The sequence below is a fragment of the Halomonas icarae genome, from assembly GCF_009901955.1.
GTDB classification, from domain to species: Bacteria; Pseudomonadota; Gammaproteobacteria; order Pseudomonadales; family Halomonadaceae; genus Halomonas; species Halomonas icarae.
Map to the genome: position 1 here is coordinate 2,121,419 of NZ_WUTS01000001.1, position 57,671 is coordinate 2,179,089.

The 57,671-nt window shown below is 63.3% G+C and carries 45 protein-coding genes, 1 tRNA gene and 2 pseudogenes (1 of these 48 cut by a window edge); 8 read left to right on the forward strand and 40 right to left on the reverse strand.

All coding sequences use genetic code 11. The features are described 5' to 3' along the window. The 23 genes and pseudogenes from GRB80_RS09735 to ilvC all read right to left on the reverse strand — a co-directional run. On the reverse strand, positions 1–540 hold a 540-nt coding region (locus GRB80_RS09735; protein ID WP_337194368.1), incomplete at its 3' end, for an aldehyde dehydrogenase family protein. Continuing rightward, a pseudogene (locus tag GRB80_RS09740) lies at positions 515–1,432 on the reverse strand (aldehyde dehydrogenase family protein); the annotation flags it as partial. The pseudogene GRB80_RS09740 and the gene GRB80_RS09735, both read right to left, overlap by 26 nt. Positions 1,433–1,552: 120 nt before the next feature. Next, a complete protein-coding gene (phnX, locus tag GRB80_RS09745) occupies positions 1,553–2,380 on the reverse strand; it encodes a phosphonoacetaldehyde hydrolase (RefSeq protein WP_161423444.1) in 828 nt (275 codons plus the stop codon). A gap of 44 nt (positions 2,381–2,424) precedes the next feature. Continuing rightward, entirely contained in the window at positions 2,425–3,762 is a 1,338-nt protein-coding gene (locus GRB80_RS09750; RefSeq protein WP_161423445.1) for an MFS transporter, read from the reverse strand. 61 nt (positions 3,763–3,823) lie between these two features. Beyond that, positions 3,824–4,990 carry a 2-aminoethylphosphonate--pyruvate transaminase gene (locus GRB80_RS09755; RefSeq protein ID WP_309663571.1) on the reverse strand — a complete coding sequence of 389 codons (1,167 nt, stop codon included), beginning with the start codon at positions 4,988–4,990 and terminating at the stop codon, positions 3,824–3,826. A gap of 221 nt (positions 4,991–5,211) precedes the next feature. After that, entirely contained in the window at positions 5,212–5,352 is a 141-nt protein-coding gene (locus GRB80_RS16255; RefSeq protein ID WP_202597372.1) for a hypothetical protein, read from the reverse strand. Positions 5,353–5,489: 137 nt separating this feature from the next. After that, positions 5,490–7,664: an ATP-binding protein gene (locus GRB80_RS09760; RefSeq protein ID WP_161423446.1), complete on the reverse strand. Its 2,175-nt coding sequence runs from the start codon at positions 7,662–7,664 to the stop codon at positions 5,490–5,492. A 42-nt stretch (positions 7,665–7,706) separates the two neighbouring features. After that, complete coding sequence (locus tag GRB80_RS09765) at positions 7,707–8,213, reverse strand: putative pterin-binding protein (RefSeq protein WP_161423447.1); 507 nt, start codon at positions 8,211–8,213, stop codon at positions 7,707–7,709. 127 nt (positions 8,214–8,340) lie between these two features. Beyond that, the gene (locus GRB80_RS09770; RefSeq protein ID WP_161423448.1) at positions 8,341–9,168 is read right to left on the reverse strand and encodes a DUF2189 domain-containing protein; all 828 of its coding nucleotides are present in this window, start codon (positions 9,166–9,168) and stop codon (positions 8,341–8,343) included. Between the two features lie 258 nt (positions 9,169–9,426). After that, on the reverse strand, positions 9,427–9,855 hold the full coding sequence (locus GRB80_RS09775) for a universal stress protein (protein WP_161423449.1): 429 nt from the start codon (positions 9,853–9,855) through the stop codon (positions 9,427–9,429). Between the two features lie 11 nt (positions 9,856–9,866). Next, positions 9,867–12,461: a TRAP transporter permease gene (locus GRB80_RS09780; protein ID WP_161423450.1), complete on the reverse strand. Its 2,595-nt coding sequence runs from the start codon at positions 12,459–12,461 to the stop codon at positions 9,867–9,869. A gap of 133 nt (positions 12,462–12,594) precedes the next feature. Next, positions 12,595–13,575, reverse strand: coding sequence for a TAXI family TRAP transporter solute-binding subunit (locus GRB80_RS09785; protein ID WP_161423451.1), 981 nt, complete (start codon positions 13,573–13,575; stop codon positions 12,595–12,597). Between the two features lie 289 nt (positions 13,576–13,864). Beyond that, complete coding sequence (locus GRB80_RS09790) at positions 13,865–15,202, reverse strand: TRAP transporter large permease (protein WP_161423452.1); 1,338 nt, start codon at positions 15,200–15,202, stop codon at positions 13,865–13,867. Next, entirely contained in the window at positions 15,192–15,671 is a 480-nt protein-coding gene (locus tag GRB80_RS09795) for a TRAP transporter small permease (RefSeq protein WP_161423453.1), read from the reverse strand. Before GRB80_RS09795 ends, GRB80_RS09790 begins: the two co-directional genes overlap by 11 nt. Before the next feature lie 66 nt (positions 15,672–15,737). Continuing rightward, positions 15,738–16,748: a DctP family TRAP transporter solute-binding subunit gene (locus tag GRB80_RS09800; RefSeq protein WP_161423454.1), complete on the reverse strand. Its 1,011-nt coding sequence runs from the start codon at positions 16,746–16,748 to the stop codon at positions 15,738–15,740. 151 nt (positions 16,749–16,899) lie between these two features. Beyond that, positions 16,900–17,394 carry a DUF192 domain-containing protein gene (locus GRB80_RS09805; protein ID WP_161423455.1) on the reverse strand — a complete coding sequence of 165 codons (495 nt, stop codon included), beginning with the start codon at positions 17,392–17,394 and terminating at the stop codon, positions 16,900–16,902. Continuing rightward, complete coding sequence (locus GRB80_RS09810; RefSeq protein WP_309663529.1) at positions 17,391–18,536, reverse strand: ABC transporter ATP-binding protein; 1,146 nt, start codon at positions 18,534–18,536, stop codon at positions 17,391–17,393. The genes GRB80_RS09805 and GRB80_RS09810 overlap by 4 nt, the downstream gene beginning before the upstream one ends. Then, the gene (gene modB, locus GRB80_RS09815; RefSeq protein ID WP_161423457.1) at positions 18,529–19,197 is read right to left on the reverse strand and encodes a molybdate ABC transporter permease subunit; all 669 of its coding nucleotides are present in this window, start codon (positions 19,195–19,197) and stop codon (positions 18,529–18,531) included. Before modB ends, GRB80_RS09810 begins: the two co-directional genes overlap by 8 nt. Next, positions 19,197–20,072: a molybdate ABC transporter substrate-binding protein gene (gene modA / locus GRB80_RS09820; RefSeq protein ID WP_161423458.1), complete on the reverse strand. Its 876-nt coding sequence runs from the start codon at positions 20,070–20,072 to the stop codon at positions 19,197–19,199. The genes modB and modA overlap by 1 nt, the downstream gene beginning before the upstream one ends. An 83-nt stretch (positions 20,073–20,155) precedes the next feature. Further along, positions 20,156–20,887 carry a GntR family transcriptional regulator gene (locus GRB80_RS09825; RefSeq protein WP_161423459.1) on the reverse strand — a complete coding sequence of 244 codons (732 nt, stop codon included), beginning with the start codon at positions 20,885–20,887 and terminating at the stop codon, positions 20,156–20,158. A gap of 121 nt (positions 20,888–21,008) precedes the next feature. Beyond that, positions 21,009–21,547 (reverse strand): annotated as a pseudogene (locus GRB80_RS09830) (pyruvate kinase); the annotation flags it as partial. Between the two features lie 263 nt (positions 21,548–21,810). Beyond that, complete coding sequence (gene pssA / locus GRB80_RS09835) at positions 21,811–22,680, reverse strand: CDP-diacylglycerol--serine O-phosphatidyltransferase (protein ID WP_132045236.1); 870 nt, start codon at positions 22,678–22,680, stop codon at positions 21,811–21,813. Between the two features lie 161 nt (positions 22,681–22,841). Continuing rightward, entirely contained in the window at positions 22,842–23,858 is a 1,017-nt protein-coding gene (gene ilvC / locus GRB80_RS09840) for a ketol-acid reductoisomerase (RefSeq protein WP_132045234.1), read from the reverse strand. 189 nt (positions 23,859–24,047) lie between these two features. Here ilvC and ilvY point away from each other — a divergent pair, with 189 nt between their 5' ends. Next, a complete protein-coding gene (gene ilvY, locus GRB80_RS09845) occupies positions 24,048–24,935 on the forward strand; it encodes an HTH-type transcriptional activator IlvY (RefSeq protein ID WP_132045232.1) in 888 nt (295 codons plus the stop codon). A 151-nt stretch (positions 24,936–25,086) separates the two neighbouring features. On the opposite strand, the gene ilvN is transcribed toward ilvY, so the two are convergent. The 5 genes from ilvN to rluD form a co-directional block, all read right to left on the reverse strand. Continuing rightward, a complete protein-coding gene (gene ilvN, locus GRB80_RS09850) occupies positions 25,087–25,578 on the reverse strand; it encodes an acetolactate synthase small subunit (RefSeq protein ID WP_132045230.1) in 492 nt (163 codons plus the stop codon). Beyond that, positions 25,578–27,302 (reverse strand): acetolactate synthase 3 large subunit, encoded by a 1,725-nt coding sequence (locus GRB80_RS09855; RefSeq protein WP_161423460.1) that lies wholly within the window; start codon positions 27,300–27,302, stop codon positions 25,578–25,580. Before GRB80_RS09855 ends, ilvN begins: the two co-directional genes overlap by 1 nt. A 495-nt stretch (positions 27,303–27,797) precedes the next feature. Then, complete coding sequence (gene clpB / locus GRB80_RS09860; protein WP_132045226.1) at positions 27,798–30,434, reverse strand: ATP-dependent chaperone ClpB; 2,637 nt, start codon at positions 30,432–30,434, stop codon at positions 27,798–27,800. Between the two features lie 331 nt (positions 30,435–30,765). Next, on the reverse strand, positions 30,766–31,521 hold the full coding sequence (gene pgeF, locus GRB80_RS09865) for a peptidoglycan editing factor PgeF (RefSeq protein ID WP_161423461.1): 756 nt from the start codon (positions 31,519–31,521) through the stop codon (positions 30,766–30,768). Positions 31,522–31,547: 26 nt separating this feature from the next. After that, the gene (rluD, locus tag GRB80_RS09870; RefSeq protein WP_132045222.1) at positions 31,548–32,507 is read right to left on the reverse strand and encodes a 23S rRNA pseudouridine(1911/1915/1917) synthase RluD; all 960 of its coding nucleotides are present in this window, start codon (positions 32,505–32,507) and stop codon (positions 31,548–31,550) included. A 135-nt stretch (positions 32,508–32,642) separates the two neighbouring features. Here rluD and GRB80_RS09875 point away from each other — a divergent pair, with 135 nt between their 5' ends. Beyond that, entirely contained in the window at positions 32,643–33,527 is an 885-nt protein-coding gene (locus tag GRB80_RS09875; protein ID WP_132045220.1) for an outer membrane protein assembly factor BamD, read from the forward strand. Between the two features lie 137 nt (positions 33,528–33,664). On the opposite strand, the gene GRB80_RS09880 is transcribed toward GRB80_RS09875, so the two are convergent. Then, positions 33,665–35,296, reverse strand: coding sequence for an NAD+ synthase (locus GRB80_RS09880; protein WP_132045218.1), 1,632 nt, complete (start codon positions 35,294–35,296; stop codon positions 33,665–33,667). 96 nt (positions 35,297–35,392) lie between these two features. Between GRB80_RS09880 and GRB80_RS09885 the strand changes: the two genes are divergently transcribed. Further along, entirely contained in the window at positions 35,393–35,689 is a 297-nt protein-coding gene (locus GRB80_RS09885; RefSeq protein ID WP_161423462.1) for a PP0621 family protein, read from the forward strand. A gap of 52 nt (positions 35,690–35,741) precedes the next feature. Here GRB80_RS09885 and radD read toward each other — a convergent pair whose 3' ends face one another. The 8 genes from radD to GRB80_RS09925 form a co-directional block, all read right to left on the reverse strand. Continuing rightward, complete coding sequence (gene radD / locus GRB80_RS09890; protein ID WP_161423463.1) at positions 35,742–37,568, reverse strand: DNA repair helicase RadD; 1,827 nt, start codon at positions 37,566–37,568, stop codon at positions 35,742–35,744. 144 nt (positions 37,569–37,712) lie between these two features. Further along, the gene (locus GRB80_RS09895; RefSeq protein ID WP_161423464.1) at positions 37,713–38,303 is read right to left on the reverse strand and encodes a HupE/UreJ family protein; all 591 of its coding nucleotides are present in this window, start codon (positions 38,301–38,303) and stop codon (positions 37,713–37,715) included. A gap of 92 nt (positions 38,304–38,395) precedes the next feature. After that, the gene (gene ureG / locus GRB80_RS09900; protein ID WP_161423465.1) at positions 38,396–39,148 is read right to left on the reverse strand and encodes an urease accessory protein UreG; all 753 of its coding nucleotides are present in this window, start codon (positions 39,146–39,148) and stop codon (positions 38,396–38,398) included. 22 nt (positions 39,149–39,170) lie between these two features. After that, positions 39,171–40,028, reverse strand: a complete 858-nt coding sequence (locus GRB80_RS09905) for an urease accessory protein UreD (protein WP_161423466.1) — start codon at positions 40,026–40,028, stop codon at positions 39,171–39,173. Between the two features lie 85 nt (positions 40,029–40,113). Further along, on the reverse strand, positions 40,114–40,788 hold the full coding sequence (locus GRB80_RS09910; RefSeq protein WP_161423467.1) for an urease accessory protein UreF: 675 nt from the start codon (positions 40,786–40,788) through the stop codon (positions 40,114–40,116). 12 nt (positions 40,789–40,800) lie between these two features. Further along, positions 40,801–42,510: an urease subunit alpha gene (locus GRB80_RS09915; RefSeq protein WP_161423468.1), complete on the reverse strand. Its 1,710-nt coding sequence runs from the start codon at positions 42,508–42,510 to the stop codon at positions 40,801–40,803. Next, positions 42,503–42,988, reverse strand: a complete 486-nt coding sequence (locus GRB80_RS16530; RefSeq protein WP_306766920.1) for an urease subunit beta — start codon at positions 42,986–42,988, stop codon at positions 42,503–42,505. Before GRB80_RS16530 ends, GRB80_RS09915 begins: the two co-directional genes overlap by 8 nt. Positions 42,989–43,026: 38 nt before the next feature. Continuing rightward, on the reverse strand, positions 43,027–43,329 hold the full coding sequence (locus GRB80_RS09925) for an urease subunit gamma (protein ID WP_132045202.1): 303 nt from the start codon (positions 43,327–43,329) through the stop codon (positions 43,027–43,029). A gap of 283 nt (positions 43,330–43,612) precedes the next feature. Here GRB80_RS09925 and GRB80_RS09930 point away from each other — a divergent pair, with 283 nt between their 5' ends. Further along, complete coding sequence (locus GRB80_RS09930; protein ID WP_161423469.1) at positions 43,613–44,761, forward strand: PQQ-dependent sugar dehydrogenase; 1,149 nt, start codon at positions 43,613–43,615, stop codon at positions 44,759–44,761. A gap of 190 nt (positions 44,762–44,951) precedes the next feature. Here the strand turns inward: GRB80_RS09930 and purL are convergent, their stop codons facing one another. Further along, positions 44,952–48,914: a phosphoribosylformylglycinamidine synthase gene (purL, locus tag GRB80_RS09935; protein WP_161423470.1), complete on the reverse strand. Its 3,963-nt coding sequence runs from the start codon at positions 48,912–48,914 to the stop codon at positions 44,952–44,954. A 176-nt stretch (positions 48,915–49,090) separates the two neighbouring features. Between purL and mltF the strand changes: the two genes are divergently transcribed. Beyond that, positions 49,091–50,521, forward strand: coding sequence for a membrane-bound lytic murein transglycosylase MltF (gene mltF / locus GRB80_RS09940; protein ID WP_161424303.1), 1,431 nt, complete (start codon positions 49,091–49,093; stop codon positions 50,519–50,521). 3 nt (positions 50,522–50,524) lie between these two features. Here mltF and tadA read toward each other — a convergent pair whose 3' ends face one another. Continuing rightward, the gene (tadA, locus tag GRB80_RS09945) at positions 50,525–50,983 is read right to left on the reverse strand and encodes a tRNA adenosine(34) deaminase TadA (protein ID WP_161423471.1); all 459 of its coding nucleotides are present in this window, start codon (positions 50,981–50,983) and stop codon (positions 50,525–50,527) included. Between the two features lie 87 nt (positions 50,984–51,070). On the opposite strand from tadA, the gene GRB80_RS09950 reads away from it, so the two are divergent. After that, positions 51,071–51,898, forward strand: coding sequence for an acyl-CoA thioesterase (locus GRB80_RS09950; RefSeq protein ID WP_161423472.1), 828 nt, complete (start codon positions 51,071–51,073; stop codon positions 51,896–51,898). Between the two features lie 35 nt (positions 51,899–51,933). Continuing rightward, a tRNA-Thr gene (locus GRB80_RS09955) sits at positions 51,934–52,009 on the forward strand. Positions 52,010–52,313: 304 nt separating this feature from the next. Here the strand turns inward: GRB80_RS09955 and GRB80_RS16535 are convergent. Continuing rightward, on the reverse strand, positions 52,314–56,303 hold the full coding sequence (locus GRB80_RS16535) for an EAL domain-containing protein (protein WP_161423473.1): 3,990 nt from the start codon (positions 56,301–56,303) through the stop codon (positions 52,314–52,316). A 462-nt stretch (positions 56,304–56,765) separates the two neighbouring features. On the opposite strand from GRB80_RS16535, the gene GRB80_RS09965 reads away from it, so the two are divergent. Next, a protein-coding gene (locus GRB80_RS09965) for an EAL domain-containing protein (protein ID WP_161423474.1) crosses the window boundary here: on the forward strand, positions 56,766–57,671 show its start. It continues 2,691 nt past the right edge of the window; only the first 906 of its 3,597 coding nucleotides appear in the window; its start codon is at positions 56,766–56,768; its stop codon lies off the right edge, out of view.

The window sequence follows — 57,671 nt, forward strand, 5'->3', positions numbered from 1 at the left end:
GGCCGGCGCCAGCTTCCAGACGGCCATCAGCAGCGGGAAGTTCCAGGGGATGATCTGCCCCACCACGCCCAGCGGCTCGTGGAAGTGATAGGCCACGGTATTGGCATCGATATCGGCGGCGGTCCCCTCCTGGGCACGAATGCAGCCGGCGAAGTAGCGGAAGTGATCGACGGCCAGCGGCAGGTCGGCGTTCAGCGTCTCGCGCACCGCCTTGCCGTTGTCCCAGGTCTCGGCGACCGCCAGCATCTCGATATTCTGCTCGATGCGGTCGGCGATCCTGAGCAGTATGTTGGAGCGCTCCGCGGCGGAGGTCTTGCCCCAGGCCGGTGCCGCGGCATGCGCTGCATCCAGCGCCTTGTCGATATCCTCGGCGCCGGAGCGAGGAATCTCGCAGAACACCTCGCCGTTGACCGGGCTGACGTTGTCGAAGTACTGCCCCTTGACCGGCGGAACGAACTCGCCACCGATATAGTTGCCGTAGCGCGACTCGAAGGCGACGACCGCACCGGACTGGCCGGGAGGGGCAGGTGCACACCTCACCCTGGTTGAAGAAGGCCAGCACCAGCCCCTCGGCGGCCTTGTCGATGAACGCCGGTTCGGCATTCATGATGTCGGCGAAATAGATGTTCGGCGACTTGCCACCCAGCTCCACGGTGGAGGGAATGATGTTCTCGGCGGCACACTTGAGGATATGCGCGCCTACCGGGGTCGAGCCGGTGAAGGCGATCTTGGCGATGCGCTTGCTGGTGGCAAGCGCCTGGCCCGCCTCGGCACCATAGCCATTGACGATATTGACCACGCCCGGGGGCAGCAGGTCACCGATCACCTCCATCAGCTTGAGAATCGAGGCGGGCGTCTGCTCGGCGGGCTTGAGCACCACGCAGTTGCCCGCGGCAAGGGCCGGCGCCAGCTTCCAGACGGCCATCAGCAGCGGGAAGTTCCAGGGAATGATCTGTCCCACCACGCCCAGCGGCTCATGGAAGTGATAGGCCACGGTATTGGCGTCGATATCGGCGGCAGTGCCCTCCTGAGCACGAATGCAGCCGGCGAAGTAACGGAAGTGATCGATGGCCAGCGGCAGGTCGGCGTTGAGGGTCTCGCGGACCGCCTTGCCATTGTCCCAGGTCTCGGCGACCGCCAGCATCTCGATATTCTGCTCGATGCGATCGGCGATCTTGAGCAGTATGTTGGAGCGCTCCGCGGCGGCGGTCTTGCCCCAGGCCGGTGCCGCGGCATGCGCTGCATCCAGCGCCTTGTCGATATCCTCCGCGTCGGAGCGGGGAATCTCGCAGAACACCTCGCCGTTGACCGGGCTGACGTTGTCGAAGTACTGCCCCTTGACCGGCGGAACGAACTCACCACCGATATAGTTGCCGTAGCGTGACTCGAAGGATACTGGGGAATCAGTACTGCCGGGATTGGAATAGATCATAGTAGTTTCTCTTATTTTCGTTTATTCACAATAATTATTTATATTTTCAGCAATGCCAGAGTCTTTAAAACCACTACCACTGATAAATGCGCGAGAACAATTTCCTCGCGCATTCATAGATCAGAAAGACTGTGGCATTTCTCCCTTTTCAAGCCTGGAGTTTATGTCAGCAATCACAGCGGGTAACTCATTAATAGTTTCAATCATATAGTGTGGCCGAGAATTTTTAAAAAGCTCTTCAACCCGTCTTTTCTCTTTCGCGAGCAAATCTTTAGGCATGCTGACATACTCATCATAAGTTACACCAAGCGCATTTCCTGAGCAGGTAAGAGCCACTGTCCACATCCCAGCGCTCCTGCCCTCTAAAATACCGGGGGTTGTGTCATCGACTTTAACACACGCCGCCACATCACTCACACCCAACTGCATGACGTTAGACAGCGACTGTGCTGGATAAGGCCTGCCATTAGGAACCTCATCAGTGGCGACAACACAGTCTGCTACATAGTTGTTCTCCTTAGCCATCTCAACCACTTTTTCCATCACAACAGCAGGGTATCCGGAACAGGAACCAATTTTAACTCCGCATTTCCTAAGATCATTAATAACGTCTAGTGCACCAGGGATAATTTCAGAATGCTCCCCGATCTTACTAATCTGAAGAGGCATGAAGCGATTATAAATCGTAGTCACATCTTCATCAGTAGGAAACCTTCCAAACTCTTTTTTGAAACTATTAGCAATAGAATCCTCATTGCACAGAGTGCGAATATGATCCCACTTCCCCATTCCCATAGGGCCACGTGCCTCTTCCAAAGTCACCTCGACATTAAACTCTGAGAAAGCCTCCACAAAAATCTGAGTAGGTGCGAATGATCCAAAATCAACAACAGTTCCCGCCCAATCTAGGACTACGGCCTGAACTGACTTAGGGTTTTGATATTTCATTTCACTGCCTCCTAGGAGTTTTATTAACTATTAATAATCTAAAGCTATGCAACAGCTTGTGATTTATCTAGGTCACTTAACCTTTTTTTCTCGACACTCTCAGGCGTAACATTCCAGTTCATTGACAAAATGATAGTTGCAACAATTGCAGTCCCTGTAAACACCATGAAAACAGTTTCTGTATCGAAGAAGCCAGGCAACAATCCTCCCATTACTGCTCCTACAGAACCGCAGCCGTTTACAAACCCTGAAGCTGTGGCAGCTGATCCCTTTCCAAAGTCTATCGCAGCTGACCCACAGATCATCGAGTCAGGCCCATATAACGTCAGGCCAACCATAAATAGTAAAGCGACAACAACAGCAACACTTCCAGTCTGCATGGCTGGGACAAATAGTATCAGAAGCCCTGATAGAACTATTAGGCTGACAGTACATGCAGGAAACCGACGGGCATTAAACAATTTATCAGAAATAAAGCCTACAACGATTGGCCCAAAAAGTCCTGCCACTTCAAATGCGGTTGGAACAATAGCTGCTGCAACCTTTCCAATTTCCGGCATTTTCTCATAGACCATGACAGGCCCCCAAAACAGGATCGCATAGCGTGCCGGTTTTAGTAGAAAATAAGCTAAACCCAAAGTAACAACCGTTCTATTTCTCAGGGTTTTAGAGAGGCTTTGTAAAAAGCTCGCACCTTCCTCTTGAAGCAGCTCCTGCTCTTTTTCGGCCTCCGGATCGACCGGAGGTAAGCCAACGTCTTTTGGTTTATTCCTCTGAAAGATAAAGAAAAGCAGTGCAATTACCGCAACAAAAATAGAGCTGGAAATAAACGCTGCTTTCCATGAGTCGAAAACAGTATATGCCCAGTAGCCTGCAAAAGGAGAAGCTACCAATCCTCCAAAAGCATAGCAGGAGCTCCATAATCCAAGGATTCGTCCACGCTCTTTTACGGCAAAAAAACTACCCACATTCTTGCAAAGACCCGACCATCCAGTTGACTGAGCAAGCCCTTGAACAACCATGCAAGCAGCAAAGATTGGTACCGTTGCAAACGTTCCCATTATAAATGCTGCAGCAGCAGATATAATCAGCCCCCCCAACACAACCACACGTGGGCCAAATCGATCGGACAGAATACCCCAGGCAAACTGTCCTACTGCATAAGCAGCTAGATACGTAGCATCCAGCTGCGCCATAACCGATTTTTCTAACTCAAAGGTGGGATCATCCGCTATACCAAGCTTTGCTATTGAAAAAGCTTTTCTTGTAAAGTAGAAGGCAGCATAAGCAATCCAGGTGATTGCAAAAATCTGCCACCTCCATCTTCCAATAGAGCTAACTGCCTCTTCTAGAAGAGTTTTTCTATATTGGTATTTGTTCATTGTTATATACCACTCTCTTTTTCAATATTGCAAGAACACTATTGTCTATTCAATATAACACCTATACTCCATCAACAGACATAGCTGCAAGAGATTCTTCGACTGCTTTTATAAGGTCAAGCACGACATACTCATCAATTTGTCCAATGCAACCCATCCGGAAACTCTCTACTTCAGTAAGCTTCCCAGGGTAGATGATGAAATTTCTTTTCTTTAGCTCATCATAAAACTTCTTAAATTCAAAATTTTCGTGATCTGGTGACAAGAACGTTGTGATTATGGGAGAAAGCCATACATCATCCAGCAAGGTTTCAAATCCTAACGCTCTCATTCCTGATACAAGTACATCTCTGTTGCGACTATAACGGCTATGGCGACCAGCGACTCCCCCTTCTTCAGCATGTTGCTTCAGAGCTTCATGGAAGGCAATCACAGTGTGTGTGGGCGGAGTGAAGCGCCACTGACCAGTTTTCTCCATATGCTTCCACTGCTCATACAAATCTAAACTCAGTGAGTGTGAGCGCCCTTTACTACTTTCCAGAAGTGTTTTTTTGATGATAACAAATCCAAAACCAGGGACTCCTTCGATGCATTTATTGGCCGATGAGACCATCACATCAAAGGGAACTTCACTAACGGTCAATGGCACACCACCGAATGAGCTCATCGCATCAACAATCAGCCCTTTTCCATGCTTCTTAACAACGTTTGATATCTCTTTAAGTGGATTTAAAATTCCTGAACTTGTCTCACAGTGTACAAGAAAAACATCTGTAACATCAGCATTTTGCGTGAGGATTTCATCTACCTCCTCAGGTGAGGGAGGGAGGTAGTCCCCTTTATCCAGAACAATATAATCTCTTTTTAAATAGTCAAGTGTTAGAGCTGCTCTTTTTCCATAGGCGCCATTCATGAGAAGAAGGGCCTTTCCCTTGACATCAATTGCGGTGGCTAGCGACGCCTCAACAGAGAAGGTACCACTCCCCTGCATCGGTACACACACGTAAGTGTCACTATCAGCACCCGCCATTTCTAATAGGCTAGACCTGATATGAGCCGTGGCTTTATTAAAGTCCGCATCCCACGATCCCCAGTCACGCAGCATCGCTTCCTTGGTAGCTAGTGAGGTCGTTAGAGGACCTGGTGTCAAAAGGTAGGGTTCTCCAGCGTAGGTTTTCAGTTTCAATGACTCTGCGTTGATTTTTTGGACTTCTGTCATGGTTGTCATTTTTTTGCCTCACTACTGTGTTGTTTCTGGGTGTGTCGCGCGCCAAGCAAAAAGGCTGATCCGCACAACCGACAGCAAAGCAAACCTTGAAAAATAGGTAAAATCGATTTAACCTATGCGGGAAATAAGCCTGGATTATAATTATGACTATTTCTCATTCCCAGTTGCGGGCATTTCATGCTGTTGCAACGTAAACGGTCCACAAACCCCATCTTCTGCATCTAAATAGTGTCCGTCAGACTGGTGTCACCCGACCCCAAGGAGGACTTGACCGGCGGAACGAACTCGCCACCGATATAGTTGCCGTAGCGCGACTCGAAGGCGACGACCGCACCGGACTGGCCCGGGTTGGCATAGATCATGGCATGCTCCTGAGTATTGTCGTTGTATGGACACTGCCCTGCCATTCTTGGTCGTGACAGTACCCGAAGACATACTCCGTTGGTCGAAGCCACTCTCCTTGACAGCCACTCCTCTGGACTGGCTCTTCAACTGAATCTCAGGCCTGGGACGTTTCGTCCCAATGATCCAGGGAGACCAGAGTGGTGGTGAGACAGGCTTGCAGCGCTTCGAGAACCGGGGGTATCGACGCCAGCTCTCCTTCGGCCGCCAGGCGTTCGATCCGCGCCGCCGTCTCCGCTACCGTTACCGCACCCAGGCTCGAGGACTCCCCCTTCAGCTGGTGCGCGGCATGGCGCAACCGGTCGACGTCACTCGACACGAGTGCCGTGGCAATCTGAGCGAGATGCGCCTCGCTCTGGTCACGGAAAAGTGCCACCAACCGCGTAAGTCCCGGTTTACCGAGAGAGCCGAGCAGAGAGTTCAGGACCCGAGGATCCAGCAGTGCCTGCTGATTCATGGCCAGCGGCCCCCCCGGCTCTCCCTCGTCGCTTTCCAGATGGCGTCTCAACACCTCCTGCAGGGGCTCCGGGAGCAGAGGCTTGGCAAGGTGGCCACTCATCCCCGCGGCCAGACAACGCGACGGTTCGCCTCCCGGGCCGCCGGCGGTCATCGCCACGATGGGCACCTTGGTCAGCCAGCCCTGGCACCGTCGGAGGCGGCGGGTCACCTCCAGCCCATCCATATCCGGCATCTGCACGTCCATGAAGATCAGATCAAACTTCCGCTGCCGAGCCAGGGCCAGCGCTTCTTCTCCCGACTCGGCCAGACTTACCCGACAGCCCAGCCGCTCGAGCATCGCACGGGCGACCCGCTGGTTAACGGGGTTATCCTCCACTACCAGCAGCTGGGCCCCCAGCAGATGCCTTCTCGATGGTTGCCTGCTCTCGCTGCGCTCTGTGGCGGCGTCTCGCGCCGGTGCGGCGGCGGGTACCAGAGGCAGCAAGCACCAGAAGCGGCTACCGACCCCGGGCTCGCTCTGCATGTCGATGCGCCCCCCCATGGCTTCGATCAGGCGACGCGAGATCGCCAGGCCCAGGCCGGTGCCACCGAAGCGTCGCGCGATGGAAGCATCGCCCTGCCGGAATGGCTCGAAAAGGTGCTCATGTTGCTCGGCAGGGATGCCATGCCCCGAATCGCGCACCTCCAGGCGCAGGGTATCGGCACTCACTTGCGCCGCCTCGACAATGACCTCTCCCTTGTCGGTGAACTTCACGGCATTGGATACCAGATTGAGCAACACCTGACGCAGCCGTGCCGGATCCCCCATTACCCAGGCCGGCAGCTCCTCGGAGATCCGCGTCTCGAGCCCGATCTCGCGTGACTCGGCACGCGCCTTGAACACCGTCACCGCTCCCTCCATCAGCGTGGCAAGCGATAACGGCTGGTACTCCAGATCGAGATGCCCGGACTCGATCTTGGAGAAGTCCAGCAGCTCATTGATCAGCCCCAGCAGCAGGTTGGCGCTGTCATGTAGGGTGGCCACATACTGCCGGGGGCGCTCCGCAATAGGCTCCTCCAGCAGCAGGTCGCTCATGCCGATGACACCGTTGAGGGGCGTGCGGATCTCATGGCTCACCGTGGCCAGGAATTCCGACTTGGCCTGGTTCGCCGACTCGGCTCGTCGCGCCACTGCCTGCAGCTGATGGCTGAGTAGTTCCAGATCACGGCGGGCAGTGGCATTGTCGCGCGCCTCGCGGAACAACATGACTGCAACCAGCAGTGCGGAGAAACTCATGGTCAGGATCAGCAGCAACAACAGGCCATGGAGTCGCTGCTGTTGACGACGCTGGAGAGTCGCACGTTCAGCCAGGTAGCCATTGACGGCAATCACCAGACGCTCGGTGCGGTTACCCAGTATTTCCAGATGCCGCTCGAGACCCTGCCGGCTTTCGGTAGTGAGCACCTCCAGCTCGCCAATCATGTCGTCCAGTTCATCGATCCGGCGTTCGATATCCGCGAGCAGGTCGACTACCGTGGGTGACTTCCCCAATAGCTCGGCGACGTCACCCTGCCCCAGCATATGCATGCGGCTATAGAAGAGCTCGAAGCGCAGCCGGAGCCCGTCGAGGGTGGCATCGGGCTGTACCAGATAACTGTGCATCTGGACGGTTTCACGGTCGAGCCGATAGGCGTGCCAACCGGACCCCTCGGCGACTCTGCCTATCAGGCTATCCTGGCGCCAGGCGACCAGGCTTACCACGATCAGGGCCGCGGCAAACAGTACCAGGGCACTGATTGCCCCCAGTCTCAGCCGCAGGGGCAGCCTCAACACTCGCCCTCTCCTGTAGAACTCGCTCGAGCAGCGTACATGCAATCAGCGCACATGAATGCTGGCCACATGCCATACCGACCGAAAGCGCACCGCTTCGGTGTGAAGCTCTGGATGCTCACCGAAGGGATAGAGCACGAATAGCGGGCCAAGTTCGCGTATCGGCATCGGCTCTCCGTTGCGGCTCATGGCCAGAATCACGTCATAGTCATGCAGCTCCTGAACGGAAATCTCCGCCTCAAACCTGTTGAGGGCCTGCACGACGATGCTGTCGCCCTGCGCCCCCACCGCCGCGAGCAACTCGCGCATCAGAGGTCCCCGGAAGCAGCTGGTCTCACGATGCCAGGGAGTCCGGGTACAGATCGTCAGTGGGGAGAGATTCTTCAACAGCTCGCGATCGAAATGCGCCTGTGTGCCGGCATTGGTGTGGGCGATATTACCGGTGACGGTCAGCAACACCTCACCTTCCGGAGCAGGTAACTCGTTGCCGATAGCGAGTACGGGCACGCCGACCAGCAGAAAGATCAGGTAAATAAAGATCGTCTGGCGCATGAAGCCATCCCCTTCAGTCGAGTTTGGTGCGCCAGACTACGCGATCACGCCGGTATGGTCAGCTCAACGAAGGCCGGGGGCGTGATCGCCCCCGGCAGGATGCCTAATCAAAGGAGAGGAACGCCGGTCAACCATGAAGGTTATGCTTCTCCTCCTGGGGCTTGATGACCACCAGGTCCTCGTAGGCATGCCAGCTGGCGAAGCCCAGCACCGGCAGGATAAGTGCCAGTCCGATATAGAAGGTCAACACCCCGACCAGCACACAGCCGGTGAGAATCGCGGCCCAGAGCAGCATCGGACGGAAGTTTTTGGAGACCGAACGAATGCTGGCCTCGATGCCCTCCATGAAGGTAAGGTCTTGATCCATCAGTGTCGGAATGGCCACTACGCTGATGGCGAAGGCGCCAAAGGCAAGAATGCTTCCCAGCACGGTACCGACAGCAATCATGCCGAGCCCCTGCGGAGTCGTCAGCAGCGCCGCGTAGAGGGCATCGGGACTCGGCACCTCGAAGCCGAAGAAGAGGGCAAACAGCAGGGTCGCCACACGAATCCAGGCAAGGAAGAAGATCATCATCATGACCCCCATCATCGCCAGCTGGCCGGCATGGGGACGCCAGGCGCCGAAGGCATCGCCAAGATGCGGGGCACGATTGGCCTCCAGGGCACGACTGATGCCATAGGAGCCTACCGCCACCAGCGGACCAATGAACATGAAGCCCGCCACCAGCGGGAGCAGCCAGTGCCACAGGCCCAGATAGATGGCGCCGACGGTAACGGCGATACTCAGCCCCACCCAGAACATGCCGTACGCGAGACTGACGACGGCCGCCTGGCGAAAATCCTCGATGCCGGCGGCGAGCCAGGCCCTGGGTCGCTCCATGCCGACCGGCTGGATGGTGATCTTCACGCCGGGCCCTGCCGACGTGTCCCGTGATTTCGCAGTTGCCGCATTCATGAGTCACCTCTCTTCGCCGACGAGTGCCCGACCGGCTCGGGCGCCGCGTGGATGGCCTCGGATCACGACCGGGTCATCGAAACGCATTAACGAGGGTCTCTCGTTAACTATGACTTAATCTAGTTGATCGGGATCAACTCTGCCGGAAATCGCGCTGGTCTCATTCCACGTTCAGGTCACAGCCAGAACGCAGAGGGCCTCGACGCGATGTCGAGGCCCTCTGCGAGGCCGGATGGTGCGGCAGGATGCCTGCCGCGATCAACGCACGATCATTACCGATACCTTGGAGTGGTGCACCACATGCTCGGCATTCGGCCCCAGCACGTAATCGGCGAACTTGCGCTTGTTATGGGAGGCCATCACGATCAGGTCCACCTCGAGCTTCTTCGCCGCCTTGACGATCGCCTCCCAGGGCGAACCATCGACGATGACGCTCTGGACCGTGATATCGTCAGGCACGTGCTCGCGAATAAACTCGTGTTGTGCCTCTGTGATCGCCGCATGGGCCTTCTTGGCGAAATCCTTGGGAAAATAGGAGCCGACCAGCGGCATGCGATAGTCCGGCAGCGCCGTCACCACATGCAGCGACGCGCCAAAGCTGCGGCACAGCGCCAGCGCCGTCGGTAGCGCCTTGGCCCAGGAGGCCTCCTCGTTGAGGTCCACCGTCAACATGATCTTCTGATACATGACACTCTCCCTCAGGCAGACGCCGCGGCGGCGTCACGCTCACGCCGCCGACGCTGCATCATTACGATCAGGCCGAAGACCAGGAAGGCCGGAATCCACATCAGCTCCTTGGTCCAGCGATCCACCGGCGCGAGTACCTGGGTGATCTCCTGGTCGAAGTCGAAGCCCAGATCCGACGCCTCGCTGCCAAAGGCAACCATGTCGACCACGGCCCTGTCCTCTTCGATGATCAGCTCCAGGCCCAGGTTCTCCAGCCGCTCCTCGCCGGTCTCGCCACTCGGCACCGGCAGCTGCATATAGGTGGTCAACGGATCACCGAAGTCATCCTCGCCAAGGATCTGCAGCCGCAACGTACTCTCCTCGTCCACACTGCCAAGCGCCTCGACAAACTGTGCCGGCGGAATCTCCTGATAGGGGTCATGGAGCTGATCCATCCAGAAGCCCGGCCTAAACAGGGTAAAGGCTACCAGCAGCAGCACGATGGACTCGTACCAGCGGTTGCGGGCGATCATGAACCCCTGGGTGGCCGCGGCGAAGATCAACATGGCAATCGTCGACACCACGAAGATCAACACCCCCTGCAAGGCGGTGACATCGATCAGCAGCAGGTCGGTGTTGAAGATGAACAGGAACGGCAGCGCGGCGGTGCGCAGGCTGTAGTAGAAGGCCTGGAAGCCGGTACGTATCGGGTCACCGCCAGAGACCGCCGCCGCGGCAAAGGAGGCGAGTCCCACCGGTGGCGTCACATCCGCCATGATGCCGAAGTAGAACACGAACAGGTGTACGGCGATCAACGGCACCAGCAGGCCGTTCTGCTCACCCAGCTGAACGATCACCGGCGCCAGTAGCGCGGACACCACGATGTAGTTGGCCGTGGTGGGCAGTCCCATGCCGAGAATCAGGCTGAGTACCGCGGTGAAGATCAGGATCAGCATCAGGTTGCCCATGGAGAGGATCTCCACCACATCGGCAAGCACCAGGCCGACGCCGGTCTGGGATACCGCACCGACGATGATGCCGGCGGTGGCGGTGGCGATGCCGATGCCGATCATGTTGCGGGCACCGGTGACCAGGCCGCTCCACAGGTCCATGACCCCCTCGCGCAGGTCCGCCGCCATGTCACTGCGCCCACGGAAGATCGATGTGATGGGACGCTGGGTGAGGATGATGAAGACCATGAACACCGTGGCCCAGAAGGCCGACAGTCCCGGCGAGAGGCGCTCCACCATCAAACACCAGATCAGCACGATCACCGGCAGGATGAACTGCAGGCCGACCATCACCGTGGGGCGGGTCTGGGGCAGCTTGTAGATGGGTGCATCGGGGTCATCGAGCTCCAGCTCGGGGTAGCGGGAGGCAACCTTGAGCAGCCCCACATAGATCACCGCCAGTCCGGCGGCCACCACCCAGGGCGTCGCACCACCCAGCACCGGCTTCAACCAGCCCAGGCCATAGTAGACCACGAGAGCCGTGATCATCATCAGGAGCAGGCCACCGAGGAAGCCGATCGCCTTGCGCACCAGCGGCTTGGGCGGATTGCTGCTCTCCAGACCCTGGAGGCCGGCCTTGAGCGCCTCGAGATGAACGATATAGATCAACGCGATATAGGAGATCAATGCCGGCAGGAAGGCGTGCTTGATCACCTCCACATAGGAGATGCCCACATACTCGACCATCAGGAAGGCCGCGGCCCCCATGACCGGCGGCATGATCTGACCATTGACCGAGGAGGAGACCTCCACCGCACCGGCCTTTTCCGCCGAGAAGCCGACACGCTTCATCATCGGTACCGTGAAGGTGCCGGTGGTCACCACGTTGGCGATGGAGGAGCCCGAGATCAGGCCGGTCATGCCCGAGGCCACCACGGCGGCCTTGGCCGGTCCGCCCTTGTAGTGGCCCAGCAGCGAGAAGGCGACCTTGATGAAATAGTTGCCGGCGCCGGCCTTGTCGAGCAGCGCACCGAACAGCACGAACAGGAACACGAAGCTGGTCGAGACCCCCAACGCAATGCCGAAGACCCCTTGGGTCGTCAACCACTGATGGTTGACCAGGCCATAGAGGCTGACCCCGCGGTGTGACAGGATGCCCGGCATGTAGGGCCCGGCCAGCGAGTAGATGATAAAGATCGAGGCGATGATCATCAGCGGCGGGCCGAGTGCCCGTCGCGTGGCCTCGAGCAACAACAGAATGCCCGCCACACCGATGATCACATCCTGCAGTATCGGCGCACCGGGTCGCTGGGCCAACTGTTCGTAGAACATGAACATGTAGGCACCACAGAAGGCCGCCGCCGCCGCCAGGACCCAGTCCTGAACGGGGATGCGATCACGGGGCGAACGCTTGAGCGCCGGATAGGCCATATAGGCCAGGAAGAGCGCGAAGGCCAGGTGAATGGAGCGGGACTCGGTGGCGTTGAAGACCCCGAAGCCCAGCATGAATGGCAGTGGAGACGCGATCCACAGCTGGAAGAGCGACCAGGCGGCGGCGATGCTGACCAGCAGCTTGCCAGGCGTGCCGGACGGCTTGCGGGCGCCGGAGTCGCTCGAGGCGACCATATCCTCGAGATCGACCTCTTGCCCCGCGGCCCTCATGTTGTCCTCAGTCATAAGCGTGCCCTGCTCTGTAACGTTTCCCTGGGAGCGCCCGGGATGGCCTCCCACGGCATCTCAAACAGAATGCGCGGCCCCCTCGGGTGACCGCGCATTCTTCACCGAGGTGAAAGCACCTCAGGCCGTTGTATCACTCAATCCAGCCCTGCTCACGATAGTAGCGTGCAGCCCCATCGTGCAGCGGTGCGGAGAGGCCCGAAGAGACCATCTCTTCCGGCTTGAGATTCGCAAAGGCCGGATGCAGCTTCTTGAAGCGATCGAAGTTGTCGAAGATCGCCTTGACGGTCTGGTAGACGATCTCCTCGTCGGTCTGGGCGGTGGTCACGAAGGTCGCCGCGACACCGAAGGTCTCGACCTCCTCGTCGTTGCCCTTGTAGAGGCCGCCGGGGATGGTCGACATGGAGTAGTAGGGATACTCGTCGACGATGCCCTGGATCGCCTCACCGTTGAGCGGGATCAGCCGTGAGTCGACGGTGGTGGTCGCCTCCTGGATGGAGCCGTTGGGGTGGCCGACCACATAGGCCATGGCGTCGATGTTGTTGTCGGCCAGGGCCGAGGCCATCTCGGCGGCGTCGAGCTGAGAGGCCAGCGAGAAGGTGTCCTCGGTCCAGCCCTTGGCCTTCATCACCACTTCCATGGTGTTGCGCTGGCCGGAGCCGGGGTTGCCGATATTGACGCGCTTGCCTTCCAGATCATCGAGGGTCTCGATGCCGGAGTCGGCTCGCGCCAGAATGGTCAGCGGCTCGCCGTGGGCGCGGAATACCGCGCGCAGGTCTTCAAAGGCTTCCCCTTCGAAGTTGCCGGTACCGTTGTAGGCCTGGTACTGAACATCGGACTGCACCACCCCCATGTCGAGCTGACCGGACTTGATGCCGTTGACGTTGGCCACCGAGCCGCCGGTGGAGGGCGCGTTGCACTTGATGTTGGCGTCATCCAGACGGTTCACCAGGCGGCAGACGGACTGGCCGACCACATAGTAGACGCCGGTCTGGCCACCGGTACCGATGGTGATGAACTTCTCTTCGTCCTGGGCCATGGCCGGCGAGGCGAACATCGTGGCCCCCAGGATCGCGCCGGTGAAGGCAGCTGCAGAGAATGCATGGCGTTTCATGAACACACCTCTTTGACGTTGTCGGCAAGAGAGCGGAAGCCTCGTGAGCGCAGTGGCCCCGAATCTACCACTCTCCTCTACTTTAGCGAAAAAATCATTCCGGGGATAATGACCGGAGGCAAAGCCGCCAAATCACGGGCGGCGGGAGTATTCAAACACCAGTCTAGCCCTGCCGAGCGTTTATGAAGCGTTAATCTTGTGATGCATCGCAGCAAAGGTCGCCTGGGGCCACTCGGCTATCGACGCGAAGGCTTGTGGACGAGCCAGGCGACGCCACTCTTCAGGGCAATCAGCCGACGTTGTAGCCCAGAGTCCGCGGCAACCAGAGCGCGATCTCCGGAAACACGGCAACAAGCGCCAGGGCGGCGGCCATGGCCACCACGAACAGCAGGGCCCAGCCCACGGTCCGTTCGAGGCGAATCCTGGCCACCTCGGTGGTCACCATCAGATTTACCGCCACCGGCGGCGTGAACTGACCGATGGCGATGTTCATTGCCAGCAGGATACCGAACCACACCGGGTTCCAACCGAAGTGCTGCATCACCGGGATCAGGATCGGCATCATGATCAGGTAGATGGAGATGGCGTCGAGCAGCATGCCGGCGGCCAGCACCGCCAGCATGATCAGCACCAGCAGCACGACGCCGTTGTCGGAGAGCGAGATGATCCACTCCGCCAGATGGCGGAAGGTACCGAGCATGGTGCCGGCCCAGGCGAAGATGCCGGCAAGTGCGATGATCAGCATCACCACCCCCGAGATCACCGCCGCCTCGCCGAACAGCGCCCAGAGATCACGCAGGCTGAGCTCGCGGGTCACGAAGAGCCCCACCAGCACCCCGTAGGCCACTGCCACCACCGCCGCCTCGGTGGGGGTGAAGAGCCCCGAGCGCAGCCCGCCGAGGATCAGTACCGGGGCGAACAGGGCCGGCAGCGCCTGCCTGAAGGTTTCCCCTACGCGAAGCTGTTCGCCTCCCGCTGTCGGTGCGCCGATCTCCCCGCCATGCCCTTCCCGACCAGGCCCTTCCCAACCATAACGACGTGAGACCAGCAGAGCCGGAACCAACAGCGCCAGACCGGCGAGCACGCCGGGGAAGAGTCCGGCGGCGAACAGTGCTCGCAGATCGACGCCCGGTACCACGATGGAGTAGAGGATCAACGCCACCGAAGGGGGAATAAGGATCGCCGTGGAGGCCGAGGCAGCGATCAGGGTGGCCGAGAACGGCTTCGGATAGCCCGCCCGGGTCATGCTCGGCAGCATCACCATGGCCACCGCGGCGGCATCCGCCGGCCCCGAACCGCTCATGCCACCCATGATCATGCACACCAGCACCGCCACCAGCGCCAGCCCACCATGGCGCGGGCCGATCAGCGCCTGGGCAAAGCGCACCAGGCGCAGCGCCACTCCGGAGCGCTCGAAGATCAGCCCGGTGAGAATAAACAGCGGAATGGCGATCAACGGATACTTGGCGATGCTGTTGTAGGTATTGGTGCCAAGGGTGGCGAGCATCGCCGGCGACAACCCCGCCAGGATCCCCGCGGCACCCGCCAGCCCCAGGGAGAAGGCCACCGGCACCCCGGCGATCAACAGCCCGGCGAAGGCCAGCAGCATCCAGAGATCAGGGCTCATCGCCGAGTCCTCCGCGCAGCCGGTCCAGAGTCTGCTGCAGCTGACGCACCAGCATCACCGCCGCCAGCAACGGCAGCCAGACGATATACCACCACTGGGGCAGGCCAAGGCCGGGTGAGAGGGTCTCCCAGCGATACTCCTGCCAGGCCAGCTTGGCGCCGAACCAGGCGATCAGTCCCAGCACCGCCACCCCGCAAAGCCCCTGGAAGATCACCAGGATCCGGCGTGCGCCCGTCGGCAGGGCACGCTCCAGCATGCCGATGCGGATATGACCGTTACGCCGCAGCGCCACGGCGGCGCCGGCGAAGGTCAGCACCACCAGCAGGAATACGGAGAGCTCTTCGGTAAAGGCCAGCGAGCCACCGGTGATATAACGAGTCACCACGTTGCCGAGACTGATCAGCGCGATGATCACCAGGGCCAGGCTGGCCAGCCAGCGCTCCGGTCTGGCATCCGGGGAAGGCGTCATGGGTTACCTCACAAGGCAGCGGCCGGCCTCGAGGGCCGGCCGGTCAACAAAAAGGACGAGCGGGAATCAGCGTGACTCGATGGCGGCACGGGCGGCCTCGACGATCTCCTCGCCGATCTTCGGCACCCACTCATCATGAACGCTGGTGGTAGCCTCGACAAAGGCCTGGTACTGGGCGTCCGAGAGTTCCGTTACGGTGACGCCACGCTCCTGGATGGCGGCCAGGCGCTCGCTCTCCTCCTCGCGGGTCATGGACGTCTCCCACTCACCCGCCTCCACGGCGGCCTCACGCAGGATCGCCTGGTCGCCTTCGTCCAGTGACTCCCACACCCGGCGATTCACGGCGAAGATCAGCGGATCGTTCATGTAGTTCCACAGGGTCAGATGCTTCTGGCCCACCTGATCGATACGCGCCACGTCGAACACCGATAGCGGATTCTCCTGACCATCCACCGCACCGGTGGTCAGGGCCGGCTTGGCATCGGCCCAGCTCATCTGGGTCGGGTCGGCCCCCAGGGCAGTGAAGGTGTCCTGGAACAAAGGCGAGCCCACCACGCGGATCTTCAGCCCCTCCAGATCCTGAGGCTCGTCGATCGCGCCCTGGGAGTTGGAGAGCTGGCGGAATCCGTTCTCGCCCCAGCCCAGCGGGATAACATCCCGTGACTCGATGGCCGCAAAGATCTTCTCTCCCGCCTCACCGCCGGTCACGGCGTCCACCGCCGCCTCATCGGGCAGAAAGAAGGGCAGCGAAAAGAGGTTGAGCTCCGGCACCTGAGGCGACCAGTTGATGGTGGAGCCCACCGCGGCGTCGATCAGCCCCGAGCGCATGGCGGAGAATTCGCGGGTCTGATCACCGTTGACCAGTTGGGAATTGGGGTAGACGCGCATGGTGATGCGCCCCTCGGTGCGCTTCTCCACCAGCTCGGCCCACTTCTCGGCGGCCTGGCCCCAGGGAAAGGCATCGGAGAGCACGGTGGAGACGGCAATCTCGCGCGCCTGAACGGAGAGCGAGGCGGAGAGCACGGCGGCACCAGCCAGGGCGGCGGCCAGCTTGGCAAGCGGTCGATACGTTGTCATGGCGTGTCCTTGCAGCGACGCCCCGTCGTCTGTGAGGCGCGGTTATGGTTATGGATGGCACGATATGCCGGCGCGGTGGACGAGCGCCTTCATGGCCCGGCACCACCTCGCAGGGTATTCTAAGGGCTTCCAACGTTGAATATCAGCTCGGTCACTGCTGTTCGCAACGGGTGTCGTGACCCGGCCAGGCGACACAGTCCCCCACGCCGATCCCCAGCGCCCGGAAGGCCCCCCCCCTGACCTCCAGCGCGGCCCGATAGGGCATCCCCGGCCGCGTCACCGGGCAGTCGGCCGGCGCGTCCGAGCCGCAGGGCAGCATGGTGTGGGTCGAGACGATACGCCCCGCCCCGTCGATAAAGGCGATATCCAGTGGGATCAGGGTGTTATACATCCAGAAGCCACTGCGGCCCGGCTGTTCGCTGGTATAGAGAAACAGCATGCCGCCCTCCTCGGCGAGTCGCTCGCGCCCCATCAGGCCACGGCTGCGTTCGGCCGATGTGCGCGCCACCTCGGCATGGAACTCATGCTCCCCCGTACGGGTATCAACGGTAATCGGCCAGCGCGTCGCGGGGTTCTCGGCGGCGTTTGCCGAGAGGAGCGACAAGGGGGCGGCGGCGAGGATGGCGGCGATCAGGAAGCGTTTCATGGCAGACTCATGGCGTCATCGCCGGAGGCGCAAGCCTCCGGCATCAGGTGGATGCCCGCGGCGAGCAGTGAGACCTGTACCGCCTCCCCGCGGGCCAGACCGTTGCGACGAGCGGCATGGGTGGCGATCTCGAAGCCGAGGCGCCCGGGGGTGTGGTCGAAGGCCAGGGTGACCGAGGTCATGCCGCCCAGCACGACCAGCTCATCGACGCGAGCGCTCACCGGATTCTCGCGCTCCCCCAGCGAGGGGCGCCCTCGGCGATGCAACACCACATCCGAGGCCGGCAGATACCAGGCCACGCGGGTGCCCGGCGCCAGCGATGCAAGCCCCTCGGCCACCTCCAGACGCCAGGGCCCCCAGGCCAGGCGACGTTCCCCCCCCTCCATTGTCACCTCACCGCTGAAGACGTTGTGGCGGTCGAGCAGTCGCGCCACCTGAGGGGACGACGGCCGGCGGAAAAGCGACTGTGGCGGGCCTGCCTGGAGAGTGCGTCCGGCATGCAGCACGCAGAGGCGGTCGGCCAATGCCGCCGCCTCGTCGAGATCATGCGTGACCAGCACGATGGGGATGGCGATCTCCTCGCGCAGCATCGCCAGTTCACGCTGCAAGCGCCGTCGAGTCACCTGATCCACCGCCGAGAAGGGCTCGTCGAGCAGCAGCACCCGCGGCTCGCGAGCCAGCGCCCTGGCCAGCGCCACCCGCTGCCGCTGGCCGCCGGAGAGCTCGGCGGGGTGGCGCCCGGACAACCCCTCCAGGCGTACCCGGACCAACCACTCATCGGCCCGACGACGTCGCTCCGCGGCCGGCAGATGGTGCAACGCCACCATGACGTTACCCAGCGCCGTGAGATGCGGGAAAAGCGCATAGTCCTGGAACACCAGCCCCAGACGTCGGCGCTGGGGAGGGAGTGCGAGTCGCCTGCCGGCATCGAACCAGACCGCCTCGCCACAGGCGATACGCCCCCCTTGTGGTCGGTATAGGCCGGCGATGCTGCGCAGCAGGGTGGTCTTGCCGCTGCCCGAGGGGCCCACCAGGGCCAGCAGCTCACCGGCCGCGCAGTGAAACTCCGCCGCCAGCGGGATCGGCCCCGACTGATGCAGGCTCACCTCGAGGGGAGCCGGCTTGGCAATGGCGTCAGGCACGGTGCCACCTCCTCCGTCCCGCGAGGCCATAGACCACACCGATGGTGACGAAGGAGACCAGCAGCAGCATCGCCGACATGGTGGCCGCCCCGCTCTCGTCGAAGGCCTGCACACGATCGTAGATGGCAATGGCCAGGGTGCGGGTCTCGCCATCGATGGCCCCACCCACCATCAGGATGACCCCGAACTCTCCCAGGGTATGGGCAAAGGTCAGCGCCATGGCCGAGACGATACCCGGCCACACCAGCGGCAGTTCGATGCGCCACAGGGTGTGCAGCGGCGACAGGCCGCTGCACCAGGCCGCCTCGCGCAGGTTGGTCGGCACCGCCTCGAAGGCACGCTGCACCGGTTGCACCGCGAAGGGCAGATTGGCCACCAGGGAGGCGAGCAGGATGCCCTCGAAGGTGAAGTTGAGGCCGTTACCGAACAGCCGTACCCAAAGTCCGCCAAAGGGCGCCTCGAGGCCGAAGGCCTGCATCAGGTAGAACCCCAGCACTGTAGGCGGCATCACCAGCGGCAGGGCGATCAGGGCCTCACCCAGGGGCTTGGCACGCGAATGGCTGGCGGCCAGGGCACGGCCCAGCCACAACCCCACCGGCAACAACAACAGTGCCGTGAAGGTAGCCAGATGCAACGAGACCGAGAGCGCCGTCCAGTCCATCAGCGAGGCTCACCCTCGGCCAGACGGTAGCCACCGCCGGCAGCGCGGAAACCATCGTCGGCAGCGCGAAAACCATCGTCGGCAGCGCGAAAACCATAGTCGGCCAGGATGGTGCGCGCCTCCTCACGCTGCAGCCAGGCGTAGAAGGCCCGCGCGGTATCACCGGCCCCCTTCACCAGCGCCATGCGCTGCACCAGGGGCTGGTGCCAGTCGGCCGGCACCATCACGAACTCGCCACGGGCGGCCACCGGTGGCGCCAGCGCCTGGGACCAGGCCACCAGCCCGCCACGGGCATCCGCGGAGAGCGCAAAGCGGGTCGCCTGGGCGACGCTCTCTCCCAGCACCCGCAGCGGTGCGGTGGACTCCCACAGCCCCTCATGCACCAGGGCCTGCCGCGCAGCCACCCCATAAGGAGCATGCTCGGGGTTGGCCAGGGCGATACGCGATCGCCCCTCCCCGTTGGAATGGGCCGCCACCGCTTCCCGCACCGCCATCAGCGGAGCCTCCTCACCGGGCAGCCGGCCCTGCTCCTCCTTTCTCTGTAGCCATACCAGTCGTCCCACCGCATAGACTTCCCCCGTATCCTCGAGGTGGCCTGCCTCGTGCAGCGCCAGTACATAGGCCTCATCGGCAGACAGGAAGAGTTCGAAGGGGGCACCCTGCTCGATCTGGCGGCGGAAGTTTCCCGACGAGCCGAAGTTGACTCGCAGCGACTCCCCCGTCTCGTCGCGGAAGGCCTCGGCAAGATGGGGAAAAACCGCCTGCAGGGAGGAGGCAGCCGCCACGATAGGCGGCCGGGCCAGTGCCACCGTGGAGAACAGCAGCGTCAACCCCAGCAGCAGAACGCGACACCCCGATCGGGTAAGGGACTGCATGATGTGGCTCCGCAAGACATGAATGGACGCATTGTCCGACACCCTGCCATGGCCGACAACCCGCACTCCTTGCCCTCAGACACTCAAGGGATGGCAACACCGGCAAATATATCGTGCAGGTCGGCCTGCTCCTCGCGGGGTCCGAGATCGAGCAACGCCTCGAGGCTCGTCAGGTGGGTCTCGATGGCGTCTCTCGCCCCGTTGGCATCCCCCCGACCGAGCGCCTCCAGCAGTCGAAAGTGATCACCCTCCAGATAACAGGAGCCGAGCGAGGGCCGCTTGTAAAGCGCGATCACGATGGAGGTACGCAGCACCAGGTCGGTAAGCATCGCCCCAAGCACACGATTGGGAGCGTGCGCGGCCAGTCGGTGATGAATGGTCAGGGAGTGAGCGATACGGCCCGGCTCGTCGCCACGCCCATGAGCTTCGACCTCTGCCTGCGCCTCCGCTTCAAGAACTGACAGTATCCTGGCGTCGATGCCCCGATCCGCCACCAGTGCGGCCACCTCCCCCTCCACCAGGCGTCGGGCGGCGAAGGTCTCGCGGGTCTCCTCAATACTGGGAGCCCGCACCCGAGCCACCTGATTGGGTCGCTGGTCGATGACGTGGTCGGCGGCCAGGCGCGTCAACGCCCGGCGCACGATGGAGCGGCTGACACCGAATACCTCGCCCAGCGCCACCTCCGGCAGGCGCGTTCCAGGCGGTAGACGCTGGCTAAGCACCGCCTGGCGCACCTGCTCGACGATATGGCGGTCGCCGATACGCTCCCCACCGCGCATGGCAGTTTCGACCTCTTCCCTCCAGGACTGGCTCATGAATGTCTCGCTGGTAATGATCCTAGCAAAACCTTCGCACTTTTCGGGCCTGATCACCACACCCGGCAGCGGCTCTGTATACAAGGCACCTTAATGTCGAACACTCATGCCACCTCCGCCGCTACCCCTTGTGCAGATGACTGGCGTTGACGTCGAGAATCTTCAGCGTATTGGTGCCGCCATGGGCGTTCATCTCGTCGCCCCGCGTCAGCATCACATGATCCCCCGGCTCGGCGATGCCCTTCTCCACCAGCAGCGCCAGGGCGCGGTCGTTGAGCTCCTCGGCCGTCATCGCGCTGGTCGCTGGGCGATGGCGCTGTGGGCCAGGCCGATGATCGGCAGCCCGGAACGGATGCGCGAGGCGATCAGCGGCGTGTAGCCGGTCGAGGTCATGCAGGCGATGGCGGCCACCCCGGAGAGATGGTTGGCGGCGTACATGGCGGAGAGGGCGATGGTCTCGTCGACCCGGCTGAAGCCCTCATGGATGCGGTGGCCCGACTCCTGGGCGATCCGCTCGCGCTCGGCGCCCAGGCAGACCCGGTCCATGGCCTCGATGGTCTCCACCGGGAAGTCGCCGGCGGCGGTCTCGGCGGAGAGCATCACCGCATCGGTGCCATCGAGCACGGCATTGGCGACGTCGAACACCTCGGCGCGCGGAGGCCTTGAGGCCGCCGTCACGAGTGGCGCACATTCTAGCGAATCTGCCGCGACTGTCAACCGGTGATTTTCGACACCTCCCGAAAAACCCATTGCAAAACAGTCACTTCTGCCACATTCACCGCCGGTAACGTTTGCCCGTTGCCGGCAGCGGATGCGTACTTTACGGTTTTACCGGCAGGCCCGCAAGCCCTTCCTGTAAAAAAGTTTCAAAACCGACGACGCCCGCACGGGGCGGGCGTCGATATATGCGGCGTGAGCGCGGATCAGCCCGATGGAGGCGCATGACGCAGCTTGCGCATCGTCGCCATCAACGGACCCGAGGTGACATAGGCCCCAAACAGCAGCAGCAGCATCACGGAGGGCTCCAGGGAGATCACCACGAAGCCCAGCACGATGGCGAGCAGCACCACGAAGGGGACCGGTCCCTTGAAGTCCACATCCTTGAAGCTGTAGTAGCGAATATTGCTGACCATCAGCACCCCGGCGGCACCGACGATCACCAGCATCAGCAACTTGTAGCCGAAGGCCTCGGCATCGAAACTATGGAAGGTCCAGACACTGGCCGCCACCAGCGCCGCTGCCGAGGGGCTGGGCAGGCCGATAAACCACTTCTTGTCGACGCTGCCGATCTGTACATTGAAGCGGGCCAGCCGCAAGGCGGCACAGGCAACATAAAGAAAGGCCACCACCCAGCCGGTCTTGCCGATATCCTGAAGAATCCAGGTAAAGGACACCAGCGCCGGCGCCACTCCGAAGGAGAGCATGTCGGAGAGGCTGTCATACTCGGCCCCGAAGGCACTCTGGGTGTTGGTCATCCGGGCCACTCGGCCATCCAACCCATCGAGTACCATGGCGATAAAGATCGCCACGGAAGCCGCGGCAAAGTCGCCATTGATACCGGCGACAACGGCGAAGAAGCCGGCGAACAGGGCCGAGGTGGTAAAGAGATTGGGCAACAGGTAGATACCCTTGCGCCGGACGGTGCGTCCATCCTCTTCGGCTTCCTCGATCACCTCCGTCTCGCGCAGAAAGACCGACGCCAGGTCCTCCTCCCGTTGGACGCCCTGCTCCTGGGGCGGGCCCTCGCCATGCGGCGTGTCAATATGCTCGTTGTTACGGGAATCCTGACTCATTGTCCCACCCATTGCCTGGAAGTCATGCCGGTCATTCTTGCACGACCACCCGCAAGCGCAAAGCCGGGTCGCTGTCATTCGGCGTCGGCCACACGAAAACGACCAGGGGCGCGGTCACCCGCGCCCCTGGTCGTGTTGCCGCTCTCGACCGAGCCGATCGATCAGTTCTTGGTCTTGTCGACCAGCTGGTTGGCGGCGATCCAAGGCATCATGCCGCGCAGCTTGGCCCCCACCTGCTCAATCTCATGCTCGGCGTTAAGGCGACGACGGGCGGTCATCGAGGGGTAGTTGCTGTTGCCCTCGTTGATGAACATCTTGGCATACTCGCCGGTCTGGATACGCTTGAGAGCATTGCGCATGGCAGCACGCGACTGCTCGTTGATCACCTCGGTGCCGGTAACGTATTCGCCATACTCCGCGTTGTTGGAGATGGAGTAGTTCATGTTGGCGATGCCGCCCTCGTACATCAGGTCGACGATCAGTTTGAGCTCATGCAGACACTCGAAGTAGGCCATTTCCGGTGCGTAGCCTGCCTCGGTGAGGGTCTCGAAACCGGCCTTGACCAGCTCGACGGCGCCACCGCACAGCACGGCCTGCTCGCCGAACAGGTCGGTCTCGGTCTCATCCTTGAAGGTGGTCTCGATGATACCGCTGCGACCACCGCCGATGGCTGCCGCGTAGGAGAGCGACAGCTCCTTGGCGTTGCCGGTAGCGTCCTGATGAATGGCGATCAGGTCGGGGATGCCGCCGCCACGCACGAACTCGGAGCGCACGGTATGGCCCGGGGCCTTGGGGGCGATCATCACCACATCCAGGTCGCTGCGCGGCTCGATCTGGTTGTAGTGGATATTGAAGCCGTGGGCGAAGGCCAGGGTCGCGCCCTGCTTCAGGTTGGGCTCGACCTGGTTCTCGTAGATCGCCTTCTGGTTCTCGTCAGGCGCCAGGATCATCACCACATCGGCGCTCTTGCACGCCTCCTCGACGGAAGCCACCTTGAGGCCAGCACCCTCAGCCTTGGCGGCAGAAGAGGAGCCCTCACGCAGGGCGACGGTAACGTCGACACCCGACTCCTTGAGGTTGTTGGCATGGGCATGGCCCTGGGAGCCGTAACCCACGATGGTGACCTTCTTGCCCTGGATAAGGGAGAGATCGCAATCCTTGTCGTAATAAACGTGCATCTCGTGCTCCTGGAAACGTGATCTGGAAAACATGGTAGAGTAATGCGTGTCAGCGTCGATGGCCACCCGCCCCGTCTATCGCAGGGCTGGGCTTGCGGCATCCGATGACCCAACCATACGTCAGCCCAGCCATTGCGTAAAACGCTATATTTGCAACGACACATCCCAATTTATGCAATAATAATGGCCATGGACATGCGCCCCCTCAACCACTTCCTCGCCCTGGCGGAATCCCTGCACTTCGGGCGCGCCAGCGAGGCGTGTCACATCAGCACCTCCACCCTCTCCCGCTCCATCCGACATCTGGAGGAGAGCCTGGGTGTCACCCTCTTCGAGCGCGACAATCGCCACGTGGCTCTGACCCGTCAGGGCGAGATCTTCCAGCACTATGCCCGTGAGACCCTCGAGCGCTGGGAAGAACTTCGCCAATCGCTGATGAGCGAGGCCCGACGATTGACCGGCAAGATCAGCGTCTACTGCTCGGTCACCGCCAGCTACAGCTTTCTCTACGAACTGCTCAGCGAGTTTCGCAGCCACCACCCCGGCATCGAGCTCAAGCTGCACACCGGTGATCCCGCCGAAGCCATGAACCGGGTCCTGGCCGGTGACGAGGACATGGCGATCACCCCTCGCCCGCGCCAACCCCCGGAGGCCCTCGCCTTCAAGTCGCTGACCCGAGCCCCGCTGGTGTTCATCGCCCCCAGGGAGGCACCGGAGTGGATCCCCTCCAGACCCGAGACGCCCTGCGCAGAGCAGTGGCGCGAGGTACCGATGATCCTCTCCGAGGCGGGGCTCTCGCGCAGCTACGCCGATACCTGGTTTCGCGCCCTGGGCATCGTGCCGAGGATCTATGCCCAGGTCGCCGGACACGAGGCGATCGTCAGCATGGTCGGCCTGAGTTTCGGCATCGGCGTGGTACCTCGGATCGTGCTCGACAACAGCCCGCTGCGTGAGCGGGTCCGCGTGCTGCCCGTGAAACCGGAACTGCCCCATTACGACGTCGGCCTCTGCGTGCTGGAACGGCGCCTGAAGAGCCCGCTGATTCGGGCGCTCTGGGATGAAGTGGCGGAAAGGTAGGAAATGGTGGAAAGGTAGACGAGGCAGGAAAGCCCAGAGGGTGAAATGATGATGAGGTGGGATGATGGGTGAGCTGGAAAGGGACGGCCCAAAAAGCAGAAGGCCGCCTCTCGAGGCGGCCTTCGCATACCAGCAACAACCAGGAGTCGAGCTAGAGGCTCAACACCTTGTCGCCCCGGGCAATCCCCGATACCCCGGTACGCGCCACCTCCAGCACCCCGACTGGCTCCATGGCCTGCAGGAAGGCGTCGAGCTTGCCGGCATCGCCGGCGATCTGCACGGTGAACAGGCTCGGGCTCACATCGACGATCTGCGCACGGAAGATATCCGCGGTGCGCTTGACCTCGTCGCGGTTCGCCCCCAATGCCTTCACCTTCACCAGCATCAACTCTCGCTCGATATGGTTGCCCTCGGTGAGGTCGACCAGTTTGACCACATCGATCAACTTGTTGAGATGCTTGGTGATCTGCTCGACGACCCGGTCGTCTCCCACGGTCGTGACCGTCAGGCGCGACAGGGTCGGGTCCTCGGTGGGCGCCACGTTCAGCGTCTCGATATTGAAGTTACGCTGAGAGAAGAGCCCCACCACGCGAGACAGGGCGCCCGGTTCGTTTTCCATCAGAATCGAGATGATATGGCGCATCAGGTCCGCTCCGTCTTGGAAAGCAGCATGTCACGCATGGAGCCAAGGGGCACCTGCATCGGATAGACGTGCTCGTGCGGGTCAACCGCAACGTCGAGGAACACCAGCTCGTGCGGATCGGCGAAGGCACGCTCCAGTGCCGGCTCGAGCTCGTCAAGGGTCTCGACCTTCAGCGCAGTGAAGCCATAGGACTCGATCAGCTTCTGGAAGTCGGGCAGCGACTCCATGTAGGAGTGCGCATGACGCGACTTGTAGTTGAGGTCCTGCCACTGGCGCACCATGCCCAGTGACGCATTGTTGAGGTTGACGATCTTCACGCCGCCCCCGAACTGCTTACAGGTGGAGAGCTCCTGCATCATCATCTGGAAGCTGCCCTCCCCGGTCACACAGATCACCTGCTCATCCGGGAAGTTCTGCTTGATGCCCATGGCGGCCGGGAATCCGAAGCCCATGGTGCCAAGCCCCCCCGAGGTAATGAAGCGGTTGGGCTTGTCGAACTTGTAATACTGGGCCGCGAACATCTGGTGCTGACCAACATCGGTGGTCACATAGGCCTCGCCGCGCGTCACCCGGCACAGTGCCTCGACCACCTCCTGGGGCTTGAGCGTCTCACCGGGCTTGGAGGGCTCATAGAGCTTGCCCGCGCGCTCTTCGCGCCAGCCTTCGATCTTCTGCCACCACTCCTCGAGGGCCTCCGGATTGGAGATCTCCTTGCCCTGCACCAGGCTGATCATCTCGCTGATCACGCTGCCCGCCGGCCCCACGATGGGCACATCGGCTCGCACGGTCTTGGAGACCGAGCTGGGGTCGATATCCACATGAATGACCTTGGCGGTGGGACAGAACTTCGAGGTGTTGTTGGTCACGCGGTCGTCGAAACGCGCGCCAATGGCGATCACCAGATCGGCATGGTGCATGGCCATGTTCGACTCATAGGAGCCGTGCATGCCCAGCCACCCCAGGCACTGACGATCGCTCTGGGGGTAGGCGCCGATGCCCATCAGGGTGGTGGTGATGGGGTAGCCCAGTCGCTTGACCAGGTCGGTCAGGCCTTCGCTGGCCCGCCCGGTAATCACACCGCCGCCGGTGTAGAACACCGGGCGCTTGGCCTTGAGCATCAGCTCGACGGCCTTCTTGATCTGACCGCTATGGCCGCGGGTCACCGGATTATACGAGCGCATCTTGACCTTCTTGGGGTAGACGTACTCGTAACGCTCGGTGGGGGCCGTCATGTCCTTGGGAATATCCACCACCACCGGGCCAGGACGCCCGGACGCGGCCAGGTAGTAGGCCTTCTTGAGGACTTCCGGAATTTCGGTCGGGTGCTTGATGGAGAAGCTGTGCTTCACGATCGGCCGAGTCACGCCGATGATGTCGGTTTCCTGGAAGGCATCATCGCCGATCAGGTGACTCATCACCTGGCCACACAGCACCACCATCGGAATCGAGTCCATGTAGGCGGTGGCGATGCCGGTGACGGCGTTGGTAGCGCCGGGACCGGAGGTCACCAGTACCGTACCTGGCTTGCCGGAGGCTCGCGCATAGCCATCGGCGGCATGGGTGGCGGCCTGTTCATGGCGTACTAGGATGTGCTTGACCTTGTCCTGGCGGAACAGGGCGTCATAGATATGCAGCGCCGCGCCACCGGGATAACCATAGATATATTCGACGCCCTCATCCTGCAGGAAGCGGGCGATCATGTCCGCGCCGGAAAGCAATTCCACGTGTTTTTCTCCCCTGGAGGTCTCGAGTGCGATCCGTCACCACTTGGGGCAACGGTGTCGAGTGCGGCGGTATGCCGCTGCCGGAAACACCGGCACCTGATGCCAAACCCTGGCAAGAAGCCCTGTTAGGGCCTGCACTCTCATCACGGCGGTTTGCCGCGTCGGGGCGTTGGCCGACCCGGGCGGTGAGCCCGCAATCGGAAGTCCTTCGGCGAGTAGAGGCCACTGGCCTACCCGTCACACGGTAAAGGGGGATTGCCCGCTGGGTCCGTGTCCGTATCAGGAAGGGTCAAGATTCCATTAGCGCCAAGGGCGTGTCAACCGCGGAAACAGCGTGGGTAGCCCATGGCAGGGCATTCAGCAAGGCTGAGCTTGTGAGCCGACGTCGAAAAAAGCCCGCACTCTCGGGGTGAGAGGCGGGCAAGGAGGTTACAGGACGCAACCTATCAATCAGTCTAGACCGTCAGGCCCAGGTGGCGAGTGCCGACAACCGCCTCAGCGTGCGCCGGCACCCGCTTCGTTTCCTTTCTGTATGGCAGCACCGTCCCGAGACTTGCCGAACACCAGCCGATCCTCCTCGGCCTCCACCTCGATGGTGTCGCCGGGCGAGAACTTCCCGGCCAGCAGATCCTGGGCCAGCGGATTCTCGATACGCGCCTGAATGGCCCGCTTGAGCGGCCGCGCGCCGAACACCGGATCGAAGCCCACCACCGCAAGTTGTGCCATGGCCGCATCGCTGACCTCCAGGGAGAGCTCATGCTCCGCCAGCCGCGCCCGCAGGCGATCGAGCTGGATCCCGGCGATGGCCTGGATCTGCTCCTGACCGAGGGCATGGAACACCACCACCTCATCGATGCGGTTGATCAGCTCGGGCCGGAAGTGAGTACCGACCACCTCCATTACCGCACTCTTCATCTGATCGTAACCGGTGTCGCCACCGCCCATGCGCTGGATAATGTCCGAGCCCATGTTGGAGGTCATCACGATCACCGTGTTGCGGAAGTCCACGGTGCGTCCCTGGCCATCGGTGAGGCGCCCATCTTCCAGCACCTGCAGCAGGATATTGAAGACATCCGGGTGAGCCTTCTCCACCTCGTCGAGCAGCAGCACCGAATAGGGCTTGCGACGCACCGCCTCGGTCAGATACCCCCCCTCCTCGTAGCCGACATAGCCGGGAGGGGCACCGATCAGCCTTGCCACGGAGTGCTTCTCCATGAACTCCGACATGTCGATGCGCACCATTGCCTCCTCGGTATCGAAGAGGAAGTTGGCCAGCGACTTGCACAGCTCCGTCTTGCCAACCCCGGTGGGACCGAGGAACAGGAACGAGCCATTGGGGCGATGTGGGTCGGCCAGCCCTGCCCGGGAGCGACGCACGGCATTGGCCACCGCGGTCACCGCCTCGTGCTGGCCGATCACCCGCTCATGCAACGCCTCCTCCATGCGCAGCAGCTTGTCACGCTCACCCTCGAGCATCTTGGCCACCGGGATGCCGGTCCAGCGCGAGACCACCTCGGCGATCTCCTCCTCGGTGACGTTGGAACGCAACAGAGTATGCTTCGAGGTATCCGACTCGGCCTCGCTGAACTCGGCGATCTTCTTCTCGAGCTCGGGTATCACGCCGTACTGCAGCTCGGACATCCGCGCCAGATCCCCCTGCCGCTTGGCCTGTTCCAGATCGATGCGGGCACGGTCGAGCTCCTCCTTGAACTGTCCCGCTCCCTGGATGCTGGCCTTCTCGGCCTTCCACACCTCGTCGAGATCGGCGTACTCGCGCTCGAGCTCGCCAATCTGCTCCTCCAGCCCTTCGAGGCGCTTCTTCGAGGCCTCGTCGGTCTCCTTCTTGAGGTGCTCGCGCTCCATCTTCAGCTGAATCAGCCGACGGTCGAGACGGTCCATCTCCTCGGGCTTGGAGTCGAGCTCCATGCGGATGCGCGAGGATGCTTCATCAATCAGGTCGATCGCCTTGTCGGGTAATTTGCGATCGGTAATATAGCGAGTGGAGAGCTTGGCCGCGGCGATGATGGCACCATCCGTGATATCGACCTTATGGTGCACCTCGTAGCGCTCCTTGAGCCCACGCAGGATCGCCACGGTGTCTTCCTCCGAGGGCTCATCCACCACCACCTTCTGGAAACGCCGCTCCAGCGCCGCATCCTTCTCAACGTACTGACGATACTCATCGAGGGTGGTGGCACCCACGCAGTGCAGCTCGCCGCGCGCCAGGGCCGGCTTGAGCATATTGCCGGCATCCATGGCCCCCTCGGCCTTGCCGGCCCCCACCATGGTGTGCAGCTCATCGATAAACAGGATGACCCGGCCCTCCTCCTGGGCGAGCTCCTTGAGCACCGACTTGAGACGCTCCTCGAACTCACCACGGAACTTGGCCCCGGCCAGCAACGCGCCCATATCCAGCGACAGCACGCGCTTGTCCTTGAGCCCTTCGGGCACCTCGCCATCGACGATGCGCTGGGCCAGCCCCTCGACGATGGCGGTCTTGCCGACCCCGGGCTCACCGATCAACACAGGGTTGTTCTTGGTGCGCCGCTGGAGTACCTGAATGGTGCGGCGGATCTCGTCGTCACGACCGATGACCGGGTCGATCTTGCCGCTTGCGGCCCGCTCGTTAAGGTCCAGGGTGTACTTTTCCAGCGCCTCGCGCTGATCCTCGGCATTGGGGTCGTCGACCCTCTCGCCACCGCGCACGCTATCGATCGCGGTCTCCAGCGCCTTGCGCGAGAGGCTGGCCTGGGTCAGCAGCTTGCTGACCGCGCCCCCCATCTCCAGCGCGGCGAGCAGCACCAGCTCGCTGGCGATGTACTGATCACCACGCTTCTGGGCCTCGCGATCGGTAAGATTGAACAGCTTGATCAGGTCGCGTGAGGGCTGCACCTCGCCGTCGAACTGGGCGACCCTGGGCAGGTCGTCGAGATGCCCAACCAACACATCGCGCAACCGGGCGGCATCGCCACCGGCCCTCTGAACCAGCGCCTTGGCACCGGTGTCGGTGGCGTCGAGCAGTGCCAGCAGCAGATGGCCGGGCTCGAGCTGGTTATGACCGTGCCCCACCGCCAGCGACTGTGCATCGGCCACGGCGTTCTGCAGCTTGGCGGTAAACTTGTCGAAACGCATATCACGTCCTCCATCGGGATGGCGAGGCGATCGGACGCCCCGCTTGACCCTGTGAATGTCTTGACATGATAAATGGCGTCAAGTCAGGCCGGTTTCAAGTCGGCCGTCGGGAGGAAGTGCATGACAAGTTGACGCGGATCAAGCGACAAGGGGTTGCGCGAGGCTGTTCCGGCGACAGGCCTTCGAGGGGGCGCTGTAAATACTTCCCTGTACGCTACCTCGGCCATCCCTGGTCCTCGGCCCCCCCTCTGCGACCTATCCCCGGCGCCTCTAGCTTAGTGCGTCTGCGATAGCCGCGGGTTTCCTTGAGCCTTGAAGCTTGTAGCTCGCTTCAGCGCAGCCAGATCACGCTGGCCATTCTTCCCGTGCTGCCATTGTCGCGACGGTGGGAGTAGAAGCGTGACTCGCAGGCGGTGCAGAAGTGGCCGCCGCTGATATGGGAGACGCCCAGACGCTCCAGACGCAAGCGCGCCAGGCGGTAGAGATCGGCCATGTAGTGGCCCAGGCGATAGGGGCTGGGGTCGAAGGCATCGGCGGCCTCGGGGTGCACGCCGACGAAGGCCTGATAGACCTCGGGTCCCACCTCGAACTGGGCATTGGAGATCGCCGGCCCCAGCCAGGCCAGCTGCTCCTCGGGCGGCACACCCAATGCCGCCACCGTGGCCTCCAGCACCCCGCCCGCCAGCCCACGCCAGCCGGCATGGGCCAACGCCACGCGCTCGCCGCGGCGGTCACAGAAGAAGACCGGCAGGCAGTCGGCAGTAAGGACCACACAGGCATGGTCACGATCGAAGGCGACCGCGGCATCGGCCTCCGGCGACTCGTCGGTATAGCCTTGCTGCACCCGCGCGCCGTGCACCTGATTGAGCCACAGCAGCGGTCGTTCGCCATCGACCTGCTTGTGCAGCAGGCGACGGCACAGCGCCACATGGGCGGGATTGTCACCCACGTGGTCGGCCGGGTTGAAGCAGGCAAAGTCCCCCTGGCTGGGACCGGTCTCGCGGGTGGTGACTAAGGCCCCCACGGAGGTGGGTGCCGGCCAGTCGGGCAGAACCAGGGTGGGCCGCAGGTCGGGGGCGTCGCTCATGACAGTATCCTCGGTGCCACAGGGGGTCAGCGCATCGTCTCGTGATCGTCACGCAGGTAGTCGAGCAACATCAGCAGGTCGTCAGGCAGGGCCGCCCGGAAGCTCATCGTCTCTCCACTGCCCGGATGCACGAAAGCCAGCCGGCGGGCGTGCAACGCCTGGCGCGGAAACTCGCGCAGAATCTCCTTGAGCGTATCCGAGGAGCCAGCGGGCAGCTTGAGACGACCACCGTAGACGGGGTCGCCGACCAGCGGGTAGCGCAGGTGCGCCAGGTGTACGCGGATCTGGTGAGTACGCCCGGTCTCCAGCCGGCAGCGCACATGGGTGTGAGCACGGAAGCGCTCGACCACTCGGTAGTGGGTCACCGCCGGCTTGCCGGCGGCGGTCACCGCCTGGCGCTTGCGATCCTTGGCATGTCGGCCGATCGGCGCATTCACCGTACCGCCGGCGGTCATCACCCCCACACAGATGGCGTCATACTCCCGTGACACCGTGCGCGCCTGCAGCTGCTCCACCAGCGACGTCTGGGCGGCCAGCGTTCTGGCCACCACCATCAGGCCACTGGTGTCCTTGTCCAGGCGATGCACGATGCCGGCCCGGGGCACCGACGCCAGCGCCGGGTCGTGATGCAACAGCGCATTGAGCAGGGTGCCATTCGGATTGCCTGCGGCGGGATGCACCACCAGCCCGGGTGGCTTGTTGATCACCAGCACCTGCTCATCCTCGTACACCACCTCGAGGGGAATATCCTCGGGCTCGAAGCGGGTATCGTCCTCGACTTCGGTACAGAGGCGCAGCCATTCGCCTCCGTAGACCTTGTCCCTGGGCCGTGCCGGCTGGTCATCCAGGGTCAGGTCGCCGGCCTTGATCCAGGCCTTCAGGCGCTCGCGGGAAAAGTCGGAGAAGAGCTCCGCCGCGGCCTGGTCGAGCCGCTGGCCGGCCATGGCATCGGGAACACGCTGCTGTGCTTCGAAGGTCTGAGACATGAAGAGAGTGACCGTTTCGGGAATCGGAATCGGGCGCCGCCGATGACTGCGTTTTGCCACGCAGTGCTTTATAGTGGACGGGTTTAGGGCCGATTCTAACACGGCCAGTCCGCGTTGTTTGCCACGAGGATCACGATGCGCGTTTCCAATACCCCTGTCCGTTTCGCGGCCCTGCTTCTGGCTACCAGCCTGCTGACCGGCTGCTCACTGTTCGGCGGTGGCTCCGACGCCTCGAGCGACGAGGCCGCCAGCAGTACACAAGCCAGCCCCTCACAGCGGGCCGCGGAGGAAGAGGTCGAGTATGCCAACCTCGGTGAGCGCGAACTCTACGAGGAGGCGCGCGACTCCCTGGACCGCGGCAACTTTACCGCTGCGATTTCCCGGCTCGAGGCACTCGATACCCGCTTCCCGTTCGGTGGTCACGCCGAACAGGCCCAGCTGGAGCTGATCTACGCCTACTACGAGACCGGCAACTGGGAGGCGACCCGAGCAGCGGCCAACCGCTTCATTCGCCTGCACCCCAGCCATCCCCAGGCCGACTATGCCCTCTACATGCGGGGGCTGGCCGCCTGGCAGGCCGGTCGTTTCAGTCTCGAGCGCCTCAAGCTGATCGACATCTCCAAGCGCGACCTGGGCGCCTCCCGTGATGCCTACAGCGACTTCCGTGAGCTCGCTCGACTCTACCCCAATAGCCAGTACGCACCGGATGCTCGCCAGCGCATCGTCTATCTGCGCAACCTTCTGTCGCGCCATGAGTTACATGTCGCCGACTATTATATGCGCCGCGGCGCCTACCTCGCCGCCGTGGAGCGCGGTCGCTGGGTGATCGAGCACTACCCCCAGAGCGAGGCGACTCGCGACGCCCTGGCGGTCATGGTCGAGGGCTACCTGGGCCTGGAGATGCGCGACCGCGCCCGCGAGACCCTGCGCGTGCTGATCGACAACGCCCCCGACCACGAGCAGCTGCGGGGCCGCACCTTCACGCCCCGCCACGTCGACGCCGACTCGATCTCGGCCTGACCGGCGGCAGGCTACACGTCAGAATCACGTGATCGCTCGAAGTAAAAGAAAACCCGGAGGCCTTGGCCTCCGGGTTTTCTTGTAGCTCGGCACTTGTAGCTCCGCTCTTGTAGCTCGTAGCTCGTAGCTCGTCGGCGCTATTCGCCGGGCTGCCAGCCATTGACGATAGGGTAGCGGCGATCGCGACCAAACCCGCGGCGGGTTACCCTCACCCCCACCGGTGCCTGGCGACGCTTGTACTCGCAACGGTCCACCAGCTTGACCACCCGGTAGACATCATCGCGGTCAAAGCCCGCCTCGATGATCGCCTCGGCACTCATGTCGCCCTCGATATAGCGCACCAGAATGGCATCCAGGGTGTCGTAGTCGGGCAGCGAGTCGCTGTCCTTCTGGTCGGGTGCCAGCTCCGCGGAGGGCGGACGCTCGATCACCCGCTCGGGGATCGCCGGCGACTGGGTGTTGCGCCAGCGCGCCAGACGGTAGACCCAGGTCTTGTAGACATCCTTGATGGCATTGTAGCCGCCCACCATATCGCCATAGAGCGTGGAGTAGCCCACCGCCATCTCGCTCTTGTTGCCCGTGGTCAGCACCATCAGGCCCTTCTTGTTGGAGATCGCCATCAGCAGCACGCCACGACAGCGGGACTGCAGGTTCTCCTCGGTGGTGTCCCGCGTCGTGCCCTCGAAGGCACCGGAGAGGGTCTCCATGAACGCCTCCACCATCGGCTCGATGGGCATCACCTCGTAGTGCACGCCCAGCATGTCGGCCTGTTCGGCGGCATCCTGCCGGGAGATGTCGGCGGTATAGTGGTAGGGCATCATCACCGCCTGTACCCGCTGGGGACCCAGGGCATCCACGGCAATCGCCAGTGACAGGGCGGAGTCGATGCCCCCCGAAAGTCCCAGCACCACGCCCTCGAAGCCGCTCTTGTTGACGTAGTCGCGCAGCCCGGTAACCAGCGCACAGTAGAGGTTCTCCTCCGGCTCGACGTCGGGCTCGGTCTCGCCGGCCTGAGGCACCCAGCCGCCCTGGCGGTGAATAAACTGCACCGGCATCACGCCCACGGCCCAGTGGGGCGCCTGCACGCACAGCTCGCCGGAAGCGTCCACGCAGGCCGAGCCGCCGTCGAACACCAGCTCGTCCTGACCGCCGATCTGGTTCACATAGACGATAGGCAGCGACACCGCCGCGGCACGCTCCTCCAGCAGACGCAACCGCTCGGCAGGCTTGTCCTGATGGAAGGGCGAGGCATTGAGGCTGATCAGGATCTCGGCACCGGCCTCCTTCGCCAGACGCGCCGGAGCCTCCTCCCAGAGATCCTCGCAGATCAGCAGACCCAGCTTCGCGCCTCGATGCTCGATCACCAGAGGCTCGCTGCCCCTGGCAAAGTAGCGCTGTTCGTCGAACACCTCGTAGTTGGGCAACGCCTGCTTGGCATATTCACCCAGCCACTCGCCATCGAAGAGCGCACCGGCCAGGTTCCAGAGCTGCCCCTCGCGACGGCCGGGATAACCGACGATCACCAGCACATCACGCACGACCTTGGCCGCCATCCGAGCGCGAGCCTCGCGCAGACGACTCTCCATGGAGGGTCGCAACAGCAGGTCCTCCGGCGGATAGCCGGTCAGACAGAGTTCGGGCAGCACCACGATATCGGCGCCATGCTCGATGCGCGCCTCGCGCACCGCCTCGATGGCGCGATCGGTATTGCCGGGAATATCCCCTACCAGGGGGTCCAGCTGAGCCATCACCAGCGTCAGGTCTTGCATGGGCTTGGAAATCTCTCGAGAATCAATGAATACCCTCATTGTCCCGCATGGGCGGCCGACTGGCAAAGCCGACCACCCCACCTGGGAGTCACCCGGATGAACCTCTTGATAATACGCCTGATCATCTTCGCCGTGCTGTTCTTCGCTGGCCTCAAGCTATACCGCATGTACCGCGAGTGGAAGCTGGACCGTGAAGCGCTGCTGGAGGACGACCGAGACGACTCCCGGGGCAACCAGATGGTGCGCTGCGCCTGGTGCCAGGTGCATGTACCCGAGAGCGAAGCCCAGCGCGCGCAGGGCGAGTGGTTCTGCTCCAGCGCCCACCGGGACCGCTATCTTCAGGAGCAGAGGGAACATGACGAACCGGGAAACGACGACGACCCGCACGCCTGAAGCGCCGACACCCTGGATGCGGCTCGCCTGCTCCCCAGACTAGCCAGCCGCCCTACTCCGCCTCAACCGCCCGGCGAAAGCGCCCGACATAGTCGAACAGCTTCTCGCGCACCTGCCAGTGGCGCCCCACCCTGCGTCCCACCACGAAGTCGGGATGACGCAGGCGGTGACGCTCGGCGATCACCTGCTCTGGGGTCTCAGGCCGAAAGGGCACCCCCGGGACGCGCAGATGCTCGCGCAGGAAGGCCGCGGCGAAGGCGCCACGCTGGGCTGGGGTCTCAAGGGCGAACCACTCGGCTAGCGTCGTGCCATCCTCGTCATGGTAGGTGACCTTGAGGCGAGGCAGGCCGCGGCCGTTGACGGTGGCCTCCAGCTGCATGCCGGCGACCCGCAGCACCCGGGCGTCACGCAGGCGCAACGCCTCCTTGAGCTTGTCGTCGGCATCCACCAGCTGGACGCCGCAGCCATGGCAGCGCCGGGCGGCGATATCGTTCTCGGCGCCGCAGTCGCCACACACCTTGAAACGAAAGCGAAACGAACATTGCTCCATCGCCGTCGACGTCGACGTTGAAGTTACGCTTTTCGCGCGGGGTCGGGCGCGATTGGAAAGCACCAGCCCCTGGCAACGACGCCCGAAATGCTCGATCACCAGGTCGCCGTCGCGCTTGCCCCAGAAGAGATTGGCATGACCGCAGGCCGGGCACTCCACCTGCACAGGTTCGCTGTCGCCTGTCGGCTTGGGTGATCCCACCTCGGGGGCGTAGAGATCCCAGGGGTTGCCCGCGTAGTCGAGGATCAGGCAGTCGCGCTTGCCCGGCGAGAGGCGCAGCCCGCGGCCGGCGATCTGCTGGTAGAGACTCACCGACTCGGTGGGGCGCAGGATAACGATCAGGTCGACATGCGGCGCATCGAAGCCGGTGGTCAGCACCGCCACATTGACCAGGTACTTCAGCTTGCGCACCTTGAAGGCGTCGATGATCCGTTCACGTTCGGCCGAGGGCGTCTCGCCGGTGATCAGCGCCGACTCCTCTGCCGGCAGATAGCCGAGGATCTCCTCGGCATGGGCCACACTGGCGGCAAACAGCATCACCCCCTGGCGATCCCGGGCTCGTTCGATCACCTCGGCAATGATGCCCGGCGTGGCACGGTGGCCCGCGACCACTCGATTGAGCTCCTCCTCCCGGAAGAGCCCGCTCGTGGTCGGCGTGAGAGCCGAGAAGTCATAGCGCTCCACCGCCGCGTCCACCCTCACCGGCTCGGCCAGGTAGCCCTGCTTGACCATCAGCCTGAGCGGCTGCTCGAAGACACACTCCTGGAAGAAGCAATCGGCCTCACCGCGCACCATGCCGTGATGGTGGCGGTGGTAGATGAACCCCTGACCGAGGCGATAGGGCGTCGCCGTCAGCCCCAGCACCTTGAGCCGGGGGTTGGCGGAGCGCAGCCGCTCGATCACCCGACGGTAGCTGGCATCCTCCGCCGGGGAGACACGGTGGCACTCATCGATCACCAGCAGGGTGAAATTGCCCTGCCCCGAGGCCGGAGAAGCGAAACGATCCAGACCACGCACCACCGACTGAACCGAGCCGAACACCACCTGGCGTTCGGCCTCCTTGCGCCCCAGGCCGGCGCTGAAGATATCGGCCTCGAGGCCGTAGGCCAGATACTTGGCGTGGTTCTGCTCCACCAGTTCACGCACATGAGCCAGCACCAGCACCCGCCCGCGGGCCAGGCGCGCCAGCTCGGCGATCACCAGCGACTTGCCGCTGCCGGTGGGCAGCACCACCACTGCCGGGTCGTCGGACCCACGGAAGTGCTCGATGACGCGCCCCACCGCCTCCCGTTGATAGGGGCGCAGGCTTGGCACAGGCTTTTCGGACATCAGGCACCTCTCACACTGAGCGGGCGCCAGTCTACCGGGCGACGGTGGCCTCGTCAGCTCGGCTCACACTTCTCGCCTCGCACGTCTCGGCAACGCAGCGGATAGGGTCACTCACGCCTGCTGCGTCGCTAGGCCACCCAGGGGTCAGGCGAAGCCGAGATAGAGCCCGAAGGCGGCGATCAGGGCGCCGGCATATTGCGCGACACGCGGGCTGGCCCAGCGCCTGGCGAGGCGACCCAGGCCCACACCACAGCCATGCAGAGCCGCGGTGGCGAGAACGAAGCCGATACCGTAGGCCAGCCCCGACGTCATCGCCGGCATCTCGGTGCCATGGGCATGGCCATGGAACACCGCAAACAGACCAACCAGAACACTACTCGCCAGCAGCGGCAGACGCACCGCCGCCGCAACCAGCAGGCCGAGGACAAGCACCGACGCCACGATGCCCGGCTCGACCCATGGCAGGGCGATCCCCGCCATGCCGATCGCGCCGCCGAGCAGCATGACCACCATGAAGCTGACGGGCACGGCCCAGATGGCACGCCCGCCTCGCTGTGCGGCCCAGAGGCCGACCGCGAGCATGGCGGCCATGTGATCGATGCCCATCCAGGGGTGCAGGAAGCCCTGCGCCATCCCTCCCGAGTAGCCGCTGCCGACATGGGCATAAGCCAGCGCTGGCAACAACAGAAGGGCCGCGCCCCACCCGATGCATCGCGTCAATTCATGTGATTGCATGTTACTCCTCCTACCTTGACCCAAGGGTATGACCTCAACCGCCTGTGGCGCTGATCGCCGTGGTAAGCCTGGTGGCCGCGTATCTGCATGCGTCACTCATGACCATGATGGTGATGGGTATGCCCCCCTTCGTGGCTGTGTACGTGACCGCCATCGTCTGTTGCATGAAAGTGCGGCGCCATGGGGCCGGGATCGACCGGGGCATGACTGCCATCGACGTAGGCGCGATAAAGTTGCCGCACCCAGTCGCACAGCTGGCTCGTGGTTTCGGGGCGCTTGCGTGATATCGCCAGTACCGGGCGCCCCTCGCGGGCCTTTTCGGCATCCGCGACCATTTGCCCGACGTCGACATCGACATGTTCGGCGAGATCGACCTTGTTGATGACCAGCAGATCGGCCCCACCGATGCCGGGGCCGCCCTTGCGCGCCACATCGCCGCCTCCGGCGACGTCGAGCACGAAGAGCTGTGCATCGACAAGCGCCGGCGAGAACGTCGCGGTGAGGTTGTCTCCGCCACTCTCGACGAGCACGATGTCCAGCGGGGCAAAGTCACGCTCGAGATCCTCGATGGCGATCAGGTTCATGGTCACGTCATCGCGAATCGCGGTATGGGGGCAGGCGCCCGTCTCCACCGCACGGATTCGCTCGGCCGGCAGCACGCCCTCGGAGCGCAGGAAGCGGGCATCCTCGTCGGTGTAGATATCGTTGGTGATCACGCCGATGACGAATTCATCGCTGAGACTGCGGCACAGCGTCGCGATCACCGAGCTTTTCCCGGTTCCCACGGGACCGGCGACACCGATCCTCAGTGCACGATGCTCGTTCGTCGGGGTTGTCTTCGCCATGCTGTTCTCCTCCATGGCCGGCTTATCCGGCACCAGTGTGCTCAGTTTGGCTGACCACCTCATCACGGTGGCCCTCGGATTCGGGCAGGGGGGCATCCCTGGGTGCCCACGGCGCCCCAAGCGTGTCGAGCCCGGCGCTCAGGCGCCGGCGAAGCTGCAGGCTATCGGGCGCCACGGCGCTGACGACCATGCCTGGCCCCGGCAGTGGCGCCAGGATGGCGCTGGAATGAAAGGTGGAGGTGGCCGGGGTCCCGCTCTCCCATGCAGGGTCGACCGCAATGATCGATCCGACGGCACCGTTCTCACCCACGACCGCGGCACCACGCCAGCCATCGGCCTGCGGTCCAACACACAGCTGCTGGTGATAGAGCGGGGCATCGTCATGGGTCACCCGCAGGGTGGTGCGGAAATCTCCCGGCGGTTCGCGGTGCCTCCCGAACAGCGTCTCCTCACGCATCACCAGCCGGGCACCGCGCTCGAGGCAAACCCGTACGTCATGCTCATGGTCGCAGCCACAAGCCGCGATGATCGGCTCCGGCAGCCAGACCAAGGTGGCGCCCTCGCCGACTCGCACATTGATTCGCATATGCGAACGCCCACCACATGGGCCCGGCAGCACCAGCATCGCCGAGGCCTCGGTCAGCACCAGTGTGCTGCCTGCCCCGACATGCACATCGAGCGCATAGTCGTCGCCGCCGAGCGGTCCGGCGGCGCCGGCGGCCAGCATGACACGCGCCACCTCGCGACGACGATGGGTCAGCGGCTCCGACTCCTTGGGATGGGCCGGACGCAGGACGAGTGCCCCCTGGGAGCGCAATACACCGACCCTCGAGCGTGCCCGGGCGTCTGCCTCGGTGGTCAGCACCGCCCGTGACGACATCGCACCCGGCCGTCTCGCACCCTGATCACGAAGCACATGCTCACGAGGCGAGTGCTCATGAGATGAATGCTTGTGAGATGAATGGTCACGAGGCAAAGAGGCGTACATTCCAGCTCCTGTGGTGTTCGGCCGCGATATCGCTCAGAGGAGCCCCCCGCGAAGGCAGCTCGCTTGCGAGAGCATCGGCGTGATTGGCGGCGGCGTCTGCCAGGCGGTCGAGCCGTTCGGTGGCCCGCGCGAGGGCGGCGTGGACATCGAAGGGGTCGATTCGCATCAGCTTCGCCGCGGCCGCGGCCGGCCCCGCCACGCTCTCGTGCAGGATGGCCAGCGCGGCGTCGCGAGGGCCGAGGCCAAGCGCCGCGGCGGCCACCCCCATGACCACAGGCTGATGGGGGACGGTGCCGAGCCGTGCGAAGTGCGGATGGGGGTGAATGGTGCTCATCACTCGAAGCAGCTGCCTGCCGAGGATTCGCGACACCGAGCGCAGTTCCGGGGAGGGTGTGCGTGCGTCGAGCTCGGACTCCAGCGCCGATAGTGCCGCGGTGTCATCCCGCGCCACACGCTCACAGGCGGCGGCGGCGAAGGCCGCGGCAACGAAGCCCGTGGTTTCGGCTCGGCCGACAAGAAACCGTTCGAGCCCCGCTGCGTCCGACACCCTACCCGCCTGAACCGTTGGCTCCAACCCGCCGGAGTGCGCATAGCCGCCTGCCGGCAAGCGACCATCCGCGAGCAGAAGCAGCGCCGCCTGTCCCTGTGCCATATGCCTTCCTGCCTAGAAGAGAAAGTATCGCTGCGCCATCGGTACGTCATCGGTGGGCTCGTGGTCGACAAGCTCGCCATCGATCTTCACCGCATAGGTGTTGGGATCGACCTCGATCCTGGGCAGCGCCTGGTTTTCGGGCATATCCATCTTGGTCCTGCCGCGACAGCTCTCGATGGCGACAAACTGTCGGTGGGTATTCACACGCCCGGGTAGCCCATCATCGATTGCCGCCTGGGAGACGAACGCCATGCTGGTCGCTCCTGCCGCAGGGGAGTAGACATTGAAGCCGAGTCGCTCGAGCACGGGCTGAGGCGTAGGAATCGAGGCGTTCGGATCGCCAAGCGCGGCCGTCGCGGCCATCCCTCCCGTGAAGACGATAGTGGGTCGAATGCCGAAGAGGGCCGGCTGCCACAGCACCAGGTCGGCCTTCTTGCCCACCTCGATGGAGCCGATATGCTTCTCGAGCCCATGGGCCACCGCGGGGCAGATCGTGTACTTCGCCACATAGCGGCGCGCCCGGTGATTGTCGGCGTTGCTGTCCCCCGCCAGGGGCCCGCGCAGCTTCTTCATCTGGTGCGCGGTCTGCCAGGTACGGATCACCACCTCACCGATCCGCCCCATCGCCTGGGCGTCGGAGGACATGATCGAGATCGCACCGAGATCCTGCAGCACGTCCTCGGCCGCGATCGTTCCCGCGCGAACCCGGCTTTCGGCGAAGGCGAGGTCGTTGGGCACCTGCGGGTTGAGGTGGTGCGCCACCATCACCATATCTAGGTGCTCGTCCACGGTATTGCGAGTGAACGGCCGTGTCGGGTTGGTCGACGCCGGCAACACGTTGGCCTCGCCCGCGATGCGGATGATATCCGGCGCGTGGCCGCCACCGGCGCCCTCGGTATGGAAGGAGTGGAAGGTGCGTCCGTCCACCGCCTTGAGCATATCTTCGACAAACCCGGCCTCGTTGAGGGTATCCGAGTGGATCGCTACCTGAACCCCAGAGGCGTCGGCCACCTGCAGCACGGCATCGATGACCGCTGGCGTCGCACCCCAGTCCTCATGCACCTTGAAGCCACCCACGCCACCGCGGAGCTGCTCCCACATCGCCTCGTGGGACATGGTGTTCCCGCGCCCGAGAAACAGCACGTTGACCGGCCAGGGATCGAAGCTCTCCAGCATCCTCTCCATCCACCAGGAACCGGGTGTCGCGAGGGTGGCCTTCGACCCTTCGGTGGGACCCGTGCCACCGCCCAGCACGGTAGTGGTACCCGATGCCAGGGCGATCTGCATCATCTGGGGGCCGACGAAGTGCACATGGGTGTCGATCGCACCCGCCGTGGCAATCAGCCCGTTACCCGCCATGATCTCGGTCGAGGGACCGATCACCAGGTCGGGGTGCACACCATCCATGGTGTCGGGATTGCCGGCCTTGCCGATCGCGGTAATACGACCATCGCGCACGCCGATGTCGGCCTTGATCACGCCCCAGTGGTCGAGAATGACCGCACCGGTGATCACCAGATCCGGGGTGCCCTCGGCACGCGTCGCCGTGGACTGCCCCATCGACTCACGCACCGACTTGCCGCCGCCGAATACCGCCTCGTCACCGCCACCACAGCGATCCTCCTCGACCTCGATGACCAGATTGGTATCGGCGAGGCGAATGCGATCGCCCTTGGTCGGACCATACGACGCCACATATTCCGAACGGGAAATCTTACCCATCGAGACCTCCTCGGCAGAGCCCACGCAGACCGGGCACGATGCGTCGCCCCCGAATAGGGATCAGTTCTACCTCTTCCACGGCCCCGGGCTCGAAGCGCACGGCGCCCCCCGAAAGCACGTTGAGTCGCTTGCCCCAGGCCGCCTCCCTGTCGAACTCGAGCGCCTCGTTGGCCTCGGCGAAGTGATAGTGCGAACCGACTTGCACCGGGCGATCCGCGGCGTTGATCACCCTGATCGTGGTGACGGGTTGGCCGGCATTGATCTCGACATCGCCCTCTCCGTAGAGGACCTCTCCCGGCACCAGAGGGTCGCTCTCCTCGAGCCGCTCCATCGACTCACGACGCGGCGCCTGGCGCGCCCCGGAGCCGGGCCGACGGGGCTCGCTTGGCGAATGGGCACCCGAGGAGCGTGTGCGCTTCTCGATCTTGTAACCGGGCGCATCGGAGGCGTGCTCCGCCTTCGGCGAATCGGCAGCCATCTTTTCGGGTGGCCCGAACGGATTGGATGGTTTTCTGGTCATTGTACCGGCCCCGTTACCGTCACGAGCTTGGTGCCGTCGGGGAAGGTCGCCTCGACCTGCACTTGAGCGAGCATCTCCGGCACCCCCTCCATCACATCATCGCGGCTCAGCACATGACGCCCCGACTCCATGAGGTCGGCAACCGTTTCGCCATTGCGAGCCCCCTCGAGCAGATACGAGGTGATGAGTGCCGTGGCCTCGGGAAGGTTGAGCTTGAGGCCGCGCTCCTTGCGCTCCAGCGCCAGCTTGCCGGCCGTGTAGATCATTAGCCGCTCTTGCTCGTGCATACTGAGAAACATGGGACTCCCCCTGAGCGTTATGGCAAGAGTCGAGACGACGCCTTTGTCCAGCTGACTCCAGCGTGCCGTTCGGATAAACAGTCACCCCTCAAGCAAGCTAGCACACCCCCAAGAGGCCACAACGTTGAATTGCCGCTTCTCAAACGGGGCCAAGCCATGCTACCGAGCCAGGCCTTGTGGAAGTACTCGTAACGCCCCCTCGACAGCCTGTCGCCTCACGACAGGCGGATGCCGGTCTATGCTGTTCGGTGAGAACCCGAATCGATTCTGGAGGAGGCCCGATATGCCGGTCATGTTGCGCAGGCTGACCCTCACCCTGCTGCTGAGCGGCCTGACCCTCGGCGCTTGGGCCCAGGCGGCCGAGGCCCTGATCGAGGGCCTGGAGAGCGATCATCACACGCTGCGCCTTGAGCGCATCGCCGCCGGTCTCGAACACCCCTGGTCGCTGGTCTTTCTGCCCGACGGCGACCTGCTGGTCAGTGAACGCCCGGGGCGTCTGGCACGCATCGACCAGGCGGGTCGGATGACCCGCCTGGAGGGTGTCCCCGAGGTGAGCACTCGCGGCCAGGGTGGCCTGCTCGATCTCGCCCTGCACCCGCGCTTCGGCGATGGTGAGCACGACTGGCTCTACTTCACCTGGAGCCAGCCCGGCAGCGGTGGCAGCGCCACCACTCTCTCCCGGGCGCGGCTGGGCGACGACTCCCTGACCCATATCGAGACGCTTTTCGAGCAGGGCCGTTTCTCCGCCCCCGGGCGCCACTATGGCTCGCGACTCGCCTGGCTGCCCGACGGCACGCTGCTGATGAGCATCGGTGACCGCGGGCGCGAGCCACCCCGCGCCCAGGATGGCGGCGATCATGCCGGCAGTGTGCTGCGCCTGACCGACACCGGCGGCGTGCCGCCCGACAACCCCTTCGTCGACGACGCCGCGGTGCTCGACGAGCTCTTCACGCTGGGCAATCGTAACCCCCAGGGTCTCACCGTCGCAAAGGATGGCACCCCCTGGTCCACCGAACACGGTCCGCGTACCGGAGACGAGCTCAACCGCCTGGTGGGCGGCGACAACTATGGCTGGCCGGTGGTCAGCCGCGGCAACGACTACGGTACCAATCAGCCCATCGGTCGTGACAGCGCACCGGGCATGCGTGATCCCGTGCATGTCTTCGACGGACGCTTCGCCCCCTCGGGGCTGGTCGAGGTCAGCGGCGACACCTTCACCGCCTGGCAGGGTCACTTTCTGGCCGGTGGCCTGGCCAGTGAACGCCTGATCCGCCTGGCGCTGGAAGGAGATGAGGTGGTGGAACACGAAGTCCTGCTGGAGGGCGAGATCGGACGCATCCGCGACGTCCGACAGGGACCCGACGGCACCATCTATCTGCTCGAGGACGCCACGAATGGTGCGCTCTACCGGCTGACGCCGGTAGCCCCTTAACGTAGCCCCATAGCCTGGCCCCATAGCGCCCCGGGGCCGCCTTGTCGCGACTCGACTGGATCGCGATAACGACCGGCATGCCGAGTGCGCCTTGACTTGCTACTGGAAGACCGACGTGAGCCAGAATGACGACGCCCGGGGCAGAACAAGTGCTCCCGGGCGTCGCAAGGTACGGAGGGTTGCTAAGCGATCAGTCGAGCCAGACGCGGGCGTTGCGGAACAGCCGCTGCCAGGCACCGTCCTGGGTCCACTCGGCGGGACGCCAGGAGTTGGTCACCGCACGCACCACCCGCTCCGGATGGGGCATCATGATGGTGACCCGGCCATCCGGAGTAGTCAGCCCGGTAACGCCGGAGGGCGAGCCGTTGGGGTTGGCCGGGTAACGAGTGGTGACCTGGCCGTAGTTGTCCACGTAGCGCAACGCCACCTCGCCACTGCCCTGCAGCTTGCGCAGGTGGGCGCTGTCACGAAACTCGGCGCGCCCCTCGCCGTGGGCCACGGCGATGGGCAGCCGCGAGCCCTCCATGCCGGCCAGCAGGATCGAGGGGCTCTTCTCCACCTGGACCATGGCCACGCGAGCCTCGAACTGCTCCGACTCGTTGCGCACGAACCGCGGCCACGCGTCGGCCCCGGGGATCAGCTCCTTGAGCTGGGCAAGCATCTGACAGCCGTTGCACACGCCCAGCGAGAAGCTGTCCTCGCGCTGGAAGAAGGCCGCGAACTGGTCGCGGGCACGCTCGTTGAACAGCACCGACTTGGCCCAGCCGCCGCCGGCACCCAACACATCGCCGTAGGAGAAGCCACCGCAGGCCACCAGGCCCTTGAACTCATCCAGCGACACCCTGCCTGCCAGGATATCGCTCATATGCACGTCCACCGACTCGAAGCCGGCGCGGTCGAAGGCCCAGGCCATCTCCACCTGGCCGTTGACCCCCTGCTCGCGCAGCACCGCCACCGGTGGCCGTGCCAGGTTGAGCCCGGGGGCCTGGAGATAGCGAGCCGCGATATCCTCGTCGACATCGAAGGTGGGGGTGGCAGAGAGCCCCGGGTCGCGATCGTCGAGCAGGCCGTCGAACTCGCTCTTGGCACACTCGGGATTGTCGCGCAGCGCCTGCAGGCGATAGCTGGTCTCGGCCCAGGTGCGCTGGGTCCGTAGCCGCGTGGTCTCGAGCAGCGGCTCCTCGAACAGGGTCACCCGCACCTGGTCGTCATAGCGCGGCCGCGCTATGACCCCACAGGTCTCGAGCCCCGCCGCGGCAAGCTGGGCCAGCACCTCCTCGGTGTGCTCACGGCTCACCTGGATCACCGCGCCCAGCTCCTCGGCGAACAGCGCGTTGAAGGCCTCCACCGGCTCGTCCACCAGCCAGTCGAGCTTGATCTCGAGACCGGCATGGGCCGCGAAGGCCATCTCCAGCAGGGTCACCAGCAGGCCACCGTCGCTGCGGTCGTGGTAGGCGAGCAGCTTGCCCTCGGCGTTGAGTCCCTGGATCACCGCGAAGAACGCCTTGAGGTCCTCCGGGTCGTCCAGGTCGGGACACTCATCCCCCACCTGACCGTAGACCTGGGCAAGGGCCGAGCCACCCAGGCGATTGCGACCTCCACCCAGGTCGATCAGGATCAGGTCGGACTCGTCCTGCTCCAGATTGATCTGGGGTGTCAGGGTGCGCATGGCATCCGTGACCGGGGCAAAGCCGGTGATCACCAGCGACAGCGGCGAGGTCACACTCTTCTCCTCGCCCTGGCCATCATCAGAGTCGCCCTCCTCCTGCCAGGCGGTGCGCATGGACATGGAGTCCTTGCCTACCGGCACGGCGATGCCCAGGGCCGGACAGAGCTCCATGCCCACGGCATGCACGGCGTCGTAGAGCGCCTGGTTCTCGCCGGGATGGTCGGCGGCACTCATCCAGTTGGCGGAGAGCTTGATGTCGGAGAGCTTCTCGATGGGCGCGGCGGCCAGGTTGGTGATCGCCTCGGCCACCGCCAGGCGGGCACTGGCGGCCGGGTCGATCAGTGCCACAGGCGGTCGCTCGCCCATGGCCATGGCCTCGCCGGCATGGGTGTCGAAGCTCGCCGTGGTCACCGCCACATCGGCCACCGGCACCTGCCAGGGCCCGACCATCTGATCGCGGGCCACCTGGCCGGTGATCGAGCGGTCACCGATGGTGATCAGAAAGCTCTTGGAGGCCACGGTGGGCAGGCGCAGGACACGATCCATGGCCTCGCGCAGGTCGAGGTTGTCGAGCATCACGCCCGACAGCTCATGGCTCTGCCGCTGGAAGTCACGGGTCATCTTCGGCGGCTTGCCGAACAGCACGCTCATCGGCAGGTCGACGGGCCGGCTCTCGAAGTGGCCGTCACGCACCGTCAGGTGATGGGCCTCGGTGGCCTCGCCAACCACGGCGTAGGGGCAGCGCTCACGAGCACACAGGGCCTCGAAGGTCGCGAGATCCTCCGGCGCCACCGCCAGCACATAACGCTCCTGGGCCTCGTTGCACCAGATCTCCAGCGGGCTCATGCCCGGCTCGGCGTTGGGTACCGCGCGCAGGTCGAACAGGCCACCGCGCTCGCCATCCTTGACCAGCTCCGGCAGCGCATTGGAGAGACCGCCGGCGCCCACGTCATGGATAAAGCACATCGGGTTGTTCTCGCCCAGCGCCCAGCAGCGGTCGATCACCTCCTGGGCCCGGCGCTCCATCTCGGGATTGCCACGCTGCACGGAGGCGAAGTCCAGGTCGGCGCTGGAGGCACCGGACGCCATGGAGGAGGCCGCCCCGCCGCCCAGGCCGATCAGCATCGCCGGGCCGCCCATCACGATCAGCTTGCCGCCTACCGGGATCTCGCCCTTCTGCACGTGGCCATCGCGGACATTGCCGTAGCCGCCGGCGATCATGATCGGCTTGTGGAAGCCGCGGCGCTCGATGCCATTGGCCCCCATCGCCTCCTGCTCGTAGGTACGGAAGTAGCCGGTGAGATTCGGCCGACCGAACTCGTTGTTGAAGGCTGCACCGCCGATGGGGCCCTCGAGCATGATCTCAAGCGCCGAGACGATACGTTCGGGCTTGCCATAGTCGAACGCCTCCCAGGGCTGCACGAATTCGGGGATGCGCAGGTTGGAGACGGTAAAGCCGCTGAGACCCGCCTTGGGCTTGCCGCCGATGCCGGTGGCCCCCTCGTCACGGATCTCGCCACCGGCGCCGGTGGCCGCTCCGGGGTGTGGAGCGATGGCCGTCGGGTGGTTGTGGGTCTCCACCTTCATCAGGATCTGGATCGGCTCTTTATGGCCGGCGTAGGTGGCACGCTCCCCTTCACGACCGGTCAGCGGGGCCGGGAAGAAGCGTGGTGCCTCGCTACCGCGGATCACCGCGGCGTTATCGCTGTAGGCGGAGAGGATGTCGTCCGGCGAGGCCTGATAGGTATTCTTGATCATCTTGAACAGCGAGTGCGTCTGCGTCTCACCGTCGATCACCCAGTCGGCATTGAATATCTTGTGACGACAGTGCTCGGAGTTGGCCTGGGCGAACATCATCAGCTCGACATCCGTGGGGTTGCGTCCCAGTTCGCGGAAGGCTTCGACCAGGTAGTCGATCTCGTCATCCGCCAGGGCCAGGCCAAGCTCGGCGTTGGCGGTCACCAGTGCCTCGCGCCCGCCCTCGAGAAGGTCGACGCTACCCAGGGGGGCCGGCTCATGGTGAGCGAAAAGCTGTGCCGCATCGCTGGAGTCGGTCAGCACCGTCTCGGTCATGCGGTCATGCAGGATGGCGATGATCTTCTCGAAGGCCTTCTCGGAGAGCATGCCCTTGAGCTTGACCCGGTAGGCGATGCCGCGCTCGATGCGATTCACCTGGGACAGGCCGCAGCTATGGGCGATATCGGTGGCCTTGGAGGACCAAGGCGACTGGGTGCCGATGCGCGGCACCACCAGGAAGAGCTGGCCCTCGCCGGCATCACCGCCAGCGCTCTGGGGTTCGGCCCCGTAATCGAGCAACTGCTCCAGCACGGACAGGGCCTTGCCGGAAAGCTCACCCGCATGGTCGACGAAGTGCACATACTCCGCACCCAGCGAGGCAACGTCACCCACGTCATCACGCAGGGCAGCCAGCAGCTTGGCATGACGGAAGGCGGAGAGGGCGGGGGCGCCGCGCAGTTCGAGCATATCCAGGAGCCTCTGAGAATCTTTACGATCGGGGGCCGCGGCCTGCGGCACAGAGCGCACATGATACTGGAAAGCCAGTGGCGGAAGAAATCCGGTTGAGCAAAGAGGCAAGCGCACGGATGACAGCCGCAGCAGGGCTGGGTATCGTGAAGGGCCTCACTGCAGCCGATCACCGCATGCCACTGATTCCGAGTGCACCCCTGAGGCATACCGCCATCGCGCTGCTGGCGATAGCGGTGCTGCCCCTGCTCCCCGAGCCGCCACGCACTGCCAGGCAGGGCCTGCTCGACACCATCCTCATCCGGGAACTGCTCAGCGTGCACACCCGCAACACCCCCACCACCTACTACGAGGGGCGCGAGGGGCCCACCGGGTTCGAGTACGAACTGGCGCGACGCTTCGCCAGGCAGCTGGGCGTCAGCCTGACCATTCGTGCCGATCACCATATCGAAAGTGCCCTCGAGGCGGTGCGCCAGGAGGGCGACATGGCGGCGGCGGCCCTGCCCCTGGAGCCCGACCTGCCAGGGGTGGTCTTCAGCCGCCCGATCATCGAGCTGCAACCGGTCGTCGTCTATCGTCGTGGGCTTCCCCCGGTGGAGACCGCCGACGACCTGCCCGGCCTGACTCTGGGCGCCATCGGCGGTGCAGGCACCGGTCGTGTACTGAACGAACTGCAGGCTGACTATCCGGATCTGCGTTGGGAAGCCTCCTCCGAGGTGGAGGTCGCCGAACTGCTCGGCCAGGTGGAGGATGGCGAACTCGACGCGGCGGTACTTTTCGACCACCAGTTTCGCCTCAACCGGCTTTTCTTTCCCGACGTGGAGCGCGGTTTCCTGCTCGGCGATCCGCTCTCCATGGCCTGGGCCTTCCCGGCCGATCACAGCCTGACGCTGGTCGAGGCCGCCAACCGCTTCCTCTCCGGACTGCACGAGAGCGGCGAGCTCGAGGCGCTGGTGGCCCGCTACTTCGGCCATGACGACTTCCTGGAGTACGTCGGCACGCGCACCTTCCTCGACCATGTCGAGGCGCGCCTCCCCCAGTACACCGAGCTGTTCCGGGAGGCCGCGCGGGCCTCGGACTTCGACTGGAAGCTGCTGGCCGCCGTGGGCTACCAGGAGTCGCACTGGGACCCCCAGGCCACCTCCCCCACCGGCGTGCGCGGCTTGATGATGCTGACCAATGCCACCGCCGGCGACCTGGGAGTCAGCGACCGTCTCGACCCCGCCCAAAGCATCCATGGCGGGGCCCGCTATCTGCGCCAGCTGCATGACCGCCTCCCCGAATCGATCCAGGGCAAGAACCGTCTCTACATGGCCATGGCGGCCTATAACGTGGGGCTGGGGCACCTCTACGATGCCCGCCGAATCACCGAGCAGCGCGGCGGTGACCCGGACCTCTGGGCCGATGTTCGCGAGTCGCTGCCGCTGCTGCAGCAGCGTGAGTGGCACAGCCAGACGAAGTACGGCTACGCCCGGGGCGGCGAGCCGGTGATCTATGTCCGCAATATCCGCCGCTATCACGAGATTCTCAGCTACGTGGAGCGCAGCCGGCGTGAGTTCCCTCGGCTTAACGCCCGCACGACGCAGCCCACCCCCATCGACCCATAAGGTCTATGAGGAGCGGCGTGTGGCGAAGAACTCCTTGAGCAGCCGCGAGGCACGCGTCGCCAGCACCCCCCCTTCCACCGCCACTCGATGGTTGAACCAGGGCTGGGCAAAGAGGTTGGCCTTCGACTCCACCATGCCGCTGCGCGGCTCGGCGGCGGCATACACGAGGCGCGCGATGCGGGCGTGAATGATCGCCCCGGTGCACATCAGGCAGGGCTCCAGGGTCACGTAGAGGGTACAGCCATCTAGACGATAGTTGCCGAGTCGCGCGCCGGCATCACGCAGCGCACGGATCTCGGCATGGGCACTGGGGTCGTGCCCGCCTACCGGCGCGTTGTAGCCGACGCCGAGGATCTCACCAGCGGCATTCACCACCACCGCCCCCACCGGCACCTCGCCCGCGGCGAGCCCTAGCCGAGCCTGGTCCAGGGCCCGGTGCATATAGAATTCATCGCTGCGCACTGACCGGAACTCCCGTAGACTGAGTGGCTGGCAGACGATCGTATGATATCGATGGCCGCCCTGCACGCCGTCATCCGGAGGAGACCGATGAAGCCCGATGCCCTGAACGACCTGGTGGACCTGCTTGGCCTGGAGCCTTTGGAGGAGAACCTGTTTCGTGGCCGCAGCCAGGACCTCGGGCTGCCCCAGCTGTTCGGTGGCCAGGTGCTCGGCCAGGCGCTCTCGGCGGCCACGCAGACCGTCGCCGAGGCGCGCCGCCCTCACTCCCTGCACGGTTACTTCCTGCGTCCCGGGGACCCGCACCGTCCGGTGGTCTATCAGGTCGAGGCGGTGCGCGATGGCGGCAGCTTCGCGACGCGCCGGATCACCGCCATCCAGAAGGGGCGCCCCATCTTCTTCTGCAGTGCCTCCTTCCACGATGCTGAGCAGGGTTTCACCCATCAGACGGCGATGCCGACGGTCTCATCACCGGAGCGCCTGATCGAGGAGGGTGCCGAGCTGGCCCGCTTCGACAACCATCCCATCGAGTTCCTGCTCGACAGCGAGGAGTGTCAGCCCGGCCAGCCGGCTCGCAAGCGCATCTGGTTCCGGCTGGTGGGCGACCTTCCCGACGACCCCGCAACGCACCGTGGCCTGCTGACCTACAGCTCCGACTTCAATCTGCTGACCACCTCCCTGGTGCCTCACGGCATCGGCTTCCGTGATCCCAAACTGCAGATCGCCAGCCTCGACCACGCCCTCTGGTTCCACCAGGAGGTCAGGGTCGACGACTGGCTGCTCTACGACATGGATAGCCCCTGGGCCGGCCAGGCACGGGGCTTCGCCCGTGGCAGCATCTACGACCGCGAGGGCCGGCTGGTCGCCTCCAGCGCCCAGGAAGGCCTGACCCGACTACACGACAAGCCCCGGGGCTAGTCCGCGAAACCTCCCGGCGCCACCATGACGATCAGGCCGCAATAGCTCAGTTGGTAGAGCAACGCACTCGTAATGCGTAGGTCGGAGGTTCGACTCCTCTTTGCGGCACCAGAAAAGCCAATTAAAACGGCCGCTTGGCGAATCATCGCGGTGGCCGTTTTTCATTGCCCGGTTTCTAGGTAGCAGATAGGCTCCAACCATCAGGAAGTCGCCGGCCTCTGGGGCTTGGCAGCATGGAGCACCACCTTGGTCGTCGACTCTATCCACCTTGCCCACGAAAGGAGGAACAATAACTGAAGCCACCTGCAGCGTCGCGCCCCCCCTGACCGGGAACGTTATGTCGTCTATGGTAGCGACTTCCGCTGCCATGTGACGTTTACCGGCCGGCGAGGAGTAGCCACGCCGGCCTGGTTCGCTAGGCGTTGGTCGTGAAGAAAGCCTCTAGCTTGTCCAATGGCATGGGTTTGACCAGCAGGAATCCCTGGAAAATGTCGCAGCCCTGGTCGGCCAGGTATTGCCGTTGCTCCTCGGTTTCCACTCCCTCGGCGACCACCTTGAGACCCATGCTCTGAGCCATGGAGATCACGCCCTTTACGATGGCCCTGTCACTAGGATCTGTCACCACGTCACGCACGAAGCTGCGATCGATCTTGACCTTGCTGACCGGTAGGCTCTTCAGGTAGCTCAGGCTGGAGAAGCCAGTGCCGAAGTCATCGATGGCGACACTGATGTCCAGTTCACGCAGGGCATTCAGGATCGAGATGGCGGCGTCTCTGTCCTCCATCAGCACCCCTTCGGTGACCTCCAGCTCAAGCCAGTGCGGGGGAATGTCGCTTTCCCGCAGCCGTTGGTGCAGATTGCTGAGGAAGGCAGGACGCTGGAACTGCATAGGCGACAGGTTGACGGCCACGCGGCAATCGGCGACCCCGAGACGCTTCAGCTTCGGCAAGTCGCGACAGACCTGACCCAGCACCCACTCGCTGATGGGAATGATCTGGCCGGTGATTTCCGCCACCGGGATAAAGGCACCAGGCGATACCATCCCCTTGACTGGATGCAGCCAGCGCACCAGAGCCTCGAAGCCCACCACCTCGCCGCGCGAGTTCATCAGCGGCTGATAATGCAGCGAGAACTGGTGCTGCTCGATGGCCTCCTGGATATCCCTTCGCAGCTCAACCCGCTCCGCGGGCTCGGCACCGATTTGATGACGATACCAGTGGGCGGTATTGCCTCCCTGTTTCTTGGCCTTGTACATGGCGCTGTCGGCTCGCACGATCAGTTGTTCCGGGGATTGCAGGGCGAGTTCCCGGCTCGAGGCCATGCCGATGCTGGCGGAAAGCCGAAAATCGTGCTCATCGATCCGGAAGGGACGAGTGAGGGCTGCCAGCATCCGATCCACGACCGCCCGCACCTGTGCCTCATCCTCAAGTCTCGGCAGTAGCGCCAGAAACTCGTCTCCTCCGAAGCGACCCAGGGTGTCATCGGGGCCAAGCTGCTCGGCGAGCCGTTCGGCGACGGCCACCAGCAGCCTGTCGCCCATGGCATGTCCGAGAGCGTCGTTGATCGGCTTGAAGTCGTCGAGATCGATGAAGAGCACCACCAGCAGCGTATTCTGACGCCTGACAAGCTCAGTCTCGTAGTGAAGTCGTTCCTCAAACATCGAGCGATTGTAGGCGCCAGTAAGGTCATCATGGCTGGCTTGGTAGGCCAGAACCTTCGCATCTTCTATTTGTTGAGTTACATCATTTGCAACGCCGACGAAGTGGGTGATTTCTCCGTGACGGTTGCTTACCGGCGAAATTTTCAGTTCATTCCAGAAGCTCTCACCATTCTTTCGGTAATTGCGTAGCGTCACGCTGACCTCACGTCGAGCGACCAGGCTGCGCCGGATCTTCATAACGGCCTCGGGGTCGGTCTCGGGACCTTGAAGGAAACGGCAGTTGCGTCCCTGCACTTCCTCCTTGCCGTAACCCGTGATACGGCTGAAAGCCTGGTTGACGAAGATGAGAGGCATGCCGGGCTGGGTGGCATCGACGATCGTTACGCCATTGATGCTAGCCTCGACGCTACGCTCCAGGGTCAGCAGCCGGGCCTCATCCGCCTTGCGATCGGTGATGTCCTTGGCAATGCCGAAGACCCCGGTCACACGCTCATCCGTCATCATCGGGATGTTGGTAACATCCAGTACGCGAGACCTACCTAGTCCGTCACGAATGCGCACACCAGCGCGCATTGCTTGTCCTGACAGAGCCTTCTCGAAACCTCTGAGCGATTCAGGAAGGTCGGCTGTCTCGATGAAATGTGAGAAGTTCCTACCTATGATCTCCTCGGTCGGTAGTCCTATTAGACTTTCGGATTGCGAGTTGAGGCTCAGGATTTTTCCATCCAAGTCCATCGAGTAGGCCGCGTCAGGATGATGAGTGAATAGAGAGCGATAGCGTTTCTCGCTGTTGACTAGGGCCTGGCGGTCAAGGTGGCGCTCGATGGCCAGGGCAGCCAGGTCGACCGCCTTGCTGGACAGCCGGCGCTCATCGTCACCAGGTATGCCGGGCGTCGAACGGTACAACGCCACCGTGCCCAGGAGGTGTCCGTGTGATGAGAGTACCGGAAAGGACCAGCAGGCACCGAGCCGGTGCTGTTTCACCAGGTCCCGATAGTTTTCCCAGCGAGAATCCGTGGCCAGATTCTCGCAAATGACCATCTCGCCCAAGTAGGCGGCACTGCCGCAGGCACCGGTGTTGGGGCCAATGGGGACACCCTTGAGCGCATTCAGGTAGTCGGGGGGCAGGCTGGGGCCTATCGCTTCATGGAAGTGCGTCTGTGCCCCATCACACAACATGACCGAGCAATAGGCGCCTGGGACTTGCCGTTCCAGCATCCGGCAGACCGCTTCCAGCGATCTCACATTAGAGATTTCCCGGGCGATCGATGCCTGCGCTCGATACTGATCCTCGAGCTGCCGCTTGGCATGATCCAGCTCATGGGCACGCGCCTGGCTCAGCCTCATGACCCCGACGCTGAAGGCCAGGAGGTAACTCAGCAGCAGACTGCCAACGCCCGCGCCGGTCGACAGTAATGAGGAGGCCGACCAGGGCAGCGGTGGACCACCAAGCACCACCCACCGCAGTGTCGCCAGCCCAAGTGAACCAACGCTGCGCTCGGCGAGCGGTTGAAGCGCCATGACACTCCCATCATGTGCATGCTCACGGTCAAGTGGCGCGACTTCGGCGAGCATCTGACCCTCTCGTTCGAGATGAACGTTGTAGTCACCCAGCTCTGGGCGTATTTCACGGAACAGCAGTGTGTCTAGATCGACCTGGGAGACTAGCCGGGTTTCTGGCTGGTCAGGCATCCGGATCGACAGGATCGCCTTCAATGGCTGATTCGGGTCGGGAAACACCCACTGCATCGACGTATCCTGAGCCACCAGGCCTCGCTCGACAGCATCGTGGCGCAACCCGGCTTCCAGTCGCGATAACGACTCGGCATCGGGCGCCTTGAGCCAGTCACCGTCTGCCGTGCCCCCAATAAAGGCAATCCCCTTCAGGGCCGGATGATCGCGGAAATAACTCGCCATCTCCTGTTCTCGCAGCGAGGACATGGGCAGGCCGCCAAGGACGCCCCAGCGCTCGGCCATGCGCTGCATGGCCTGTTCATGACCGGTAATCACCGACTCACTGGTCAGCTGGACCACATCCGCGACATGACCTGCCTGCTCCACCTCGACCCGATGCTGCTGCCAGCCGATGAGCAGCCAGCACAAGGCGCTTAAGGAGGCCCCGGTTACCGCCACACTTCGGTGCCACCGCCCGAGGCTCAAAGGGAAACGTCGCCAGTGGTTGGCCGCATAGCGCATGGCCAGGCCGAAGCACAGAAAGAACCCGCTGGGCAGAGCCATGCTCAGCTGTTGTAGCGCGTGCCAGGTATCGTGCCCCATGGGGGCCAGGTCTACTAACAGGGTTGTCAACCCTACAAGAAAAAGTGCGCCGCCAATCACCTTGGTACACCTGGCACGTGCCGCGCCTTGCAGGCCAAGCCCAAGGCCGATGGCAATCAGCAGTAGCAGAACCGGGGTAGCGGCTCCCTGCGCCACATTCCCGGTACCCAGACGATCTTGCGTGATGTCCAGGGCCTCGGCCAGAAAGTAGAGAGCCAATGCAGCAAGCGAGGCCGACAGTCCGAGGCACCACCCCTGATGTCCCCGAATCACAGCTAGCAGGCCGAGGCCCGACAGGAACCCAGCGAACATAATGTCGGGGGTCGCACGCAGTCCGACTGGCAAATGAAGCTCTATTCCCAGTAGAGAGGCGAGGCTACCGAGCACACCCATGGAAATGGTACCGACGACCAGTACCAACAGGCCCGTATCACCTGCAAGGTGCTGATGCTTGAAATTGAGGTTCACAATAAACTTCCTCTGCTCGCGGCTAGATGACAGGCTACAACGCCCCTCTCGCCAGATCTCCAGAGATGGAGCGGACAGGGGGCAGGGTAGCTCAATTTTGTATACGGGTATTCCACCTGCCGACTACTGGCACTGCGAGGGGCCGCTTCCTGAGAAAAATCGTCGCCATATCGATCACCGACCCGGGGAGCTCCTTCAGAAAAGGGCGCTGAGGTGCAGGCCTGCTGCTCCAGCCGGATACCCTAGTCTGAAGCACCCTATTACCTTGTGCTTTTACTGTCAGAGCAAACTTAGCCGTGTCTACCCATCAGGTTGCTCACGGGAAAGCCCAACCGGCTAACCGGAGGGTGGTCCGAAGGATGGGATCCACGTCACTCTCGCGGTGGCCGTTTACATTTCTGCTACTTAATTAGCCCTCCCCGGAGACGTTATCTCCTCGAGCCGTTATGCTGGTGCTAAGGCATGGACGACCAACGGAGTAATGCCAGCGGCATGGCACGCCTATCCCACTCTCCCCCTTGGCTTTGGTTGATTGCCATCGCCGGCATCATGCTGACGCTGGCTTCTGCCCAACAGGCGCGTCACGACGTCGAGTCCGAGGCACGGCAACGTCTGGCCTTCGGTGCCGACCAGATCACTTTGCGTATCGAGGAGCGCCTGGCGGCCTATGCGTTGATCCTGCAGGGAGCCTCGGCACTGTTCGACGCCTCAGAGACGGTGGACCGTAGCGAATGGCGCGCCTTCGTCGAGCACCTGCACTCCTCGCCGCTGCTGGGGAATATCGAGGGGATTGGCTTCGCTCGCCATATCCCTGCCGAGCGCATGACCACTCATCTCGCCAGCGTGCGTGCCGAAGGCGTGGCCGACTACACGATCACGCCTGACGGTCAGCGTGAAGCCTATGGCCCGGTCCACTACTTCGAGCCCTTCACCAACCGCCACCGGCATGCCCTGGGGTACGACATGCTCTCCAATCCAACGCGACGCGACGCCATGGAGCGCGCGCGTGACTCCGGTCAGGCGGCCCTGAGCGGACGGGTCAAGCTGGTCACCGAACAGGGCGAGCCGCAGCCGGCCACCCTGATGTACCTGCCTGTCTATCGAAGCGGCACGCCCCTGGAGAGCATCCAGCAGCGCCGCAATGCCTTGCTCGGCTGGACCTACATGCCCTATCGCATGCACGACCTGATCGCCGGCATCCTGGCCACACACGACTGGAGCGACAACCTGCCTTTGGCCCTGAGCCTGTACTCAGACGGCAGCAACACCCAACAAGAGTTGCTCTATCGTAGCCACACCGAGCCGCTTCCCGCGACAAACCTCGAGCAGATCCGTCGGATCAAGGTCGCCGGGCAGACCTGGAAGCTG

Bases quoted from the DNA above. Each gene is read 5' to 3' on its own strand.
- ilvN (WP_132045230.1), bottom strand. From the start codon at position 25,578: ATGCGCCATATCATCTCGATTCTGATGGAAAACGAACCGGGCGCCCTG.
- GRB80_RS16255 (WP_202597372.1), bottom strand. From the start codon at position 5,352: ATGATCTATGCCAACCCGGGCCAGTCCGGTGCGGTCGTCGCCTTCGAG.
- GRB80_RS09885 (WP_161423462.1), top strand. From the start codon at position 35,393: ATGAACCTCTTGATAATACGCCTGATCATCTTCGCCGTGCTGTTCTTC.
- GRB80_RS09750 (WP_161423445.1), bottom strand. From the start codon at position 3,762: ATGAACAAATACCAATATAGAAAAACTCTTCTAGAAGAGGCAGTTAGC.
- clpB (WP_132045226.1), bottom strand. From the start codon at position 30,434: ATGCGTTTCGACAAGTTTACCGCCAAGCTGCAGAACGCCGTGGCCGAT.
- GRB80_RS09770 (WP_161423448.1), bottom strand. From the start codon at position 9,168: ATGAATGCGGCAACTGCGAAATCACGGGACACGTCGGCAGGGCCCGGC.
- modB (WP_161423457.1), bottom strand. From the start codon at position 19,197: ATGGACTGGACGGCGCTCTCGGTCTCGTTGCATCTGGCTACCTTCACG.
- modA (WP_161423458.1), bottom strand. From the start codon at position 20,072: ATGCAGTCCCTTACCCGATCGGGGTGTCGCGTTCTGCTGCTGGGGTTG.
- rluD (WP_132045222.1), bottom strand. From the start codon at position 32,507: ATGTCTCAGACCTTCGAAGCACAGCAGCGTGTTCCCGATGCCATGGCC.
- pssA (WP_132045236.1), bottom strand. From the start codon at position 22,680: ATGAGTCAGGATTCCCGTAACAACGAGCATATTGACACGCCGCATGGC.
- GRB80_RS09880 (WP_132045218.1), bottom strand. From the start codon at position 35,296: ATGCAAGACCTGACGCTGGTGATGGCTCAGCTGGACCCCCTGGTAGGG.
- GRB80_RS09765 (WP_161423447.1), bottom strand. From the start codon at position 8,213: ATGCGCCAGACGATCTTTATTTACCTGATCTTTCTGCTGGTCGGCGTG.
- pgeF (WP_161423461.1), bottom strand. From the start codon at position 31,521: ATGAGCGACGCCCCCGACCTGCGGCCCACCCTGGTTCTGCCCGACTGG.
- GRB80_RS09755 (WP_309663571.1), bottom strand. From the start codon at position 4,990: ATGACAACCATGACAGAAGTCCAAAAAATCAACGCAGAGTCATTGAAA.
- GRB80_RS09895 (WP_161423464.1), bottom strand. From the start codon at position 38,303: ATGCAATCACATGAATTGACGCGATGCATCGGGTGGGGCGCGGCCCTT.
- ilvC (WP_132045234.1), bottom strand. From the start codon at position 23,858: ATGCACGTTTATTACGACAAGGATTGCGATCTCTCCCTTATCCAGGGC.
- GRB80_RS09825 (WP_161423459.1), bottom strand. From the start codon at position 20,887: ATGAGCCAGTCCTGGAGGGAAGAGGTCGAAACTGCCATGCGCGGTGGG.
- purL (WP_161423470.1), bottom strand. From the start codon at position 48,914: ATGCTCGAACTGCGCGGCGCCCCCGCCCTCTCCGCCTTCCGTCATGCC.
- GRB80_RS09875 (WP_132045220.1), top strand. From the start codon at position 32,643: ATGCGCGTTTCCAATACCCCTGTCCGTTTCGCGGCCCTGCTTCTGGCT.
- GRB80_RS16530 (WP_306766920.1), bottom strand. From the start codon at position 42,988: ATGGCTGCCGATTCGCCGAAGGCGGAGCACGCCTCCGATGCGCCCGGT.
- GRB80_RS09925 (WP_132045202.1), bottom strand. From the start codon at position 43,329: ATGTTTCTCAGTATGCACGAGCAAGAGCGGCTAATGATCTACACGGCC.
- GRB80_RS09910 (WP_161423467.1), bottom strand. From the start codon at position 40,788: ATGGCACAGGGACAGGCGGCGCTGCTTCTGCTCGCGGATGGTCGCTTG.
- GRB80_RS09805 (WP_161423455.1), bottom strand. From the start codon at position 17,394: ATGAAACGCTTCCTGATCGCCGCCATCCTCGCCGCCGCCCCCTTGTCG.
- GRB80_RS09905 (WP_161423466.1), bottom strand. From the start codon at position 40,028: ATGTCGTCACGGGCGGTGCTGACCACCGAGGCAGACGCCCGGGCACGC.
- radD (WP_161423463.1), bottom strand. From the start codon at position 37,568: ATGTCCGAAAAGCCTGTGCCAAGCCTGCGCCCCTATCAACGGGAGGCG.
- GRB80_RS09790 (WP_161423452.1), bottom strand. From the start codon at position 15,202: ATGAGCCCTGATCTCTGGATGCTGCTGGCCTTCGCCGGGCTGTTGATC.
- mltF (WP_161424303.1), top strand. From the start codon at position 49,091: ATGCCACTGATTCCGAGTGCACCCCTGAGGCATACCGCCATCGCGCTG.
- ilvY (WP_132045232.1), top strand. From the start codon at position 24,048: ATGGACATGCGCCCCCTCAACCACTTCCTCGCCCTGGCGGAATCCCTG.
- GRB80_RS09800 (WP_161423454.1), bottom strand. From the start codon at position 16,748: ATGACAACGTATCGACCGCTTGCCAAGCTGGCCGCCGCCCTGGCTGGT.
- GRB80_RS09915 (WP_161423468.1), bottom strand. From the start codon at position 42,510: ATGGGTAAGATTTCCCGTTCGGAATATGTGGCGTCGTATGGTCCGACC.
- GRB80_RS09930 (WP_161423469.1), top strand. From the start codon at position 43,613: ATGCCGGTCATGTTGCGCAGGCTGACCCTCACCCTGCTGCTGAGCGGC.
- GRB80_RS09785 (WP_161423451.1), bottom strand. From the start codon at position 13,575: ATGAAACGCCATGCATTCTCTGCAGCTGCCTTCACCGGCGCGATCCTG.
- GRB80_RS09775 (WP_161423449.1), bottom strand. From the start codon at position 9,855: ATGTATCAGAAGATCATGTTGACGGTGGACCTCAACGAGGAGGCCTCC.
- phnX (WP_161423444.1), bottom strand. From the start codon at position 2,380: ATGAAATATCAAAACCCTAAGTCAGTTCAGGCCGTAGTCCTAGATTGG.
- GRB80_RS09950 (WP_161423472.1), top strand. From the start codon at position 51,071: ATGAAGCCCGATGCCCTGAACGACCTGGTGGACCTGCTTGGCCTGGAG.
- GRB80_RS09795 (WP_161423453.1), bottom strand. From the start codon at position 15,671: ATGACGCCTTCCCCGGATGCCAGACCGGAGCGCTGGCTGGCCAGCCTG.
- GRB80_RS09780 (WP_161423450.1), bottom strand. From the start codon at position 12,461: ATGACTGAGGACAACATGAGGGCCGCGGGGCAAGAGGTCGATCTCGAG.
- ureG (WP_161423465.1), bottom strand. From the start codon at position 39,148: ATGGCGAAGACAACCCCGACGAACGAGCATCGTGCACTGAGGATCGGT.